Genomic DNA, 41,160 nt, shown 5'->3' with positions numbered 1-41,160 from the left:
CCCCGGGCGGGGCCGGCCCGTCAGGCGGCGCAGCCGGTCGGCGCGGCGCCGGGGCCGCCGTGCGGGCCCGGCGGGCCGGGCGCGCCCGGACGTCCCGCCTGGTCCTGCTCGGGGCGCTGGCCGCGCTGCGGCAGCGGCGGGTTCGCCGGGCCGCCCTGCGGGCCGGGCTGCGGGGCCTGCGGGTGCTGCGAGCCCGGCTGCACGGGACTCTGCACCCCTGGTGCTGGGGCCCCCGGTGCCTGCGTGCCCGGTGCTTGCGTCGCCGGGTTCTGCGCCCCCGGGTTCTGGGCGAAGCCGTTCGGTGCCGCCCCGTTCACGTTCGGCATCGGCTGGAACCGGGTCGCCTCCGCGTCCGGTGCCGCCGGCTGGAAACCGCCCTCGTCCGCGGGTTCCTGCTCGGGGGCCTGGTTGGCGGTGAACAGGAAGTGCCCGCCGGTACCGGGCGCGGGCTGGCGCTGCGCGGGTTCGGCCGGGGCACCGCGGCGCGGCAGGTCGCCGAGCGCGGAGCGCTGGTCGGCGGCGTCCGCGGACTCCCGCTCCGGCTCGGCCTGGCTGTCGGCGGCCTGCGCTTCGGCGGCGTCGGCGGCCGGGGTCCCGGCCGCCTGCGCTTCGGCGGGCTGGGCGTCGACGGACTGGGCCGCGAACGGCTGCGCCTCGGAGGACTGGGCCGCGAAGGGCTGCTGCGCCTCGAAGACCTCCGCCTCGGCCGGCCGGGCTTCCGCGGTCTCACCGAGGTCCCGGGCCGCGCGGTCACCGCGCTGCGGGAGCTCGGCGGCCTCGTCCGCCCGGTGGTCGGTGAACAGACCGGCCGCGGGGGAGTCGGGCGTGCTGCCGAACGCGGCGAACCGCTCCGAGCGACCCGGCTGCTCCACTTCGGACCCGTCCGCGGTGGCGAACCCGGCGGGTTCCGGCTCCGGCGCGGGCGCGGCGGGTTCCGCGGTGTCCGCGTCCGGACGCGGGGATTCCGGACGCGGGGATTCCGGCCGCGAGGGCTCCGAACGCAGCGGCTCCGCCGACGGGGCTTCCGCCGGCGAGCGCCGCCGCTGGTCCTCGGCGGCGGGCAGCGGCTCGGTGCTGGACAGCAGCAGGCTGCCGAGCAGGAAGGCCGCCGCCTGGTCGGCGTGCTCGAAGTGGACGTCGCCGTGCAGGTCGTCCTCGCCGGCGGTCACCACCCAGCCGGGCTCGTCGCGCAGCAGGCAGCGCGCGTCGGGGGAGTGGCTGCCGACGCGGTACTCGCCGCCGTCCACGCCCAGCTCGATGAGCCGGTCGTGCAGCCGCGCCAGCACGGCCTGCGTCTCGTCGAGGTCCTCGTCCGCGCCGCTGCCGAGGCCGTGCCGCGAACCGGACTCCTCGGCCACGTCCTCGTCCAGGCCGAGCCCGGCGGGAGCCTGGTCGACCGGCTCGTCGTCGTGGGTGATCAGCGGGAGCCCGGCGTCCGGCGCGGAGTCCTCGGCCGGCTTCTCGCGGCGCCCGAGCACCGGGGTGCCCGGTTCGAAAGCGGCCTCGGGTTCCTCGCCGTGCGTGATCAGCGGCGGTTCGGCGTCGGCCGGGGTGCGCTCGGCGGGCTTCTCGCGGCGGCCGAGCACCGCCCCGCTCGACTCGAACGCGTGCTCCTCCCGCCACGAGTCGCCGGGCCGGTCGATCTCGGTCGGCTCGGCGGGCGCGGGCAGCCGCACCGCGTAGTCCTCCTCGACGCGCGGCGTCTCGCCGGTGGCCTGCTCGTCGTACCCGTCGTGCTCGGGCTGGTCGAACAGCTCGCGCACCGCGGCGTCCCGGGTGCGGTCGTCCACCTCGCCGAGCGCGAAGCGGCGCGAGCGGATGTGCTCGACGAGCTCCGGCTGCGGCGGCACGCCGTACTGCATCAGGTAGTAGGGCACCGCGCCCGGCCACACCCACGTCCCGTCGGTGTGCCAGGTCGAGGGCACCGAAGCGGGGGCGTTCGGGTCGAGCAGGTCGTCGTCGTTGTCGCGGGACGCGAGCACGATCGGCGCGTTCTCCAGGTAGTGGCGCAGCGCGCCGATCTCGTCCTGGGGCACCGGCGCCCGGGTCGCCACCAGCGGGCGGCCCTGGTCGTCGAAGTCGTCGAACACCAGCGCCGTCCGGAATTCCGCGTCCGGGTCGTCCGCCGCAGGCGGTTCCGCGGCGAACGCGGCCGGTTCCGGCTCGTGCTGCTCGCCGCGGCGCGACTCCCGGCGCGGGAGAGCGGGGGCGGCCTCCTGCGCGGGGTGGTCCTGCCGCGGCGGTTCGGTCTGCTGCGCGGGCGCTTCCGGCTGCTGGCCGGCCTGCTCCGCGGGCGCGGTCGCGCCGTCCAGCTTCTCCCGCATCCAGTCCGGCACGTTGTCGTCGGTGCGCGGGTAGCGGCGGAGCTCGTCGACGTACGCGGCGCGCGGCAGCGGGCGCTGCCACTGCGGCTCGGCGTCGAAGTTGATGTCGATGCGGTAGCTCGACGGGCGCTCCACCACGTAGAGCGCGCTGAGCCACGTACCCACGTCGGGGCGGTACATGCCTTCCCGCAGGTGCTCGAAGATCCCCCACAGCTCTTCGGGCGGCTCCCACGGCTCGGTGCCACCGTCCTGGGCGGCGACCTCCCCGAGCAGATCCTGGTACTCGCCCGTGGCGCGGTACTCGACCGTGATCTGCTGCCAGTCCTCAGGTGCGGCCTGCAACAGCAGGACGCCGATCCTGCGGGCTATCTGTTCCTGCTCTTCCGGACTGATCGCTGTCGGACGCGACATGGGTGACATCCTCCCCCTCTCAACCGGGCCCACCGACCCCGCCCCGCGAAAACGCTACTCGAAGGGTCGTTCGTGGTGTGTCGTCCCGGGTGAGTTCGGTGCAGTGGTTCGGCGCCGTGGGTGCGGCGGTGATCGTCGGGCGGGTCGTTCCGAGCTCCAAAGCCTGCCTTGTGGACGTCCGGAGCGACATCACACCACCAGGTGTGATCCGCCGTACGAAAATCGCTGGCCGTTGCGGACGCCGACCGGCACAGTGAACCGCGTGCTGCGCCCGTACCTGTTGTTGGCCCAGGTTCCGCACGCGTTCACGCTGCTCGGCGCAGGTCTGCTGGCTCGATTGCACCAACCGGCGATCAACCTGGTGCTCACGTTCCTGATCGCGGACCGCACCGGTTCTTACACGGCCGGTGGTGTGATCGGCGGCGCGATCACCGTCGGTCAGGCCGTGGCGGGTCCGGTGCGCGGCCGGGCGGCGGACCGCGCGGGGCCGACCGGAGTGCTCCTGATCACGGGGTGCGGTTACGGGCTGGGGCTGTTCGCGATCGCGTTCCTGGCAGGTCCGGACAGCCGGCTGCCCGCGCAGTGGTGGTGGCTGCTGGTTCCCGTGGCGTTCGCCACGGGACTGTCCTTCCCGCCCGCGGGCCAGGTGGGGCGGGCCGTGTGGGTGCGGATCGCGGACGGCCCGGCCCGGCAGGCCGCGTTCGCGGTGGAGGCCACGGCGCAGGAGCTGCTGTTCGTGGTCTCCCCGATCCTCGCCGCGTTCGTCGTCGCCGTGCAGGGCGCGTTCGCCGCGACCGCGTGGTGCGGGGTGATCGGCGCGGCCGGGGCGGCCGTGTTCGCGTTCGTGCTGCGCCGGGCCGGGATCGACGCGGTGCCCGCGGCAGGAGAGCGGTCCGGGGGTGAGCCGCTGTTCGCCGCGCGCGGGTTCGCGCTGGCGCTGGGGTTCACCTGCCTGATGATCGGCGGGGTGATCTCGGTGGACCTGCTGCTGGTCGGCTGGGCGCGGGACCGCGGCACCCCGGAGCTGGCCGGCTACCTGGCCGCGGTGTGGGCGGTCGGCTCGCTGATCGGCGGGCTGCTGCTGGGCGCGTCGGCGCGGCGGCCCCGGCTGTGGCTGCGCGGTGCGCTGGTGGCGGCGGGCGTGGCGGTGTTGGTGCCGGTGCTGCCGCCGGTCGCCGACCCCGGGTCGCCGTGGCTGGTGAGCGCGGTGCTGCTGGTGGGCGGCCTGGCGATCGCGCCGACGTTCGCGGCGAACAACGCGCGGATCGGTGAACTCGCCCCGGCGGGCAGGCGGGTGGAGGCGTTCGGCTGGCTGGCGAGCGCGGGCATGGTCGGGTCCGCGATCGCGGCGCCGCTGACCGGGGCGCTGCTGGACGCGTCCGGACCGGCGGCGGCCGCGGCGGCGGGGACCGCGCTGGTGCTGGCCGCGGTGTGCCTCGCCGCACATCCGAGCGTGCGGACGCGGCCCGCGGAGGACACTCCCGTCCCGTGAGTGCTGAAGCTTCCGCCACCCGCGGCCGAGCCCTCGGCATGGCCGGTGCCGTGCTGGTCGGAGTGGTGCTGTCGGTGCAGTCGCGGCTCAACGGTGCGCTCGGCGCGCAGCTCGGGGACGGGCTCGGGGCCGCGTTGATCTCCTTCGGTTCCGGGCTGGTCGTGCTGCTGCTGGCCACCCCGTTCCTGCCCGTCGCGCGCGCGGGCCTGCGCACGGTGCGGACGGCCCTGCGCGACGGGGGCCTGCGCTGGTGGCAGTGCCTCGGCGGTGTCGCGGGCGGGTTCCTCGTGTTCGGGCAGGGCCTGTCGGCGGCGGCGCTGGGCGTCGCGCTGTTCACCGTCGCCGTCGTCGCGGGGCAGGTCGCCAGCGGGCTCGTCGTGGACCGGATCGGGCTCGGACCCGCCGGGCCGCAGCGGGGGACGGCACCGCGCGTGGTGGGCGCGGTGCTGGCGGTGCTCGCGGTGCTGGTCGCGGTGTGGGAGGAGCTGACCGGGTCCGGCGCGAGCTGGCTGATCCTGGTGCCCGCGCTCGCCGGGATCGGCGTGGCCTGGCAGCAGGCGGTGAACGGCCGGGTGAAGCAGACCGCCGGGTCGCCCGCCTCCGCCGCGGTGATCAATTTCGGGGTGGGGGCGACGGGACTGCTGCTGGCCTGGCTGGTGGAGGTCGCGGTGCGCGGCCTGCCCGGTCCGCTGCCGCCGCAGCCGTGGCTGTACCTCGGCGGAGTGCTCGGCATCTTCGTGATCGGCGGCGCCGCCGCGCTGGTGCACCGCACCGGGGTGCTGGTGCTGAGCATGGGGATGGTCGCCGGCCAGCTGTTCGGGGCGCTGCTGCTGGACCTGCTGGCACCCGCGCCCGGCACCAGCGTGCCGCTGACCACCGTCGTCGGCGTCGCCCTCACGTTCGTCGCGGTCGCCGTCGCCTCACTGCCGGACCGGTTCGCCCGAGCGTGATCCCGCCGGACCAGCCGGGCCCGCGTCTGCCACGATGAGCAACCGTGAGCGCCACGATCCTGGACGGCAAAGCCACCAAGAACGCGATCTACGAGGAGCTGCGCGGCCGCGTCGCCGCACTCGCCGCGCGCGGCGCCACCCCCGGGCTGGGCACCGTGCTCGTCGGCGACGACCCCGGGAGCCAGTCGTACGTGCGCGGCAAGCACAACGACTGCGCCAAGGTCGGCATCGCCTCGCTGCGCCGCGACCTGCCCGCAGACAGCAGCCAGGCCGACCTGGAGGCGGTGCTCGACGAGCTCAACGCCGACCCGGCCTGCACCGGCTACATCGTGCAGCTGCCGCTGCCCGCGCACCTCGACGCCGGTCCGCTGCTGGAGCGCGTCGCCCCGGACAAGGACGCCGACGGGCTGCACCCGATCAGCCTCGGCCGCCTCGTGCTCGGTGAACCCGCGCCGCTGCCGTGCACCCCGCGCGGCATCGTGGAACTGCTGCGCCGCCACGACGTGCCGCTGGACGGCGCGCACGTCGCCGTCGTCGGCCGCGGCATCACCGTCGGCCGCCCGCTGGGCCTGCTGCTGACCCGCCGCGGCGAGAACGCCACCACCACCCTCTGCCACACCGGCACCCGCGACCTGGCCGCGATCGTCCGCACCGCCGACGTCGTCGTGGCCGCCGCCGGGCGCCCGAACCTGATCACCCCGGACATGGTGAAGCCGGGAGCCGCGGTGCTCGACGTCGGCGTCACCCGCACCGAGGACGGCGTGGCCGGGGACGTGCACCCCGACGTCGCCGAGGTCGCCGGGCACCTCTCGCCGAACCCCGGCGGGGTCGGGCCGATGACCAGGGCGATGCTGCTCACCAACGTCGTGGAAGCGGCGGAGCGCCATGCCGCGTGACGGATCGGACGGTCCCCGCGGGCTCGGATCTACGATGACCCGGCAGTTCGGGCAAGCGTGGGAGGCCGGCATGAACGAACGCTTCGGCGACCGGGCGAAGTGGGCGGTGCACGTGCCGTTCGCGCTGGTGCTGCTGGTCGCGGCGATCGGATTCCTGCGGATCGCGATGCACGCGTGGCGGGAGGGCTCGATGCTGCTGAGCCTCGCGCTGCTGCTGGCGGCGGCCGCGCGGGCGTTCCTGCCCCAGGAGCAGGTGGGGCTGATCGCGGTCCGCTCCCGCACGGTCGACCTGATCCTCTACGGCGGGTTCGGGTTGGTGCTGCTAGCCGTAGCAGTGACCATCGTCGGCGGCCCACTGGATTTCTGAGCTTGGTCCCCGCTCGTCTTGGCCCGGTGGTGGGGTGGCGGAACCTCAGCGGGATTCTCGCTGCGGGATCTTTTTCCCGAGTGGCTCCGCCACGAGGGAAAAGCTGTCCTCGCGAGAATCCCGCTGAGAACCCGCGGGTGGTCCGGTTGCTCTTGTGGTCAGCTGCTCAGCGGCTTCGCCGCTGACGGGAAGAACGGCGAAGCCGGGGCGAGCTCGCTCATTCCCACCAGAAGGACCAGGTGCGGCGGGCGCGGATCTCGCGGGCGTAGGAGGCGATGCTGCCGGCGTCCTGCAGGACCCGGTCCGGGCAGAACGCCCAGTGCTCCGCGGCGACCGACGTGGCGTGCGCCGGGTCCTGCGGCGGGGCCGCGACGCTCACGTCCAGCCGGTCCGGCCCGAGCCGCAGCAGCCGCGCCCCGAACCGGTCCTCCCAGCTGCGCAGCAGCGCCGACATGCCCGCGGTGCGGGACACGTGGTTCGCCGCCCCGGACCAGCCGAGCACGGTGAGCACGTCGGACCCGCGCCGCACCGGCACCAGCCCGAGCCGCGTCTCGTCGTCGACGAACCGGGTGGCCTGCTGGTTGGCGAGGATGTCCGGGTCGGCCAGCAGGTTCCCGGCGGGCGCCAGCTCCGGGCAGTTCGCGTCGAACGGCGCCAGCGAATCCATGTCGTAGGCGGGGCCGAGGTCGTCGTCGGCCCGGCACAGCCCCTCCCAGATCCGCAGCATCACGTCCTCGGCTCGCCACAGGTCGATGTGCTCCAGCGGCTCCGGGGGCACGACGCCGACGGTGCACCGGCTGCCGTAGGTCTCGGTGTCGTCGCACAGCAGCAGCGGCCACAGCCCGGTGCGCCGGTGGTCGGCGCGCAGCGCCCCCAGCAGCCGCGGCGCCGGCCGGTCGAAGCTGATCCAGCACAGCGGCGGCTCGTCCCCGTTGGCGCGGGTGGACTGCTCGGTGAGCAGTTCGCCGTCGGGCAGCGGGACGGAGGGCGCGACGCCGGAGGCTCTGGCGAGCAGCTCCGAGAGGTCGGCAGGGGTCTCGGTGGCCTGGTCGTCGTGCAACTCGTCACCGCCTCCTCACCGGACGTCACGCCGCGCCCACCCTAATCAGGGGCGCCGGGCGGTCGGTGAACCTGCCGCCTTTTCGTGATCCGCACCGCCGCGGCGGCAGGCCCGGCCTCAGGGCAGCAGCACGATCTTCCCGGTGGACTTCCCCGATCGGTGCAGGTCGAGGGCTCGGGCGGCGTCCCGCAGCGGGAGCCGGTGCGAGATCAACGGGTGCAGTTCGCCGTCGGCGAGCATCCGGAGCAGCCCGGCGAGGTCGTCGCGGTACCGGCCGTCGGCCCGCACGTAGTACATCCGGGCGCGCCGCCCGCCGGCCCGGCCGAGCAGCCGCAGCGCCTCCCAGCGGGCGATGCGCAGGGCGACGTCCGCGTACGGCTTCCACCACGAGCCCGCGTCGTCGAGGGTGCCCGCGCTGCCGTAGCTGATCAGCCGCCCGCCGGGGGCGAGGAGTTCCCAGGAGCGGGTGAGGCTGTCCGGGCCGAGCGGGTCGAACACGGCGTCCACTCCGGACGGTGCGAGCTCCCGGACGCGGCGGCCGACGTCCTCGGTGCGGTGGTCGACGAGTTCGGCGCCGAGCCCGGCCAGCCGCTCGTGCCGGTGCCCGGAGGCGGTGCCGATGGCGCGCACGCCCGCGAGCCGGCACAGCTGCAGCAAGGTGCTGCCGACGCCGCCGCCCGCGCCGTGCACCAGCACGGTGCCGCCGCGCGGGACGCGGGCGCTGCGGTGCAGCAGCTGCCAGGCGGTGACGCCGTTGGTGACCAGCGCGACCGCTTCGTCGGCGGGTACCTGCGCGGGCAGCACCACCGCGAGTTCGGCGGCGAGCTCGACGTGCTCGGCCCAGGCGCCGGTGCGGGTCATCGCGGCGACGCGCTGCCCGGGCCGGCAGGTGGTGACGCCGGGTCCGGTGGCGACGACCTCGCCGACGAGGTCGTAGCCGGGCACGAAGGGGAACGCGGGCTGCATCGGGTAGCGGCCGCCGAGCATCTGCACTTCGGCGAAGGAGAGCCCGGCCGCTTCGACGCGGACCAGCACGCGGCCTGCGCCGGGCGCCGCGTGCTCGGTCTCCCTGCTGGTGAGCACGTCCTGCGGGGCGCCGAGCCCGGTGAGCACGAGTTCGCGGCCGGTGATCGCGGTGGTGGTCATGGTCGAACCTCCAGGGGTGAGACTACGTAACGAACGTGAGAGCTTCTAACGAAAGAGTGCCCCTGTTACCATCGCGCTGTCAACAGGGAGGTCCGCACCGCATGTCCGCACCCCAGCGCAGCCCCCGCGAGCGCTACCGCGACCAGACCCGCGCCGAGGCCAAGCAGGTGGCGCTGGAGCAGCTCGCCGAATCGGGCCCGGCGGGCATCTCGGTGAACGCCATCGCCAAGCGCATGGGCATCACCGGCCCCGCGCTCTACCGCTACTTCGAGAACCGGGACGCGCTGCTGAGCGCGCTGATCGTCGACGCCTACCGGGACGTGGCGGAGGCGGTGGAAGGGGCCGCCGAACGGCACCGCAGGAAGGCGCCGGCCCGGCGGGTGCGGGAGGTGGCGCTGGAATGGCGGCGGTGGGCGCTGGCGCAGCCGCACCGCTACCTGCTGCTCTACGGCACGCCGGTGCCGGGATACGCCGCGCCGGAGGAGACCTACGAGCTCGCCGACCGCGCCCTGCGCGCGCTGCAGGCGCTGTTCGCGGAGCTGGTACCCGCCGACCCGCCGCCGCGCACCGAGCTGGACGAGCAGCTGATCGCGCTGCGCGCGAAGCGGTCGGGGGAGGAGCTGCCGCCCGCGGCGCTGCGGCGCGGCGCGGTGGCCTGGACCCGCTTGCACGGGGTGCTGAGCCTGGAGGTGCAGGGCCAGTTCGCCGGGACCGGCATCGACCCGGAGCTGCTGTTCCGCGCGGAGCTCGACGCGCTGCTCGCCGAACCCTGGTAGGTGCCGCCCGGTGCCGGGCGGCACCCGTCCGCGGTCAGGCCTCCTGCGCGCGCCGCGGCTCGACGATGCAGTCGGGTCCCGGGTAGACGAGCCGTTCGTGCCCGTCGTCGAACCGCACGAGGTACGGCGGGGCACCCGCCGTGCCGCGCACCTCCAGGATCAGCCCGGTGCGGTCGGTCTCCTCCACCGTCCGGCTGTGCACGTGCAGTTGATCGCCGATGGCTGCTCTCATCACGCTCACCTCCGCATCCAGGCTAGGGGTGGGGAGGGGCGGTTCGCAGTCCGCTGACCTGCGCGATCAGCCGGTGACGTCGGCGCAGGTGTCGGCCACGGCGGCGGTCTTCTCCAGGTGCTGCTGCGACCAGTTGAGGCCGTTCTGCAGCGTGATCTGGCCGGTGGCGACCTGGTCCAGGGAGGCTTGGACGTCGAGCAGCCGGTCCTGCAGGGTCCGGTCGCCGACGCGCTGGGCGAGCGCGCTGATCTCGTCGGCCTTGGTGCGGGCGTCGTCCTGCGCCTGCTCCACGTCGGCGAGGTTCGGGGTGTAGCCGGCGGCTTCGAGCGCGTCCACGCAGGCGGTGGCCTTGTCCAGCCCCTGCTGGGCCTGGTCCAGGCGGTCCCGGCCTTCCTGGAGCTGCCCGCACCCGGCGAGCACCGGCAGCACCAGCGCCGCCGCGACCATGAGCTGCCGACCGGCTCGCATCGATCTCCCCCGAGGGTTCGTCGGCGCCCGCGCGCCACCTGCTCATCACCTTATCGAGCGACTCGTGCCGTGGTGGGCGTTGTGCGTCACTCCACGCGGTCGGCGCAGCGAGGCGCCCCGCCGCGCCGGAGCGGGTGATCGGCGGTCAGGGGCGCGGCGTCAGCCACCGCATGACCTCGGGCGGCAGGTCCAGCGTCGCGATCCACGGGGCGGCGCCGACGCGGTAGAGCACCACCGCGCCCAGCACCACGGCGACGATCGTCAGGGCGGGGCCGACCAGCACCATCTCCACCTTGCCGCCGGTGCGCATCCGCATCGCCTTCGGCGGCGCCACCGCGTACCAGGTCTGGCCGTCCAGCGGGATCGGCCACAGCATCGGGCAGCCCTGCTCGGTGATGGCGTCGCCGAGGAAGTGCATGACGCAGCCGAGGATCACCGCGACGCCGAGCGCCGCCGCCTCCGTGGGCTGGTCGCCGGTCCACGCCCAGCAGGCCGCGGTCAGCGCCAGCGAGGCCACCGCGATGAGCAGCGCGTCCCGCCGCGGGTTCCAGGTGTGCATGATGCCGCGCACGGCGAGCCCGGCGAAGGTGAACATGAGCACGCCGATCGCGATCGAGCTGGTGCTCTGCACGATGGCGGTGGTGACCAGCCCGGCCAGCACCGCGAACACGACGGTGTGGGTGAACCCGCGGTGCGTGCCCTCCCGGTCGCTGTCGTGCTTGGTGCGGGTGAGCCGGTACATGAACCCGCTGAACCCGCTGAACATCGCGGACACGCCCCGGGACAGCGCGCCGAAGGTGCTGGCCACGGTGGATTTGGGGTGGTCGATGTCGGGTAGTAGTGCGGCACCGGACGCGAGCGTGGCGCCGACGACCCACGTCTTCGGGGACAGCTGGCCGATGAGGTGCTGGTCGGCGAGCGCGGTCACTGCCGCCCACGCGGCCAGTCCGCTCATGGCGTGTGTGGGTCCCGTCGACAAAGCCGCCTCCCCGTGATCGTGGCCTCCGCGAGCCTAGAAGGTGATCTCGCGGCGAGTGGCCGGGTGGGCGTTTTCGTCTCAGGGCGGTGTCGCGGGAGCCGGGGCCGGGGCACAATCGATACCGATAGCAGTACGCTTGTACCGCTTGCATTCTCGCGAGAGGAGCACCCCGCCACATGAGCAAGATCAAGGTCCAGGGAACGATCGCCGAGCTCGACGGCGACGAGATGACCCGGATCATCTGGTCCTTCATCAAGGACAAGCTGATCCACCCGTATCTGGACGTGAACCTCGATTACTACGACCTGGGCATCGAGCACCGGGACGCCACCGACGACCAGGTGACGGTGGACGCCGCGAAGGCCATCGCCCAGCACGGCGTAGGCGTCAAGTGCGCCACGATCACGCCGGACGAGGCCCGAGTGGAGGAGTTCGGCCTGAAGAAGATGTGGCGGAGCCCGAACGGGACCATCCGCAACATCCTCGGTGGCGTCATCTTCCGCGAGCCCATCGTGATCTCGAACATCCCGCGCTACGTGCCCACGTGGACCAAGCCGATCATCATCGGCCGCCACGCGCACGGCGACCAGTACAAGGCCACGGACTTCAAGGTCCCCGGCCCCGGCACGGTCACCATCACCTACACGCCCGCGGACGGCTCCGAGCCGATCCAGCAGGAGGTCGCGCAGTTCCCGACCGACGGCGGCGTGGCCATGGCCATGTACAACTACAAGCGCTCCATCGAGGAGTTCGCCCGCGCGTCCTTCCGCTACGGGCTGGAGCGCGAGTACCCGGTGTACATGTCCACCAAGAACACGATCCTCAAGGCCTACGACGGCGTCTTCAAGGACGTCTTCGAAGAGGTCTTCGAGAACGAGTTCAAGGAGGCCTTCGACGCCAAGGGCCTGACCTACGAGCACCGCCTCATCGACGACATGGTCGCCACGGCCATGAAGTGGGAGGGCGGCTACGTCTGGGCGTGCAAGAACTACGACGGTGACGTGCAGTCCGACACCGTGGCGCAGGGCTTCGGCTCGCTGGGCCTGATGACCTCGGTCCTGATGACCGAGGACGGCAAGGTCGAGGCGGAGGCCGCGCACGGCACGGTCACCCGCCACTACCGCCAGCACCAGCAGGGCAAGCCGACGTCGACCAACCCGATCGCGTCGATCTTCGCCTGGACCCGCGGCCTGGAGCAGCGCGGCCGGCTGGACTCCACCCCGGAGGTCACCGGTTTCGCCCAGGCGCTGGAGCAGGTCGTCGTCGAGACCGTCGAGAGCGGCAAGATGACCAAGGACCTGGCGCTGCTCGTCGGCGGCGACCAGGGCTACCAGACCACCGAGGAGTTCCTGGCCTCGCTGGACGAGAACCTGCAGAAGAAGATGGCCGACCGCTGATCTTCGCCTGAAGGCATCCGCTGAACGCGCCACCCTCGCCCCGCTTCCCGGGGTGGGAGTGGCGTTTTCGCGTTCCGGAGCGGCCCCGTGATGAGATCACCGCAGCACCCGATGCGGAGGAGGAACGGATGCCGTACCAGTACAAGGTCGTGGAGCTCCGGGAGAAGTGGCTCGGCGGCAAGATGTCCGGCGACAAGCTCGAAGGCGTCCTCAACGAGCACGCCGCGGACGGCTGGCGGATGAAGACCATCACCGGCGCCGACGTGAAGGGGCGGCTGGGGCCCGGCGGAGTAGAAGGACTCCTGATCACCTTCGAACGCGAGGTCTGATCTTCTGGTCTTCGCCCTCGTTCTGCGAGGCTGGGTGGGTGGCGGAACCTCAGCGGTTCCCCCGCTGCGGGATCGTTTTCACCGGTGGCTCCGCCACAGGCGAAAACGCTGTCCTCGCGAGGGAACCGCTGAGAACCCGGGTGGTCCTTCTGCTCTGGTGGTCGCTGCTCAGCGGCTTCGCCGCTGACGGGACACCGACAGGACCTGCCGGGCAGGCTCGAAGACGGGTAGTGAGCACCGGCGTACCCCGGCCCGCCCGCCGGGCGCGCGGCGGGGGTCGCCGATCGGACGTGATCTCCCGTCCGCTACGCTGGCACCACAACAGCAAGCGCGTTTAGCTCAGCGGGAGAGCGCTACCTTGACACGGTAGAGGTCACTGGTTCGATCCCAGTATCGCGCACAGTATTTTCAGCAGGTCAGAGCCCCTGTCGATGGTATTCATCGGCGGGGGCTCTGCTGTGTTTGGGAGGAGATTGGGAGGTGTTGTGCGCATCCAACGACGTCAAACTTGGCCGAATCGGTCGAAGCTGCGTCGGTCCTGCTTGCTGATCTAGTGTCTATACAGGTCAAGGTGTTTTGGACAGCTACCGCATCGCGGTAGCTGTCACCGACGCTTGCCGTCTGACGTGATCGCACCATGCGTGCGGTGTGATCACCTCGGACAAGGTTCATGCGGCGTCGGTTGCCACCGCAGTCGCCTTGATGGAATGGATCACTGATACGAGGTCGTCGACCTCGGAGTCGGTGAACAGGTCTTCGGGGCCGGCGGGTGCTCGCGTGGTGAACGGGGACTCGTAGAGTGCTTCGACTTCGACGATGCCGTTGCGGCACACGTGATCGATGACGTCCTGCACGAAGTGCAGCTGGTTCGCGGTGAGCGTCTTGCCCTGTTGGAAACGGTCGAACGCCCGGATGGCGGCTTCGCGTTCCAGGCCCGTCAGTGACCGCACGAACAGACCGAGTCCACCTCCGTCATCCACGAGGTCCAGGTCCGCGGAGGTCGCTAGACCGGTTTCGATGAAGACGTTCTGCAGTTCGTTCAGGTCGGTGGTGGTGATCTGCCGGTTCCGGCGGATCTTCTGCACGACCATGTTGTCCTGGTGGGTGTTCAGGTAGATCCGGAGCTTGTGCTCGAACCGGCTGAAGTCGCGACCGAGATCGATCCCGCTCAGCGACGCATCGGTCAGCTTCCCCAGCTGGTCTTCGAAATCGGTGTAGACGGGATTTCGCTTCGTCTTCTCGATGAGCCGGACGAGGCCGCGCACCTTGCGCCGCATTTGCTCCAGCATCGGCAGCGTGGCGTCTTGCCACCACTCCTCGCCCGCGACCTCGTCCAGCAGCAGCTGTTGGGCTTTGATCGCTGGGATCGTCAGCTGGTCGAGTAGTGCTGACGCGATCTCACGCACCTGCTCTCGCAGTCGGTCGTACTCGGGATCGCCGTGCAGGCTCGCCAGTTGCAGTCGCAACGCGATCAGGTCGAAGCGCTTGGCCTCTTCTCCGTTGTCGTCGGTCTCGCGGAACCCGGTCGGCAGCCCGGCGAGGTGGTCGACGACCTTGGCGTGTGCTTCGGGGGTGAACTCCAGCCACGCGGCGAAGTCGGCGAAGATGTCGAAGTGTTCACGGTGCGGCCGAACGAGGAAGTTGTCCGGGTTCATCTGTACGACTTCGTCGTGGAGCCGCTTCGCCAGATCCCATCGGAGTCCGGCCTCGCTCGTGGCTCCGTCCGCATCCGGTTCGGTGGCCCGCTGCACAGCGTCGATTCGCCCGTCGAGTGTGCGCAACAGGTCCGCTCGCTTCTCGAACAGCCGCTGCCTCAACGACGGCAGGAGGGTGCCCTCGGCGGGCGGCATGTCCTGCCGGAAGAATTCGAGGTTCTGGCAGACGTCGAAGACGAGGAAGCTGTCTTTGCTCTTGTTCGGACCGAACAGGTCCGGTGCGAGGCGGGTGCCGCGGCCGATCATCTGCCAGAACTTCGTCTTCGACCGGACCAGCTTGAAGAAGACCAGGTTCACGACTTCGGGGATGTCGATGCCGGTGTCGAGCATGTCGACCGACACCGCGATCTGCGGTAGCTTCGCAGGGTCTGAAAAGTCGTCGATCAGGCTTTGCGCGTATTCCTTCTTATGCGTGATGACCTTCGCGAACGAGCCCTTGTAGCACGCGTAGTTCGCGTCGAACCGTTCGGCGATAAACTCGGCGTGAGGGTTGTTCGCGGCGAAGATGATGGTCTTGCCGAGAGTGTCGCCGCCGTCGACCTTGAGCCCGTAGGTCATCAGAGTCTGCAAGACCTTGTCGACGGTGTCGGCGTTGAACAGGTACTTGTTCAGCTCGCCTGCGCTCACCTCAGCCGGTGGTCCGTCGTCACCCCAGTCGAGGTCTTCCCACTCTTCCTTCTCCTCTTCGGTCAGGTCGTCGTACTTGATCCCGTCACGCTGGAACTTCAACGGCACCTCGACCGCACGCGGCGGCACGAGGTAGCCCTCCTTCACAGCCTCATCGAGGCTGTAGACGTCGGTGGGGACGCCGTTCTCGAGCTGGAACACCCGATAGGTGTTGCGGGAGATCTCGTCCTTCGGGGTCGCGGTCAGTCCGACGAGCAGCGAATCGAAGTAGTCGAAGATCGAGCTGTATTTCTGGAAGATCGACCGGTGCGCCTCATCGATGATGACCAGGTCGAAGAATCCCGGCCCGAACACACGCCGGCCTTCCTCGTCGACCTGGTCGATCAGGTTCATCATCGTCGGATATGTGGAGACGAAAACGCGCGCGTGCGGATCCTTCTCCTGCACCAGGTTCACCACCGGTGTACCGGGAAGGTGCTGTTTGAACGCGTTCGTCGCCTGCTTCACGAGCGCCTTGCGGTCGGCGAGGAACAACACCCGGCTCGCCCGCCCGGCCTTCATCATCAGCTCGGTCAACGCGACGACGGTGCGGGTCTTGCCGGTTCCGGTCGCCATCACCAGCAACGCGTGCCGCATCGCATCGCGTTCGAACGACTCGGCGATTCGCCGGATGGCGCGCGACTGGTAGTGACGGCCTGCGATCTCCTCGTTGATCGGCAGCGTCACCAGGCTGCGAGCACCTACGCGCCGCTGGATCACTTCCCGGAGCTGTTGCTTGGTGTAGAAGCCTTGGACCTGGCGTGGCGGATAATTCAGGTCATCGTGCAGATACGTCTGATAACCGTTGCTGTAGAAGATCAGCGGACGTTGCCCGTAGCGGGCTTCCAGCGCGTCCGCGTAAAGCTTGGCCTGGTGTTGGCCGATCTTCGCGTCCTTGGTGGTGCGCTTGGCCTCAACGAGCCCGAGGGGTTTGCCGTCGTCGTCCCACAGCACGTAGTCGACCTTGCCCCTACCGGAAGGCGCGGCAGCCTCCGGCAGCCCGGTCACCGAGAACTCGCGATCCTCCGGTCTGTCGAGATCCCAACCCGCTTCCTTCAGCAGCAGATCGATGATGTGCTTGCGGGTCCCGGCCTCGTTGTACTCGTGGGTGTCCGGCACAGACTCGTTGGCAGCCTTGGCCACCTTGATCTGCTTGCGCAGTTCAGCGACCTCGACACCGAGGTCCTGGTTCTTACGGCGCTCCGCCGCCAGTTCCTCGGCCTGTGCCGCGAACTTCTCGGCCTGCTCCTTGAGCTCCCGCTGCCTCTTGACGCGCACTTCGGCGGGCACCGGACGCGGGACCACGGACTCATCGAACTGGATCCCAGGGGCAGGCAGGTTCTTCGGATCGCGACTGTAGGTACGGGCCATCCAGTACAAGACGTGGAACAACTCGGCGAGACCCCGCACAGCATCCCGGTTTGAGACCGGAGCTTTCCGGTGCACGGCGTGGTTGCCCTGGATCCGGATCACGTCCATCTTCGTCCGGAGTCCCGGGCCCGCGACCTTCACCAGTGTTGGCTCCGAAATCATCGCGGACAGATCCGAGCGATACGGTCGCTTCACTGACGCGTCCGCCTCGAAGATCCACCCAACCGCGAGCTCGAGTACCCGGCGCACGTAGAACGCCGAGGCCCGAGGGTCAGCGAACGCCAGCCGCTCAGCGTGTACCGCCTCACGATGCAGCTCCAGCCACTCCGCCTGCAAAAACCCGAAATTACTCACGGTCGCGACCCCCCACTCAAGCGTGACTGTCGATCAGGCTACCGGAAGCTCTCCTTTGTCCACAGCTCTCCGCGGAACGCGCGGTGCTGGATCGAGGCGAACAAGGCGTCAAGCTCGGCGAGGTGGGTTTCCAGGCCAGTCTTAGTTCTTTTCAGTGAGCGAACCCGGTCAACGAAAGCCTGCTGCAAGCTGAGTGGAGGTAGCGTCACCGGAAGATCTTTGATGATCCCCATGTTAAGGCCGGACATGATCGCGCCCTTTGCGGTGCGATGAAGATACCGTTGAGATTCAGGATGCATTAAAAAATAGGCATGCAGGAAATCCGGAAGACACTTCTCTTGATCCAGGGTAATGCAGCACAGGTGCTTTGTGTTGATCGATATCGGGATGTCATCTGGAACGATTGCACATCGGCCGCAAGTTCCCATGATCGTAATTAACAGGTCTCCGGGGTAAACTCTATACCGTGAGAGCTTTTCGAATTTCTCTTCAGTGATGAACCGGCGCCCCTGCCATGTGAACTCGTTCCGTACGGCGTTATCGATACCGAGTACCGCGATTCCCGAATCGACAAACTCCTCATGGAGGAGTTGACTGCCGAATGGTCCAGTTCGGATCGATCCCTTGGATCTTTGGGCTAGATCCGCTACTTTTACGAGTGGCCAAGGTGAATCCGAATCGGCGAACATGTCGAGGAAGATATGCTGGACAAGTTCGTCAAGTAGGGCAATCGACTCTCGTCGCTTGGCGCGCAATGACTCCAGTCTATCCAGCGTTTTAGCGATGATCTGCTGCTTGTCCAACGGCAGGAACGGCACCTTCAGTCCCTGAATATATTCCGCCGGAACGCGCCGCTGACCGGCGCTGCCGGTCATTCTAAGTTCTCCGATTTTACGAATCATCGGCCAACGGAGAAAATGCACTAGGAATCGGCTGTCGAGTCGCCTACCGTCGGGTCGGATCACATGAAACTCGGTCGACCCGGCGCCATTTTGGCGACTCAATCGCGCTTGTGCAATCTTGCCATTCTCGAAGCAAGGGGTGATCTTGGCGACCAAAATATCGCCGTCGTCGAACTGCGTGTATCCCTTTTTGACTTCGCCATAAGGTCGGTCATCGCCAGTGCTCGTAGTGCTGGTTTCGGCGTCCAAGTCGGCCATTCCTAAGAAGGCCACGAGGTCGCTTTCGTTCAAGCGTCGAGTTAGCCTCGGGTTGACGACAGCGATCTCAGACAGATCGATTGTCGGGATAGTCATCCCAGCATCCCCTTGAGGTCGCTCATGCCCTGCTGGATCTCCGTCTCGATGCGGTCGAGCTCTTCCAAGATCTCGCCGGGTGACCGATGTTCGACCTCTGCGTGGACGATTTCTTTGTAGCGGTTGATGCTGAGGTCGTAGTCCTGCGCGACGATCTCGTTCTTCGGGACAAAGAAGCTTTGCTCGGTGCGTGCGCGCTCCTGCTCGCTACCGCTGCGGCGGTGCCATCTGGCGAGCACGTCGGGAAGGTTGTTCTTGGCGTGCTCGTCGTCGGTCAATGCGCTCTCGACGATCGGACCGAGCTTCTCATCGTCGAGCAGCGGTGTGCGCTTGTCGTCGAGGCTGAGTCCGTCGGCGGTAACGTCGTAGAACCAGACCTGATCTGTGCCACCACTGTTGGTCTTGGTGAAGAACAGGATCGCGGTCGACACCCCGGCGTAGGGTTTGAACACGCCGCTGGGCAGCTTGACCACCGCGTCGAGTTTGTGGTCGTCCACGAGCAGTTTTCGCACGGCCTTGTGCGCCTTGCTGGATCCGAACAGCACTCCGTCCGGCACGATCACCGCGGCCCGGCCGCCGTTCTTGAGCAACCGCAGGAAGAGCACGAGGAATAGCAGCTCGGTCTTCTTCGTCTTGACGACTTTCTGAAGGTCGTTCGCCGTCGCGTCGTAGTCGAGGCTGCCCGCGAACGGGGGGTTCGCGAGGATCATCGAGTACCGGGCGGCTTCGTCGGCGACGTTCTGGCCCAGCGAGTCGCGGTACCGGATGTCCGGGTTCTCGATCGAGTGCAGCAGCATGTTCATGCTGCCGATCCGCAGCATCGTGCTGTCGAAGTCGAAGCCGTGGAACATGCTTTCGTTGAAGTGCTTGCGCTGCGCTGGCGCCAACAACGCCTGGCGGTGCTTGTCTGCGACGTGTTCGGCGGCGGCGACCAGGAACCCGGCTGTGCCGCAGGCCGGGTCGCAGATCTCGTCGCCCGGCTGCGGCGCCATCATCTCGACGATCAGCCGGATGATGTGGCGAGGTGTGCGGAACTGACCGTTCTGTCCGGCGGTCGCGATCTTGCCGAGCATGTACTCGTACAGATCGCCCTTGGCGTCCGTGTCACCAGTGTCGAGATCGCTGATCATCGAAACGGCCTTCGACAGCAGGTTCGACGTCGTGATGGTGAATCGCGCGTCCTTCATGTGGTGCGCGTAGGTCGAGTCCTCGCCGCCGAGGTTCCGCAGCCACGGGAAGACACCGTCCTGTAGGAGCGTCAGCATCTCTTCCGGGGCCTTGTTCTGGAACGCCGACCAACGGAGTAGTTGAGTGTCGTCCGTGTAGATCGGGTTCTCGACCGGTTTCCCGGTGCGGTTGGCCTTGTTCTCCTTGGCCTGTTGAAGCTGGTCGAGACGCCGGATGAACATCAGGTAGGTGATCTGCTCGATCACCTCGATCGGGTTCGAGATCCCCCCAGACCAGAACGCGTCCCACAACCGGTCGATCTTGCTCTTAAGCTCACCTGTGACCACGGAGGCAGGCTAGCGGAGCGGGCCAGCGGCTCCATCGAGGCGTCCTCGGTACCAAGCGGGTGCAGTCCCCGAGAACCGTTCCACACCATGATCAGCCCGGAAGCTCCTGTCGCTAACGCTTTGTTCCGCGGGATCGACACCGCCCCGAACAGCTCTGAGGGCAACGCCCCGCCGTTCGGCAACCCTCGGTGTTCAAGGAGCTACCAGGAAACCTGGTCCCAGCCCTTGGTGCTCCCGACCGCAACTCGGACCTGCAAAGCGCCTCCAGGCAGGGTCCTCGTGGTCGGTGAAGCCCGTAAAACCACCTGCTGGGAGGCGGTGTATGGGAGGAAATTGGGAGGCGTCAAGTGCACCGGACCGCGTCGAACGGGTGTGGGTGTATCCGACCGGCACCGCCCTGACCTGCCGAAGTCGTGTCTGTGCAGGTCAGGGCGGCGCCGACCGCTACCTTGACACGGTAGAGGTCACTGGTTCGATCCCAGTATCGCGCACCAGCGTTCAAGCAGGTGACGGCCCCATCGGCGATCTTCGTCGATGGGGCCGACTGCTGTTCGGGGCAGGTCGGGAGCGGTTGATCTCGGCTCGCCCGACGCCCCGGCGGGCGATCGCCGGGGCGGCCCCGACCACGGCGACCCGATCGTCCGGCCGGTGTTCTGGCCTCGGAGTGCGGACGGTGCGCGGACCGGCCGAGCGGCGGGCCGGAGCCTCAGGCCGGGCCGTCGATGGTCAGCGCGCAGGTGACCGGCCGGCCGGGCTGCCCGGCCTCGCTCACCCGCTCCTCGCCTTCGACACGAACGGCCGACGCTGGAACCGGTGCGCGAACTGGCACCCGGGCTGGCGAAAACAGGCAAGCTCGTCTACTCGGCGCACGTCTACGGATACACCGGCCCGAATCACAGCGGTGCCACCGGAACCGGAGCACGGCCGCCGGGTGCCGGTCGTCGAACTCCTGCATCTGCGAGCGCCGGGCGGTGCGGTGATCGGGGTCGTCCGGCGTCTTCTCGCGCGGATGATGCGGGATCGGCCCGAAAACACCGGTTCCCCCGCCGAAGTCGGCGGGGGAACCAGGTGGTGGGGTCAGTCGCGGATGAGGTTGTTCGGGCCGTTCTGGTCGTCGGTCACGGGCGCGCAGAACAGCGGGCCGGGGTCGCCGTGGTCGGCGAGCTCTTGGAGTTTGTCGGAGCAGGCTTGGGCGGTGGGGAATTCGCCGACGACTTCTTCGGCGAGTGCGGTGCCTGCGCCTGCGACGGACATGCCGGCCGCGCACAGTGCCAGGGCCGTGATGGTTTTGCGGATGCTCAAGGAAGTTCCTTTCCGAGTGGGTATCCCGAAGGCGGCGGCGAATGGCCGCCTTCGAGAAAATGGATGTTCACTGCTGGTCGATCGAGGCCGAGGGCGACGCCGGCACGGTGTGCGAACCGGCCCACGAGCGGCGGGCCGGAGCCTCAGGCCGGGCCGTCGATGGTCAGCGCGCAGGTGACCGGCCGGCCGGGCTTCCCGGTCTCGGTCACCCGCTCCTCGCCTTCGACCAGCACCTTGCAGGTGAGGGCCGAATCGGGGGAGTCCGGCGTGACGACGACCTTCGCCGGACCGCCCATCGGAACCCACGTGTCCTTGTGCGGGACGCTGAACTGCACCGGAGGCTGCTCCTGCGAGTCCGAAGTGGACTTCTGGACGGTGCCGGTCGCCCCGGCGGGACCCGCGACCTCCAGCGTCACCTCGTAGGCGGTCTGCTCCGGCGGACCGCCGCACGCGGTGAGGCCGACGAGGGCGAGTGCCGGCACGGCCAACACGAGTGCACGCTTCATGGGGATTGAGCTCCTTCGCGCAACGGCGTTCGATCTTCCGAGACCGAACGCTATTGGCCACCCGCTCGGTCGCGGATCGGTCGGACGACCGGTTCGCGCGGGAATCCCTATGACTATCGGCCTACCCCTTGCGACTGCCAGACCCACGCGGCGATCTCCACCCGGTTCCGGAGGTCCAATTTGGACTGGATGCTCGACAGGTGGGTCTTGACGGTACCGAGGGACAGGAACAGCTGCTCGGAGATCTCGGCGTTGGTGGCTCCCGTGGCGACCAGCTGGGCGACCTCCCCCTCGCGCGCCGACAGCGGGTTCGGCCGGTTCGCGCGGGGTTCGGCGGGGGAGTGGTTGCGCAGCAGCTTCACCGTGATCGCGGGGCTGACCAGCGCCTCGCCCGAGGCCGCCGCGCGCACGCCTTCGAGCAGCAACGCGGAGCTGGCGGTCTTGAGCAGGAAGCCGCTGGCGCCGCCGTTGAGCGCGCGGTGCACGTACTCGTCGTCCTCGAAGGTGGTGACGACCACGACCTTCGGCGGGTCCACCGCGCCCGTGGCGTTGATCCGCTGCAAGGCGTCCAGACCGTCCAGCCGGGGCATCCGGATGTCCATCAGCACCACGTCCGGCCGGTGCAGCGCGACCATCTCCAGCGCTTCCACGCCGTCGGACGCCGTGCCGACCACCTCCATGTCGTCCTCGGCACCCAAGATCATTTCGAAGCCGGTGCGGATCATCGCCTGGTCGTCGGCGATGAGCACTCTGATGGTCACGCGGTACCTCCGTTCGACGGCAGCGGCATGCGGGCTGCGAGGACCCAGCCGCCCGTCGGGGCGGGCCCGTCCTCGAACTCGCCGCCGACTTCGGCGACGCGGTCGCGCAGGCCTCGCAGACCGAATCCGCTGCCGGAGATCTTGCCAACCTCGCCGTCGTCGCCGACGCGCACCACCAGCTCGGATTCGGCGCGTTCCACGTCGATCCGCACCGTCGTCACGTTCCGGCCGTGCTTGCGGACGTTCGTGAGCCCTTCCAGGGCGACCCGGTGCGCGGTGGTGCCGACGTCGGCGGGGATGCCGTCGGTGGAGTCGGGCAACCGGAGCCGCGCCTCCGGTCCCGGCCCGCGGTTGAACCGCTCGACCATGGTGGAGATCTCGTCGATGGTGATCGGCGGCGCGGTGGTCCCGCCGTCGTCGGCGCGCAGCAGCCCGACCATGCGGTGCAGCGATTCCATCGCCTCGGCGCCGGCCTCGGCGATGCTGTCCAGCGCGTCCAGCGCCTGCTGCGGCGACCGCTTCGCGATCGCCTGCGCGCCGCGCGCCTGCACCACCATTCCCGTCACGTGGTGGCCGACGAAGTCGTGCAGGTCGCGGGCGAAGTCGGTGCGCTGGATCAGCCGTTCGTGCTCGATCTGGCGCTGCCGCGCCCGGCGGGCCAGCCGGGCGGCCAGGCCGATCGTGCAGGACAGCGTCACGCAGCACACCAGGAGGAATCCGATCACCACCTCGGTCAACCGGCCGCGCCCGATCGCGGGCTGGGCCACGACGACCGCGGACACGACCACCCCGGTGGCGATCGCCCAGCGCTTCTCCGCCCGCCACACCACGAGCCCGAGCAGGATCAGCAGCGCCGCGGTCGGCGTGAGCAGCAGCAAGCCGAGGTCGGGGCGTTCCGGCCAGCCCCTGGCGTCGTAAGCGGGGTAGTACACGGCCGCCGAGATCACGGCGGCGCCGATGGCGGCCGCGGGCAGCGCACGAGGTCCGAGCCGCGGCGCGATCAGCAGGACCACCGCGGCCACCGACCCGCCGGTGAACATCACGGCCGGCGGCCACCGCGTGCCGTCGAAGCCCTCGAAGATCACGTACTCCAGCAGCATCGTCACGGGCGTCGTCACGAGGATGCCGAACAGCCAGAGCAACGACTGCCATGCGGGCTTGCCGGGGAACACCATGCGCCGACCCTAGACAAGCGGGGTCAGCCGCCGGGATCAGCCGAAAGGCAGAGTTCTCCGCCGGCGAACCGGTCGGCGGACGGAGGTGGACCGCACCCGCGACTCGGCAGGGTTCGAGACATGAACCAACACAGCCGACCCGCCGACGCCGCGCGTCCCGGCGCGTCCTACGCCGTCGAAGCGGTCGACCTCGTCAAGACCTACGGCACCGGCCCTGCGGAGGTCCGCGCGCTGGACGGGCTGTCCGTCCGGTTCCCCGCCAGGAGCTTCACCGCGGTGATGGGGCCGTCGGGCTCCGGGAAGTCGACGTTGCTGCAGTGCGCGGCGGGCCTGGACACCCCGACCGGCGGGAGCGCGCTGATCGGTGGCGTCGACCTGGCCACGTTGGGCGACGACGAGCTCACCCGAATCCGGCGGGAACGGATCGGGTTCGTCTTCCAGCAGTACAACCTGCTTCCCGAGCTCACCGCGGAGGAGAACATCGTGCTGCCGGTGCAGCTCGCCGGGCGCAGGCCGGAACGCGGCGCGGTCCGCGAGCTCGCCGAGCGGCTGGGGCTGTCGGGCCGGTTGGGGCACCGTCCCGCGGAGATGTCCGGCGGGCAGCAGCAACGGGTGGCGTTGGGCCGGGCGCTGCTCACCCGGCCTGAGGTGATCTTCGCCGACGAACCCACCGGGAACCTGGACACGCGGTCGAGCGGCGAGATCCTGGAACTGCTGCGGACGTCGGTGCGCGAACTCGGGCAGACCGTCGTGATGGTCACCCACGACCCGGTGGCCGCTTCGTACGCCGACGGTGTCGTGCTGGTCGCGGACGGGCGGCTCGTCGACACGCTCGCCAAGCCGGACCCCGCGCGGATCGCGGAGGCCATGCGGCTGCTGGGGGAGATCCGATGAGCGCCGTCGTCCCGCACCTGCGCACCGTCCGGCGCGCTCCCGTGCGACTGCTGCTGTGCGGCGTCACGATCGCCGTGGCCGCCTTCTTCATCACCGCCACGCTGCTCGGCCGGGACATGGCGCTGCGCACGATCACCGATGATCTGACGTCGATCCCGGAGGGGGCGTCGGCGGTCGTGCGCTCCCCGTCCGGGTTCGGGCCCGCCGAGCTGGATCGGGCGGAGGGACTGGCGGGCGTGACCGGATCGACCGGCCGGGTGAGCGGATCGGGCCTGGTCGGAGCCGTGGAGGTCGATCTCACCGCCGATCCCGGAGCGGGGCCGCTGAGCCGGGTCCAGGTGGACGAGGGCGCGTATCCGCGTTCACCGGGGGAAGTGGCTGCGTCCGCCCGCGCCGCCGAACGGCTCGACCTGCGCGTCGGCGACGAGGTCGAGTTCGCGGACCCGGACGGTGGCCCACCGCAGCCGCTCACCGTGACCGCGCTGGTGGACTCCCCGTCCGCGGACGGGCTCGCGCTCTACGCCCCGGACCGGGAAGTGCTCGCCCGCACCGGTGCGGAGCTGGCCCGCGTTGATCTCACCGGCGACCTGCCCACGATCCAGCGCAGCGCCCAGCCCACGACGTTGGCCGTGCAGTCCGCGGAGAACGCGCGACAGGCCGAGTTGAGCGAAAGCCTGGAAACGGTCGACAAGGTCTCGGCGGTGCTCGGCGCGTTCGTGCTGGTGGCGTCGCTCGCGTCGACCATGGTCGCGGTGTCCGCCTTCCGGATCGTGTTCGCGCAGCGCACCCGGCACCTCGCGATGCTGCGCGCGTTGGGCGCCACGAGAGGCGGGCTGCGCCGGGCGCTGGTCGCCGAGGGCGCGCTCACCGGCCTGCTCGCGGGAGGCGCCGGGACGCTGCTGGCCGTCGGAGCCGGGCTGCTCGTGCCGCTGGTCGCGCCGGTCTCGGCGGTGACCCCCTCGCCGCTGGTGCTGGGTTCGGTGGTGGTGGGCGTCGTGCTCGCGGTGGTGCTCGCCGTGCTGGCCCCGGCCCGGGACGCGGCACGGGCGTCCCCGCTGGAAGCGCTGCGGTCGACGACGCGGGCGAGCGAGCGCGCGGCCAGGACCGCGCTCCGGACCGCGCTCGGTGCCGCGCTGCTGGCCGCGGCGGTGCTGCTGGTGGTGCTCGCCGTGTCCAGCGGGCTGCTGTCGCGCTACCGCCCGAACGGGAGCACCGAAGATCTCATGCTGTACGGCGTGCTGGCCGTCGCCGCGTGCTTCTGCGCATACCTGGCGTTCGCGCCGGCGCTGGCCCGACCGGTGCTCGCCGGTGCGCACCGGTTGCTGCGGCGGTTCGGTCCGGTCGCGACGTTGGCGGTGCGCAGCGCGGGCGGGATGCCGCGTCGCGCGGCGTCGGTGTCCTCGGTGGTGGCGTTGGCCGCGACGCTGCTCCTCGCGGCGCTCACCGCCGGCGGCACCTTGCGCGATTACAGCGAGGCGAGCTCGGCCGCGCAGTACCCCGCCGACATCGAGGTGCGCGCACCGGAAGGGGAGGTGCTGCCCGCCGACCTGCCCGCGACGTTGGCGGCCGATCCCGCGTTGCGCTCGGTCGTCCCGTTCCGCGCTCCTCGGCTGCGGCTGGAGCTGCCGAGCGGGCCGACGAGCTTGGAGGTGTCGGACCTGCCGATCACCCGGCTGTCCGGCTCGGTCGGGAGCACCGCCGCCGACGGGTCCCTGCACGACGCGGAACCCGGCACGATCGTCGTGTCGGACGCCTTCGCGAGCAAGACCCGGCTCGCCGCGGGCGATTCCGCCCGGCTCGGCGACCGGGAGGTGCGGGTCGCGGCGGTGGTCGTCGGGTCGAGCCTCGGCGGCTCGCTGGTGCTGGCGCACCCGTCCGACCTCGACGCCCTCGGCGACGACCCGCTCGCGACCGACGTCGTGCTCGACGCCGCCCGCGGGGGCCTGGCGGCGGCGCAGTCCGCGGTCGCCGCGCACGGGAGCACCGGGCCGGAGCTGGAGGTCAGCGTGCTCGACGACTTCCGCGCGAAGGAGTCCGACCTGGTCGGGCAGCTCACCGGCAGCGCGTTGGCGCTGATCGCGCTGACCGTGTTCGTCGCCCTGGTCGGCGTCGGCACCACCGCGAGCCTGTCGGTCGTCGAGCGCGGCCGGGAGAGCGGCATGCTCCGCGCGGTGGGCCTGTCCCGCGGCGGGCTGCTGGGCGTCCGGGTCGGTGAGTCCGCGCTGTACGGGCTGCTCGGTGTCGTCTTCGGGGCGCCGCACGGGATCGCGCTGGGCACGTTGCTGATCACCGCGCTGGTTCCGGAGGCGTCGCTGGCGATACCGGTCCTGGCGCTGCTGGCGGCCTGCGCCGGACTCGTGGCGGTCGCCGGAGCGGCCGGCCTCCTGCCGTCGTGGCGTGCCAGCAGAACCCCGCCGGCCACCGCGACCCGCCAGGACTGACCTCCGGGCGGTGGTCGCCGGTCCGGCCGCGTGCGGGTGGCGGCGCGGACCGGGCGAGCTTCGGCGGAGCGGCCGTCCGATCCCGGTACCGCGCACGACGTCCTTCCCCGGTCCTCCCCGGTGATCTTCCTTCGGCGGGGACGCGTCGGGTCCGTTCCCGATCGTGCGCTCGAAAAACCTGAGCATTCCGGCGGCGTTGCAGGTCAGGCTGGGCGGGAACGCGAGTTGTGCGGCGTTCGGGATGATCTCAGGCTGGTGGCATGAACCTGCACGACTACGCCGCTTTCGTTCCCGCCGCGCACACCGCGGCGCTCGTCGAACCCGACCGCACCTGGTGGCGGTGGCGCGACACCCGCGTGCACGTGGCACGCGCCGCCCGTCCGGACTCCGCGGCCCGCGTGCTGGTGATCCACGGTGTCGGCGGGTACGGCGAGTCGCTGTGGCCCGCGCTGGCCGTCGCGGCGCAGGACGGCGTCGAGGTGCTGGCTCCGGACCTGCCGCTGTACGGGCGCACCGAGACCCCCGACCCGGCGGCCGTCCGCTACGGCGACTGGGTCGAGCTGTTGTGCGAGCTGGTGCGCGCCGAGCGCGCCGCCGACCCGCGGCCGCTGGTCCTGCTCGGGGCCAGCATGGGCGGGATGCTCGCCTACGAGGTCGCGGCCCGCACCGGCGAGGTCGCCGCGGTGCTGGCGACGTGCCTGCTCGACCCCGCCGACCCGGTGGCGCGCGCGGCCGGTGTGCGGTGGTCGTGGCTGAGCGGGCTCGCCCCGCGGCTGTTGCGCGCGGTCGACCCGGTCCTGGGCCGCGCGCGGGTGCCGATCCGCTGGGTGGCGGACCTGCCCGCCGTGAGTTCGGATCCCGCCCTGGCGCGGCTGTGCGCCGCAGATCCGCGTGGCGGCGGTGCCCGGGTGCCCCTCGGGTTCGTGTCGAGCTTCCTGGCCCACGAGCACGCCGACCCGGCTTCGTTCACCGCCGCGCCCGTCACGCTGGTGGCGCCCGGCGCCGATGGCTGGACGCCCGTCGAGGTGAGCACGTCCTTCCTGCGGCGCATCTCGGCGCCCACGAAGGTCGTCCTGCTGGAGAACTGCGGGCACCTCCCGGTCGAGGAGCCCGGCATCGGCCGGCTCCGCGCGGAAGTGCTGGCCACCGTCAGCGAGGTGGCGCCAGCGCGGTGACGAGCCCGGCCAGCCGGTCGACGCTGAACCCGCGCTCCGCCATCACCCGGTGCAGGTGCGCGTCGACCGCGGTGACGATCGTCCGGGCCGTCAGCTCGGCGTCGGCACCGCGGTCGCAGCGCTCCAGGTGGAACGCGACCTCGTCGACGACGTGCTGCTCCACCGCTCGCACCACCGCGAGGTCGCGTGCCGTGCGGGGCAGCAGCCGGTGCAGGACCGCGTGCAGCCGCTGGTGGGTCCGGTGCTCGTGGACGACGGCGTCGAGCAGCGCGCGGATGGTCTCGTCGAACGGCGGTGCCTCGGCGCGCAACCGGTCGAGCACCGCGCCCGCGTTCCGGGCGACGTCGGCGACGTGGCGTTCCGCGACCGCCGCCAGCAGCGCCTCCTTGTCGGAGAAGTACCGGTACAGCGTGCCGATCGACACCCCCGCCCGGTCGGCGATCCGGTTGGTGGTCGTGGCGGTGCCTTCGCGGGAGAACATCTGCGCGGCGGCTTCCACCAGCACGTCGACCGTGTCGCGCGACCGTGCCTGCCCGGGTTTCTTCCTGATCTCGCCGATGCCCGAGTGTATGCGGCGGTGGCACGACCGCAGTGCGGCGGCCCGCGTCCTCGCCGGGCCCGGCGGCGTCACGGGCCCGCCGTGCCGCGGGTGCCGGCCATGCGCAGGTCCTCCCCGGCTTGAGCATGCCGCCGCGGCACGGTTTCCGATGGCGGCGCCGAACCGCGGACCCGGCGCCGCACTCCGTGCTGCGAAACGAGAAGGCCTTGCCAGTGACCGAGAACTACGATCCCGAGAACCCCTTCGCGAAGATCATCCGGGGTGAGGGGCCCGCGCACGTCGTGCACGAGGACGACGACGTGCTCGCCTTCCTCGACGTGTTCCCCCAATCGCCGGGGCACGTGCTGGTCGTGCCGAAGAGCGGCGAGCCGCGGACCCTGCTCGACGTGACCCCCGAGCAGCTCACCGCGGTCGTGCACGTGGTGCAGCGCGTCGCCCGTGCCGTCACCGACGAGCTCCGTCCCGCGGGCGTGCAGATCGTCCAGTTCAACGAGGCGGCCGCGGGACAGACCGTCTTCCACCTGCACTTCCACGTGATCCCGCGGTACGGCACCGGTGAGCTGCTCCCGCACGCCGGGATCCGCGGGGACGCCGAGCGGCTCGGGGAGCTCCAGCGGCGGATCAGCAGCCGCCTGGCAGCACAGCGCCCGGCCGCCTGATCCGACTGCCGCCGCGCGCTCGGCGTCCTCCGCCGCACCGGCCGAGTCCGGCCGCGCGCCGCTCCACCGGCTCGGCCCGCGGCGGGTGGTCTGCGCCATGGGCGGGAAAATCGGGCTCGAGCGTGCCGCGTCCGTGCGGGCTCGCCTCCGCCTCCGCCTGCCAAGTGCCACTCATGATCGGGGCGACCGGCCTGACCGCGATCCAGGACCCGCGGCTGGTCGCCATCCCGGCGATCACCCTCGTCCTGGTGTGCGTCGGCACGACACCGCGGCGCTGGTCCGCGCCGTCCGCCACCGCTGAGCCGCGGGCGGGCGCACGACGAGTTCCCGCTCCGGCCCGCCGAATCCGGCCGGGCCGGCGATCGCCGCCGATCGCCGAGCGGTGGGCCGCCGTCAACGGCGGCTGCGGTAGTAGCCGCGGCCGTAGGAGTCGTAGCCGTCGTACGGGGCTTGTTCCCGGTACGGGTTCGGTTCGATGGCCGGGAGGCCGTAGGTGGAGTTGTACGGGTCCGGGGGCGGTGCCGTGGAGGTGCTCGCCCCGGAGGTGTCGTAGGTGTAGGGGTAGGAGTAGTTCTGGCTGCCGCCCCGGTCGTACGAGCTCTGGTGGGACGACGCGGGGGGATAGGTCGTCGTCGTGCTGTAGTAGTCCTGGCTCGAACTGGGCTGCGGCGGCCCGGACCAGTCCCAGCCGGGGTCGACCGCGGGGATCGGCACCTGCCGGGTGGTGCTGCCCACGTAGTCGCGGCCGTAGCCGCTGCCGACCGCGTTGTTGCCGTAGTTGTTGCCGTAGTCGTCGAGCGTGGTCCGCGTGTTGTCGGCCGGAACGTTCGCCGCCGACTCGTTCCGGTTGATGGCGCTCACCTGCTGCGGGGTGTAGATCGTGTCGGCATCCATCCGCGGTGTCGTCGAGCCGCGGTCATAGCGCAGCCAGCCGCCGTTCTCGGCGACGCCGATGTAGCCGGTCCGGGTGACCGCGACCTCGTTGTACCCGAAGTAGAGGGAGTTGTCGTAGCGCCGGCTCAGGTCGTGCCCGGCGGAATACCCCGAGCGCAGCCCGCTGACGATGCGGGTGGAGTTCCCCGCGTTCCCGGCGTCGCAGGCCGCGAACACCAGCGGTGATTTCTCGTTGCGCTCCATGATGTATTGGAATTCGGGGTTCTTGTCCAGCAGGTAGGCGACGGTCTCCTGGCTGACGCTGATCACGGTGCTGATGCCGTCGATGGGGATGGTGACGCCGTACCGGTCGTTGTTCGTGTGGATGAAGATGAAGGTGGGCGTGCGCGGGCGGCCGCGCCGGTCGGCGTCCCGCTGCCACGGTGGCCGCACCTGGGAGCCGTCCCGGTTGGCGGGGCCGGGCACGAGGGTCATCTCCCCGGGGAGCGTGCGCGTCACCCGGCCGTTGAAGTTCCGGGTGAACGATCGGAACATGTCCGCGTCGCCGCCCAGGGTGGGGAAGCAGACGCCGATCGGGCGGCCGTCCGCGTCGCCCAGGATGCGGCTTTCGACGGCGTTCGGGGTGAATTCGACGGTGACCGTGGTGCCGTCCTCGCGCCGGTGGCGCCCTTGCAGCATCACCGGTGCCGGGGCCGGTCGACGTCGAGGCATGGAGGGCTGCGGTGCGGGTTCGTCCTCGTCGTCCGGGCGCCGCGCGGGTGACTCGTCGCCTCGGTTCGGTGCGGGTGCGTCGTCGTCGCGGTTCGGCCGGGACGATCGATCGCCCCGGTCCGGTGCGGATGCGTCGTCGTCCCGGTTCGACGCGGGTGCGTCGTCGTCCCGGTTCGGCCCGGACGATCCCTCGTCCCGGTTCGGCGGCGGGGCGTCCGGCGTGCTGCCGGGTGCCGGGTCCGGGAGGTCGTTCCGGAACGTGGTGGTGGGGACGTCGTCGCCGATGGCGGCGCCCAGCAGGTCCAGGTAGCGCGGGCGCAGTCCGCCCTCGGACAGCCCTTCCGCGGTGGTGCCGCGTTCCGCGGGGGAGTAGAAGTCGCCCATCAGCGAGCCCGGGACGTCGAGCTGCACCTGCGGGCCGTGGCCGGCGTTGTGCTCGTCCGGAATGCCCAGCGCGTGCATGAGCTCGTGCGCGGCTTCCCGCGGCCTGATGTCGGAACGCCACTGCCGCGCGTTGCTCAGCCCGCGGTGGCCCTCGCCGACGACCACGGACACGTCCGCGTCCCGGCCCGGCTCCACCTGCTCCAGCCGGACGAAGAGCCGGTCCCCGACGGGGCCGGTGCGGAACTTCGCGCCCGGCCGGTTGACCACGTCGTGGATGCCGTCGACCGCCGAGGACCACGCCGCGGCGAGATCACCCGGGGTGGCATCCCGCCCGGCGGACAGCGCCACCCGCAACGTCACCTCGGCGACCTGGTCGCCGTCGTGGTTCATCCGGCGCACTTGGAACCGGGAGTCGAGCACGGGTGCGCGCGGTTCGGTCCGGCGCGCCGCCACGTCGTCGAGCGCGGAGCGCAGGTCCACGTCGGGATCGCGGAAGGCCGCCAGCTCCGCGTGGTGGATACCGGCGGTGCGTCCGCGCTCCACGCCCGGGATCGAGCTGCGGAAGTTCTCCCACTCGCGCGGATCCACCGCGAACGGGGACCGGTCGTCCCGGGAAAGCGGGCCGGTGCCGCCCGGTTCGTTCTCGGGACGGGCCGGAGCCGACGGGTACTGGCTGTAGTAGCCCTGGCTGCCGTAATAATCGGAGCTTCCCGTGTTCCGGTACGGGTTCGGCGCGATCGCCGGTTGCCCGTAGCTGGATTCGTACACGGTGTGCGAGGAACTCGGGTAGGTGGTCGGGGTCTCTTCGTAGTAGTAGTCCCGGTCTCGGTGCCGGCGGCGGTGGCGGCGGTGCGAGCTCGTGTGGACGGGTTCCTGGTAGGACGGCGTGGTGATGGGGGCCTGGCTGTAGGTGCTCGGCTGCGGTGCCGGTGCGCTGTAGTAGTCCTGCCCGACGTACCGGCCGCTGTACGCGCCGAAGCCGTAGCTGTCCCCGCTCGGCGGCGGCGCGGGAGTGCTGTAGCCATCGCCGTAACCGCTGCCGTAGCCACCGCCGTAGCCACCGCCGTAGTCGGGCGGTCCACCGTCGGGCCCGCCGCTGCCGGTGGGGCTGTTGCCGGCCGCGCCCTCCTGCCGGAGCTCCTGCGCCTCCCGGTAGCTGGACCGCACGTGACGCGCGATGTCCTCGGCGGTCCGCTGCAGCCCGTTCGGTGACTCGCGCGAGCTGCCCTGCACCCGCAGTTCCGCGACCAGCGCGGGCGGGTCGAGCAGGGGGACGCCGCCGGAGTAGTTGTGGTCCATGCCCATCGTGGTCCGGATGACCAGCGCGTCGTACTGGCTGACGCGGTGCGCCGGGCGGGACGAGAACGCCCCGTCGAGGTAGTCGCCCAGCGTCCGCCCGGACGAGCGCGCGTTCCGCACCCGCGGCGGTACCCGCTCCTGCAGCAGGGCCACGCCCGGATTCGCGTTGACCACCCCGCTGCGGAAGTTCCCCGCGAACCGGGCCGCCAGGTCGCGCGACGCGCCGTCCAGGTACCGCCGGACGTCCTGGCTCAGGGCGCGCCGGGCTTCCCAGATCTCGACCCGGGAGTTGAGGGCCGCGTAGTTCTTCCCCATGCCGGTGCCCGCGTAGTGCCGTTCGGCGATGGCCGCGAACTGCGTGTAGGTGAGGGCGAGGAACCCTTCGAGCTCCTTGCGCTCGAACCGGGAGAACCCGTTCGCCTCGGCCGCTTCGTCGCTGATCCGGCGGGCCAGGCTCATGCCGTCCCGCAGCTGCTGCCGCGCCGCGCTGTTGAACCCGCCGGTGCGCATCGAGTCGCTGATGTAGCGCATGAACCGGGGCAGGCCCGCCAGCGGCACACCCGCCGAGTAGTGCGCGTAGATCTCGTCCTGGTTGTGCTGGCTGTACTTGCGGATCGGGAACTCGCCCGCGTCCGGGTCGACGTCGAAGCGGTCGTCGTCGAAGACCCGCTCCAGCCGCGTCCGGTCCCGCGCGTTCCGCAGCCTGCGCACCGCGTCCTGGACCGCCCGGTGCACCTGCTCCGCCGATGGCCGGCCCAGGTCGCCGTCCACCACCGCGAACGGCTTGCTGACGATCTCCAGCACCGGGCCGCTGTGGCCGTCGTCCAGCACGATCGAGAACTCCGGGGCGTCCACGATCGTTTCGAAGTCGTTCGTGGTGTAGCCGCGGGGCAGCGAGATGCCGATGTTGTGCAGCTCGCCCTCCAAGCCCATCCCGCCGCCGCGCAGGCCCGGGAGCTCGCCCGAGACGGCGTAGTGGGACAGCTCGTAGGCGAGCCGGTCCGAGTTCAGCACCGGTCGTCGCAGCGGCAGCCACTCCCGGTACGCCGCCCGGACCTCCTCTTCCGAGATCGGCCGCTCGGTGAGTTCGCGCATCCTCTTGCGCACCAACGCCACCTGGAGATCGGTGAGCTCCGACGGGCGTCCGTCCCGCGGGGCGGCCGGAGCGGGGCGCTCCCCGCCGTCCGCGTCCTGGCGGGCGGTGGCGTGCCGCTCCGGAGCGGTGACCTCGTCCGGGCCGGGACGGGCCGGGGTGGTGGTGCTCTCCGTCGACGGCCGTGCCGGGCGGGCGGTGGGGCGGTCGCCGCCGCGGGCCGGGCCGTCGCTGGTGCGGGCAGGGGCGGTGCGGGCGTCCGGCTGGGGTGCCGGTTCGCCCTGCGTGCTCCGGTTTCCGGTGTTCGGCCTGCTCGATGTGGTGTCCGGACGCGCGGTGTTGTCGAGCCTGGCGGCGGTGTCGGGTCGGGCGTTCGGATCCGGACGGCCGTGGCGGCCGGGGGCGTCCGCGCGGGAGGCGGTGTCCGGCCTGGCGGTGCTGTCGGACCTGGTGGCGCTGTCGGGTCGGGTGGCGCTGTCGGGTCGGGTGGTGTCGGGGCGAGCGCCGGTGTCCGGGCGGGTCGCGTCCGGCTGGGCGGCCGGTGCGTCGGGCCTGGACGCCGCGGGCGCGGCCTGCCGTGCCGCCGGAGCTGCGGGATGGGCCACGAACGGGGAGGCCGGTGTGCTGTCGCCGTCGCGGGCCGGGCCGGAATCCGGGGCGGCGCGGTGCTCGGGCGCCTGGTTCTCGGGAGTGGCCGGGTTTTCCGGTGTGGCGCGGGTTTCCGGCGTGGCCTGGTTCTCCGGTGTGGTGCGGCTTTCCGGAGTCGCCTGGTCGTCCGGTGTGGCACGGGTTTCGGGAGTCGCGCGAGTTTCGGGGACGGCTCGGTCCTCGGGGGCCGCCCGGTTCTCCGGCGCGGCGCGGGTCTCGGACTCCGGACGGGACTGCGCTTCGGCATCGGGCCGGGAGGTCCCGCGCGATTCGAGCTCGGGGCGTGCCTGGTCCTCGGGACGGGACTGCGCCTCGGTGCGCGATTCGGGCTCGGGGCGTGCCTGCTCCTCGGGGCGCGCCGCGGATTCGGCGCGGGAATCGGACGGTCGCTGCAGGGCCGACTCCGCGCGGTTCGGCTCGGACCTGCCGTCCTGCTGCGGATCGGTGGTGCGGGATACCTGCTCGTCCGGGCGCGCCGGGAGAGCGTCCTGCGCGACGGCCTGCGCCTCCCGCGAGGTGGTGTCCGGCCGGGCCGCGGCCGGGTCGAGGTCCGCGCCGGTGCTGCGGCCGTCGTCCACGGTGTTCCGGGCGGGTTCCGCGGTCTGCGCGAAGCTCGGTGAGTTCTCGCCGCCGGAGCTCGCGGCTTGCTCGCCGCGGGCCGGGGCGTCGCCGAGCCCGGTGGATTCGGTGCGCGGCGTGCCGCCGGACGCCCGGGTGGACGACTGCTGCGCGGTGGCGGTGGGTGCACCGTCCGCTGCGCCGCGCGCCCCGCTGGTGGCGGCACCGCCGCGGGCGGCGCCGTCGGCGCGCCCGGCCCCGGAGTCGGCGCCCGTCGAGTGGCTCCCGTTGGCGGCGGGCTGGACCTGCGTGGTGGTGCCGACCGCCGGACCGCTCGCCTCGGTGGAGCGCGCCGCCCCGCCCTGCTCGGTGCCGACCGGGGCCTCGCCCGAACGAGAGCCGCCGGTGGTCGCGTCGCCGCCGAGCCCCCGGGACTCGGTCCCGAAGTCGCCGGGCTGCGCGAAGAGCGCGCCGAGCTCCGTGCCGCCGGTGCTGACGGTGCGGGACGAGCCGTCCTGGACGATCGCCGAGTCGCCGCCGGTCTCCGCGCCCGCCGCGTCCTGGTGCAGGACCGTTTCGTAGGACGGCGGCTCCGCCAGGACCGTCGCGTAGGACGGCGGGGCGACGTCCGTCGTCGCGGAGCGTTCCGCGCCGCCGATGCCCGCCGTGCCGCCCTTGCGGTCGCCGGTGGCCGTGCCCGCGTCGGAGCTCGCGTCCGAGCCGCGTCCGGAGGACCCGCCGGACACCGGGCCGCCGGACGTCGTCGTGCCGGAGTTCCCGCCGGTGCCTGCGTTCCCACCGGCACTGGAATTCCCACCGGCGCTGGAATTCGTGGTCGCACCGGAGTTCACCGCGGAGTTCGCCGCCGCGCCCGGGTTCGCACCGGCGTGCGCCGCCGCACCCGACTTCGCGCCGGAATCCGCGTCCGCACCGGTCTTCGCGCCCGTGTCGGAGCGCGCGTCCGCACCGGTCTTCGCATCCGCACCGGAGTACGGGTCCGCGCCCGTCTTGGCCCCCGCACCGGAGTCCGCGGTCGCGCCGGTCTTCTCGCCCGAGCCGGACTCGACGCCCGAGCCGGACTTCACGTCCGCACCCGACGACGGGCCGTTCGCGGCCGTCTCGACGCCGCCGGTCTTCCGGTCCCCGGTGCCCGTCCCGTCGTCGCCGGTCCGCTCCGCGCCGCCCTTGCCGTCCTGAGCGGACGGTCCGGTGTCCGCCGGACCGGGGATCTCCAGCGCCTCGGGACCGGGGATCTGCAGCGCCTCGGGACCGGGGATCTGCAGCGTGCCGGGCCCGTCGACGGTGCCTGGGGAGGTGGTGCCGCCGCCGGTGTTCTTGCCGCCGCCGAGGCCGCCGCGGGCGAACGCCCCGAACATGCCGTCGGAGGCGACACCGCCCTTGTCCCCGGTGGCCACGTAGACGAGCGGGTTGCTGCCCGCGACGGAGACGATCTGCGCCGCGCCGTCCGCGAAGCGCCCGAACGCCATCTGCCCGCGGGTGAGGGTCTTCTCGGGCAACTGGTCGCTCGGGCCGCGGAGCTTGTTGGCCTGGGCGATGTTCTTGTTCATGCCCGCGATGACGTCGTCGACGCTCTTCGCGATGCCGCGCACCGCTCCGGCGGCGGCACCGGAGGCGGCGCCGCCGATCGCGCCGCCGATCATCATGCCCTTGATGGACTCGGTGTTGATGTTGTCGCGGTAACCGGCCGCCTTCTGGATGCCCTGGATGCTCGCGTCCAGACCGCCCATCACGCCGGCGCCGATCGCGGCACCCGCCGCGGGGTATTTGCCGAGCTGCCAGGCCTGGGAGCCCGCGGCCTTCGCCCCGGCCTGCCAGCCACCGGCCTTGATGGCCTGCGGGACGCGCGCGAGCTGCTTGACGATGTTCTGCGCGATCTGCTTGATGAGTTCGCGCAGCAGCGCGGTGATGCCCACCCGCGCGGCGGCGAGCACGGCGGGCACCATGAAGGCGCCGAACAGCGAGGCGATCAGGGAGATGACGGTGGCCAGCGTCATCGCGGTCATCGCCACGAAGAGGATCTTGTTCTTCTGGATGTCGGCGGCCGCGTCCTTGGCCTTGCTCGCCAGGTCGGAGGCGACGGCGACCTGCTGCTCCAGGTATTCGGGCAGCGTGTTCCCGAGGTAGTCGACGGTGGAATCGGCGGTCTCGCCGCCCAGTGCGGCCGAGACGTCGTTGCTGGCGGAGAGGAGCCGCTGCCGGGTCAGCTCGGCCCGTTCGGCGTACTTGCTCAGCGCGTCGTGCAGTTCCTGGAGCCCGCCTTCGTTGCCTTCCGGCCACTCCATTCCCAGGGTGATCTTGAAGAACTTCTGGAGCTGGTCCGGCAGTTCCGTGGTCTCGTAACGCCCGCTCAACGCTGTTGCACCAATCATGTGGATCGAGTGATGGCGCGCTCCACTTCCGAAAGGGCGAGACGAAAGGAATCGGGCACGACGAATGGAGCCGCGCAGATGGGTCGCGGCCTCGCCGGTCAATTCCCCGGACGCTGCGATTCGATGGAGGCGGCGGCAACGCTACCTAACCGGAGGCGCATCCGATCCGGTGGTCGACCAGCGCGGAGGGGTGCGGCGGAATTGTGGCTCCGGGGCGGGAATAGCCAGTTCAGGAGGATCCTGCGCGTGCTCTCCGGGACTTGCGGAACCCAGTAGTCTCATTGTAGGTGCACGAATCGAGGGCGTTCCGGGATCGTTGCCACGGCTCGCGCATTATTCCGTTCGTACGAACGCGGGTTCGTCCGTTCTGGCGGCCGAAACCATCTTCGGTGCACTGCGAACGGTCGAACCGGTTGCGCCGTCGAGGTCGCGCCCCGCGGGTGGTGCGCGGTGTCCTGCTGTCAATTGCCGGCACCGTTCACGTGCTGTTTCCGCGAATGCCGCCGCCCCGATCGGGGTGCTCGCGGCGGCGCATCGGCGCCCGGCGGTGTGCCACTGCGCCGGCCCCGTCGCCCGGTGGAGGTGTTCGGCTGATCGGACCAGCGCCGCGGCCGTGGGTGCGCGGTTCGCTGTGATCATGGGCACATGCGTCCGAATGGCGGTATGGGATCGACTTGAGAGCGGTGGTACCCGAATGGGCTAGCCGCAGGTACCGCCGAGTTCGGCGGCGCCTGCGGCTGGCTGGGCGGTGGTCGGGTTCGTGGTTCGTCCCGCGCGGGGAGCGTGCCGATCAGGATTCCGGCAGCTCGGTCTGCTTGCGGCGGGGCATGGCCAGGCGCCCCTTGGTGACGGCCAGCATGATCAGGCACAGCAGGGTCATCGAGATCAGCGCGTCGACCTCGCCCTCCGAACCGAAGGCGGCGACCTTGAGCCCGGAGGCGGTGTTGATGCCGGCGTGGGCGATCACCACCGCGAGCAGGCTGCCTCGCGAGAAGTTCCAGACGTTGCCCATGGCGACGCAGAGGGTGACCACGAGCATCACGTAGATCGGGATGGACATGCCGGCCTGCGAGGTGCCCTGGATCTCCCACAGCGGGGCGTGCCACACGGCCCAGATGATGCCGAGCATCACGTTGGAGGCGAACGGCGACACCACGGACTGGAGCCGGGGGAGGGCGTAGCCGCGCCAGCCGAGCTCTTCGTTGCCGCCGCCGACCAGCGCGATGAACAGGAACGTGGTGGGCGCGCTGAGCAGTGCGGCCTGCAGCGCGGCGTCGTCGATCTCCCCGCCGCTCAGCAGCAGGTGGAACATCCCCGACACCATGATGAACAGGCCGGGAACCAGCGCGAGCAGGTAGGGCAGGACGCCGCCGCGCCCCCGCGGGGAGTACCGCCGGAACATCGCGCCGACGCCCGCCTTGCCCTGCGTCGCCGCGGTGACGATCACGGAGGCGGTGGCCGGGCCGAAGCTGCCCACGATCACGAAGGGCATCGGGTTCATGCCGGGGAACAGCTTGCTCGCGTACCAGATGCCCCAGGAGATGCCGAATGCGAGGAGGAAGAAGGCGGCGAGGCCGCGGGCCGGGAGGGTCCTGGTGCGGGCCAGGTCGGCGGTGTCGTCGGTGAGCTGCTGCGTGGGCGCATCGGTGATCATGTGGAGAACCCTACACTGTAGGAGTACTCTCATACAACGTATGTCTCAACTATGCTGGATCTATGTCCGACACACCCCCTGAACAGCACGTGGACAGCGTCTTCTACCGCCCGCCGCGCAAGCGCCGCACCGAATCACCGCTGAGCCGGGACCGCATCGTCATCGCGAGCGTCGCGCTGCTCGACCGGGACGGGGCGAGCGCGCTGACCATGCGCAAGGTCGCGGCGGAGCTGGACGTGCACGCGACGAGCCTCTACTGGTACGTGCAGCGCCGCGAAGACCTCATCGACCTGGCGCTGGACCACGTGCTGGCCGGGCCCGCGGGCGACCTCCCCGGCGACGACGTGCCCTGGGACGAGGTCGTGCTGCGCGTCGCGAAGCAGTACTACGACGCGTTCGCCGCGCACCCGTGGGCCGCCGGGTTCGCGGGGACGCGGCCGCTGATCGGGCCGAACGCGATGGCGCTGGCCGGGCGGATCATCGCCGCGCTCACCGAATCCGGTGGCACGGAGAAGGACCGGATGATCGCCGCCACCGCCATCTCCCAGCAGGTCCTCGGCGCGGCCACGACCGCCGTCGTCGCGCGCGGCTTGTCGAACGCCCCCGCGGAGGACTACGCCGCGGCCGTGGGCACGCCGCAGACGCTCGACATCTGGCTCCCGTCCTTCGACGACGTGCTGACCCTGCTGGTCGACGCCATCCGCACCCGCCTCAACCCCACCGGACCCACGACCTGAACAGGACCTGCTCCGACCACTCCGCACGTCGAGCGCGGGCTCGCCCCCGCACCCCGGCCCGCGTCGTCTTCCTGTCAGCGGCGAAGCCGCTGAGCCGCCGACCACCTGATCAACCGGACCACCCGCGGGTTCTCAGCGTCCTCCTCGCGAGGACAGCTTTTTCGCATGTGGCGGAGCCACCTGTGAAAAAGATCCCGCAGCGAGGAGGGCGCTGAGGTTCCGCCACCCCAGCGCTACGCAGCCGAAGCGGGCAGGCCCCGAAGACGGATCGGGGGCAGGTTCCACCAGGTCAGGCAGCGCCACGCCCACTCCAACGGCCCGTAGCGGAAGTGCGCGAGCCACAGCCTGCTCCACACCGCCTGCACCGCGATGACCGCGACGGCGAACCCGAGCATCGTCCACCAGGAGCTGGAGTCCGCCAGCCCGATCAGCCGTCCGGCGCTCACCATCAGCAGCGTCGCGCTCACGTAGTTGGTCAGCGCCATCCGCCCCAGCGGTTCCAGCGCCGCCGAGATCGGCCGCCCGGCCCGGGTCCGGAGCAGCAGGGCCAGCCCGCTGCTGTACGCGGTGGCCAGGCACAGCCCGGCGACCACGGTGGTCAGCGCGAACCCGAGGTCGCGCGGGCCGTAGAGCTGGGTGAGCAGTGCGGGCACCGACAGCCCGGCCGACACCGCGAACACCACCGCCAGCTGGTTCCGCCGCGCGTGCAGCGTCTGCGGGATCTCGTAGCGGGCGAGGGCGTAGCCGAGCACCAGCGCGCCGGGCACCGGGCTGATCGGGAGCACCAGCGCCACCAGCAGGGCTGCCCACCGCGGCGCGAAGCTCAGCGGCAGCAGCAGCGCGACCCCGAGCACGCCGTAGAACAGCAGGTACTCGCCGGGGTGCAGCAGCTGGTGCAGGCCGCCGAGCGGGAACAGCACGGCCAGCCGGCGCGCCAGCAGCAGCCGCGGCCGGGGGTGCTTGCGGGTGGCGCGCTGCAGGAAGATGCCGAAGCCGATCCCGAACAGCAGCGCGAAGATCACGTTGAACCGGTACTGCACGAACAGGTCCAGCGCGCGCCGCACCGGCGCTTCGGCGCCGCCGACCTCGCTCGGCATGCCCAGCACGTGCGGGATGTTCACCAGCAGGATGCCGAACAGCGCGAAGCCGCGGAGCGCGTCGAGCGTCGTCACCCGCTGCCCGGAGGAGCCGCCGGGCGCCCGCGCCGGGACCGCGGCGGGCACCCGGACGGCGATGGGCACCGTGTCCTGCGCGTCCGGTCGGGTGAGCCGCCGGGTGGCGGACCACGGGTCGGCGCCGGGGTGCGGGGCGCTGTCTCGCATCGGATCACTTCTTCGCGGCTCGGTTTCCAGGAACCGGGCGCGTCGTCCCGCCCGGCCCGAGCCAAGTTAGGGATCCGCGGCACCGCGGTGATCGCCTTTCGAGCCGACCCGCCTACGACTTTCGGGTATGGCCGGGGGAACGGCCCGTTCGCCCACTCCGGTCGGGCTGATGGGCCGTTCACCTCTGGTGGGGGGGGGGGGGGCCCCCCGGGGGGGGGGCCCCCCCCCGCCCCCCCCCGGGGGGGGGCGGGGGGGGGGGGGGGGGCGCGCCCCGCGGGGGGGGGGGCCCCGGCCG

30 protein-coding genes, 1 tRNA gene and 1 pseudogene are annotated in these 41,160 nt (G+C 71.2%); 14 read left to right on the top strand and 18 right to left on the bottom strand.

Annotated features, from left to right (window positions below; all coding sequences use genetic code 11):
• Nucleotides 1-20: 20 nt before the first annotated feature.
• The gene (locus LCD31_RS11705) at nucleotides 21-2,735 is read right to left on the bottom strand and encodes a hypothetical protein (RefSeq protein WP_224957937.1); all 2,715 of its coding nucleotides are present in this window, start codon (nucleotides 2,733-2,735) and stop codon (nucleotides 21-23) included.
• A 262-nt stretch (nucleotides 2,736-2,997) separates the two neighbouring features.
• On the opposite strand from LCD31_RS11705, the gene LCD31_RS11700 reads away from it, so the two are divergent.
• The 4 genes from LCD31_RS11700 to LCD31_RS11685 all read left to right on the top strand — a co-directional run bounded on the left by LCD31_RS11700 (nucleotide 2,998) and on the right by LCD31_RS11685 (nucleotide 6,440).
• A complete protein-coding gene (locus tag LCD31_RS11700; RefSeq protein ID WP_224957935.1) occupies nucleotides 2,998-4,227 on the top strand; it encodes an MFS transporter in 1,230 nt (409 codons plus the stop codon).
• Nucleotides 4,224-5,177 (top strand): DMT family transporter, encoded by a 954-nt coding sequence (locus LCD31_RS11695; RefSeq protein ID WP_224957933.1) that lies wholly within the window; start codon nucleotides 4,224-4,226, stop codon nucleotides 5,175-5,177. Before LCD31_RS11700 ends, LCD31_RS11695 begins: the two co-directional genes overlap by 4 nt.
• Nucleotides 5,178-5,221: 44 nt before the next feature.
• A complete protein-coding gene (locus LCD31_RS11690; protein ID WP_224957932.1) occupies nucleotides 5,222-6,073 on the top strand; it encodes a bifunctional methylenetetrahydrofolate dehydrogenase/methenyltetrahydrofolate cyclohydrolase in 852 nt (283 codons plus the stop codon).
• A 70-nt stretch (nucleotides 6,074-6,143) separates the two neighbouring features.
• Nucleotides 6,144-6,440, top strand: coding sequence for a DUF3017 domain-containing protein (locus tag LCD31_RS11685; protein ID WP_224957931.1), 297 nt, complete (start codon nucleotides 6,144-6,146; stop codon nucleotides 6,438-6,440).
• A 217-nt stretch (nucleotides 6,441-6,657) separates the two neighbouring features.
• Here the strand turns inward: LCD31_RS11685 and LCD31_RS11680 are convergent, their stop codons facing one another.
• Both LCD31_RS11680 and LCD31_RS29060 read right to left on the bottom strand, forming a co-directional pair.
• Nucleotides 6,658-7,500, bottom strand: a complete 843-nt coding sequence (locus LCD31_RS11680) for a DUF4253 domain-containing protein (RefSeq protein WP_224957930.1) — start codon at nucleotides 7,498-7,500, stop codon at nucleotides 6,658-6,660.
• Between the two features lie 117 nt (nucleotides 7,501-7,617).
• Nucleotides 7,618-8,304 carry a zinc-binding dehydrogenase gene (locus LCD31_RS29060; protein ID WP_374108119.1) on the bottom strand — a complete coding sequence of 229 codons (687 nt, stop codon included), beginning with the start codon at nucleotides 8,302-8,304 and terminating at the stop codon, nucleotides 7,618-7,620.
• On the opposite strand from LCD31_RS29060, the gene LCD31_RS29760 reads away from it, so the two are divergent.
• On the top strand, nucleotides 8,198-8,437 hold the full coding sequence (locus LCD31_RS29760) for a hypothetical protein (protein WP_374108118.1): 240 nt from the start codon (nucleotides 8,198-8,200) through the stop codon (nucleotides 8,435-8,437). The genes LCD31_RS29060 and LCD31_RS29760 overlap by 107 nt on opposite strands.
• Here the strand turns inward: LCD31_RS29760 and LCD31_RS29755 are convergent.
• Nucleotides 8,323-8,646 (bottom strand): annotated as a pseudogene (locus LCD31_RS29755) (alcohol dehydrogenase catalytic domain-containing protein); the annotation flags it as partial. The gene LCD31_RS29760 and the pseudogene LCD31_RS29755 overlap by 115 nt on opposite strands.
• A gap of 101 nt (nucleotides 8,647-8,747) precedes the next feature.
• Between LCD31_RS29755 and LCD31_RS11660 the strand changes: the two are divergent.
• The gene (locus LCD31_RS11660; RefSeq protein ID WP_224957929.1) at nucleotides 8,748-9,422 is read left to right on the top strand and encodes a TetR/AcrR family transcriptional regulator; all 675 of its coding nucleotides are present in this window, start codon (nucleotides 8,748-8,750) and stop codon (nucleotides 9,420-9,422) included.
• Between the two features lie 34 nt (nucleotides 9,423-9,456).
• Here LCD31_RS11660 and LCD31_RS11655 read toward each other — a convergent pair whose 3' ends face one another.
• From LCD31_RS11655 to LCD31_RS11645, 3 genes are all read right to left on the bottom strand, one after another.
• A complete protein-coding gene (locus tag LCD31_RS11655; RefSeq protein WP_184482931.1) occupies nucleotides 9,457-9,654 on the bottom strand; it encodes a DUF1918 domain-containing protein in 198 nt (65 codons plus the stop codon).
• A gap of 66 nt (nucleotides 9,655-9,720) precedes the next feature.
• Complete coding sequence (locus tag LCD31_RS11650) at nucleotides 9,721-10,122, bottom strand: hypothetical protein (protein ID WP_224957928.1); 402 nt, start codon at nucleotides 10,120-10,122, stop codon at nucleotides 9,721-9,723.
• Nucleotides 10,123-10,267: 145 nt separating this feature from the next.
• Nucleotides 10,268-11,101, bottom strand: coding sequence for a metal-dependent hydrolase (locus LCD31_RS11645; RefSeq protein WP_224957927.1), 834 nt, complete (start codon nucleotides 11,099-11,101; stop codon nucleotides 10,268-10,270).
• 176 nt (nucleotides 11,102-11,277) lie between these two features.
• Here LCD31_RS11645 and LCD31_RS11640 point away from each other — a divergent pair, with 176 nt between their 5' ends.
• From LCD31_RS11640 to LCD31_RS11630, 3 genes are all read left to right on the top strand, one after another.
• Nucleotides 11,278-12,498 (top strand): NADP-dependent isocitrate dehydrogenase, encoded by a 1,221-nt coding sequence (locus LCD31_RS11640; protein WP_224957925.1) that lies wholly within the window; start codon nucleotides 11,278-11,280, stop codon nucleotides 12,496-12,498.
• Nucleotides 12,499-12,626: 128 nt separating this feature from the next.
• A complete protein-coding gene (locus LCD31_RS11635; protein WP_224957924.1) occupies nucleotides 12,627-12,827 on the top strand; it encodes a DUF4177 domain-containing protein in 201 nt (66 codons plus the stop codon).
• Nucleotides 12,828-13,155: 328 nt separating this feature from the next.
• Nucleotides 13,156-13,227 (top strand) — tRNA-Val (locus LCD31_RS11630).
• 268 nt (nucleotides 13,228-13,495) lie between these two features.
• On the opposite strand, the gene LCD31_RS11625 is transcribed toward LCD31_RS11630, so the two are convergent.
• The 7 genes from LCD31_RS11625 to LCD31_RS11595 all read right to left on the bottom strand — a co-directional run bounded on the left by LCD31_RS11625 (nucleotide 13,496) and on the right by LCD31_RS11595 (nucleotide 23,447).
• Nucleotides 13,496-16,933, bottom strand: coding sequence for a DEAD/DEAH box helicase family protein (locus LCD31_RS11625; protein WP_224957922.1), 3,438 nt, complete (start codon nucleotides 16,931-16,933; stop codon nucleotides 13,496-13,498).
• Nucleotides 16,934-16,971: 38 nt separating this feature from the next.
• Nucleotides 16,972-18,189 carry a restriction endonuclease subunit S gene (locus LCD31_RS11620; protein WP_224957920.1) on the bottom strand — a complete coding sequence of 406 codons (1,218 nt, stop codon included), beginning with the start codon at nucleotides 18,187-18,189 and terminating at the stop codon, nucleotides 16,972-16,974.
• Nucleotides 18,186-19,703 (bottom strand): class I SAM-dependent DNA methyltransferase, encoded by a 1,518-nt coding sequence (locus LCD31_RS11615; protein WP_224957919.1) that lies wholly within the window; start codon nucleotides 19,701-19,703, stop codon nucleotides 18,186-18,188. The genes LCD31_RS11620 and LCD31_RS11615 overlap by 4 nt, the downstream gene beginning before the upstream one ends.
• A 1,077-nt stretch (nucleotides 19,704-20,780) precedes the next feature.
• A complete protein-coding gene (locus LCD31_RS11610; RefSeq protein ID WP_224957918.1) occupies nucleotides 20,781-21,005 on the bottom strand; it encodes a hypothetical protein in 225 nt (74 codons plus the stop codon).
• Between the two features lie 143 nt (nucleotides 21,006-21,148).
• Nucleotides 21,149-21,511 carry a hypothetical protein gene (locus tag LCD31_RS11605; RefSeq protein WP_224957917.1) on the bottom strand — a complete coding sequence of 121 codons (363 nt, stop codon included), beginning with the start codon at nucleotides 21,509-21,511 and terminating at the stop codon, nucleotides 21,149-21,151.
• Between the two features lie 113 nt (nucleotides 21,512-21,624).
• Nucleotides 21,625-22,272, bottom strand: a complete 648-nt coding sequence (locus LCD31_RS11600) for a response regulator transcription factor (RefSeq protein WP_224957916.1) — start codon at nucleotides 22,270-22,272, stop codon at nucleotides 21,625-21,627.
• Nucleotides 22,269-23,447: a sensor histidine kinase gene (locus LCD31_RS11595; protein WP_224957915.1), complete on the bottom strand. Its 1,179-nt coding sequence runs from the start codon at nucleotides 23,445-23,447 to the stop codon at nucleotides 22,269-22,271. Before LCD31_RS11595 ends, LCD31_RS11600 begins: the two co-directional genes overlap by 4 nt.
• Before the next feature lie 120 nt (nucleotides 23,448-23,567).
• On the opposite strand from LCD31_RS11595, the gene LCD31_RS11590 reads away from it, so the two are divergent.
• The 3 genes from LCD31_RS11590 to LCD31_RS11580 all read left to right on the top strand — a co-directional run bounded on the left by LCD31_RS11590 (nucleotide 23,568) and on the right by LCD31_RS11580 (nucleotide 27,957).
• Entirely contained in the window at nucleotides 23,568-24,341 is a 774-nt protein-coding gene (locus LCD31_RS11590; protein ID WP_224957914.1) for an ABC transporter ATP-binding protein, read from the top strand.
• Nucleotides 24,338-26,782, top strand: a complete 2,445-nt coding sequence (locus LCD31_RS11585; RefSeq protein ID WP_224957913.1) for an FtsX-like permease family protein — start codon at nucleotides 24,338-24,340, stop codon at nucleotides 26,780-26,782. The genes LCD31_RS11590 and LCD31_RS11585 overlap by 4 nt, the downstream gene beginning before the upstream one ends.
• Nucleotides 26,783-27,042: 260 nt before the next feature.
• Nucleotides 27,043-27,957, top strand: coding sequence for an alpha/beta hydrolase (locus tag LCD31_RS11580; protein ID WP_224957912.1), 915 nt, complete (start codon nucleotides 27,043-27,045; stop codon nucleotides 27,955-27,957).
• Here the strand turns inward: LCD31_RS11580 and LCD31_RS11575 are convergent.
• Nucleotides 27,932-28,462 carry a TetR/AcrR family transcriptional regulator gene (locus tag LCD31_RS11575; protein ID WP_224957911.1) on the bottom strand — a complete coding sequence of 177 codons (531 nt, stop codon included), beginning with the start codon at nucleotides 28,460-28,462 and terminating at the stop codon, nucleotides 27,932-27,934. The genes LCD31_RS11580 and LCD31_RS11575 overlap by 26 nt on opposite strands.
• Before the next feature lie 266 nt (nucleotides 28,463-28,728).
• Between LCD31_RS11575 and LCD31_RS11570 the strand changes: the two genes are divergently transcribed.
• Nucleotides 28,729-29,175 carry an HIT family protein gene (locus tag LCD31_RS11570; protein ID WP_224957910.1) on the top strand — a complete coding sequence of 149 codons (447 nt, stop codon included), beginning with the start codon at nucleotides 28,729-28,731 and terminating at the stop codon, nucleotides 29,173-29,175.
• Between the two features lie 393 nt (nucleotides 29,176-29,568).
• Here LCD31_RS11570 and LCD31_RS11565 read toward each other — a convergent pair whose 3' ends face one another.
• Nucleotides 29,569-37,152: a hypothetical protein gene (locus LCD31_RS11565; RefSeq protein WP_224957909.1), complete on the bottom strand. Its 7,584-nt coding sequence runs from the start codon at nucleotides 37,150-37,152 to the stop codon at nucleotides 29,569-29,571.
• A 790-nt stretch (nucleotides 37,153-37,942) separates the two neighbouring features.
• Nucleotides 37,943-38,806 carry a CPBP family intramembrane glutamic endopeptidase gene (locus LCD31_RS11560; RefSeq protein ID WP_224957908.1) on the bottom strand — a complete coding sequence of 288 codons (864 nt, stop codon included), beginning with the start codon at nucleotides 38,804-38,806 and terminating at the stop codon, nucleotides 37,943-37,945.
• A gap of 62 nt (nucleotides 38,807-38,868) precedes the next feature.
• Between LCD31_RS11560 and LCD31_RS11555 the strand changes: the two genes are divergently transcribed.
• The gene (locus LCD31_RS11555) at nucleotides 38,869-39,543 is read left to right on the top strand and encodes a TetR/AcrR family transcriptional regulator (protein ID WP_224957906.1); all 675 of its coding nucleotides are present in this window, start codon (nucleotides 38,869-38,871) and stop codon (nucleotides 39,541-39,543) included.
• Nucleotides 39,544-39,776: 233 nt separating this feature from the next.
• Here the strand turns inward: LCD31_RS11555 and LCD31_RS11550 are convergent, their stop codons facing one another.
• Nucleotides 39,777-40,865, bottom strand: a complete 1,089-nt coding sequence (locus LCD31_RS11550) for a DUF418 domain-containing protein (RefSeq protein ID WP_224957905.1) — start codon at nucleotides 40,863-40,865, stop codon at nucleotides 39,777-39,779.
• Nucleotides 40,866-41,160 lie beyond the last annotated feature (295 nt).

It is taken from the genome of Saccharopolyspora sp. 6M (genome assembly GCF_020176775.1).
GTDB lineage: Bacteria > Actinomycetota > Actinomycetes > Mycobacteriales > Pseudonocardiaceae > Saccharopolyspora_C > Saccharopolyspora_C gregorii.
Note: the sequence above shows the minus strand (reverse complement) of the source record. Positions and strands in the feature narration are given on the sequence as shown.

Coding starts and splice junctions, on each gene's coding strand:
- LCD31_RS11550 (WP_224957905.1), bottom strand. CDS start 40,865: ATGCGAGACAGCGCCCCGCACCCCGGCGCCGACCCGTGGTCCGCCACC.
- LCD31_RS11585 (WP_224957913.1), top strand. CDS start 24,338: ATGAGCGCCGTCGTCCCGCACCTGCGCACCGTCCGGCGCGCTCCCGTG.
- LCD31_RS11705 (WP_224957937.1), bottom strand. CDS start 2,735: ATGTCGCGTCCGACAGCGATCAGTCCGGAAGAGCAGGAACAGATAGCC.
- LCD31_RS11565 (WP_224957909.1), bottom strand. CDS start 37,152: ATGATTGGTGCAACAGCGTTGAGCGGGCGTTACGAGACCACGGAACTG.
- LCD31_RS11595 (WP_224957915.1), bottom strand. CDS start 23,447: ATGGTGTTCCCCGGCAAGCCCGCATGGCAGTCGTTGCTCTGGCTGTTC.
- LCD31_RS11590 (WP_224957914.1), top strand. CDS start 23,568: ATGAACCAACACAGCCGACCCGCCGACGCCGCGCGTCCCGGCGCGTCC.
- LCD31_RS11605 (WP_224957917.1), bottom strand. CDS start 21,511: ATGAAGCGTGCACTCGTGTTGGCCGTGCCGGCACTCGCCCTCGTCGGC.
- LCD31_RS11685 (WP_224957931.1), top strand. CDS start 6,144: ATGAACGAACGCTTCGGCGACCGGGCGAAGTGGGCGGTGCACGTGCCG.
- LCD31_RS11640 (WP_224957925.1), top strand. CDS start 11,278: ATGAGCAAGATCAAGGTCCAGGGAACGATCGCCGAGCTCGACGGCGAC.
- LCD31_RS11580 (WP_224957912.1), top strand. CDS start 27,043: ATGAACCTGCACGACTACGCCGCTTTCGTTCCCGCCGCGCACACCGCG.
- LCD31_RS11560 (WP_224957908.1), bottom strand. CDS start 38,806: ATGATCACCGATGCGCCCACGCAGCAGCTCACCGACGACACCGCCGAC.
- LCD31_RS11555 (WP_224957906.1), top strand. CDS start 38,869: ATGTCCGACACACCCCCTGAACAGCACGTGGACAGCGTCTTCTACCGC.
- LCD31_RS11650 (WP_224957928.1), bottom strand. CDS start 10,122: ATGCGAGCCGGTCGGCAGCTCATGGTCGCGGCGGCGCTGGTGCTGCCG.
- LCD31_RS11655 (WP_184482931.1), bottom strand. CDS start 9,654: ATGAGAGCAGCCATCGGCGATCAACTGCACGTGCACAGCCGGACGGTG.
- LCD31_RS11660 (WP_224957929.1), top strand. CDS start 8,748: ATGTCCGCACCCCAGCGCAGCCCCCGCGAGCGCTACCGCGACCAGACC.
- LCD31_RS11635 (WP_224957924.1), top strand. CDS start 12,627: ATGCCGTACCAGTACAAGGTCGTGGAGCTCCGGGAGAAGTGGCTCGGC.
- LCD31_RS11620 (WP_224957920.1), bottom strand. CDS start 18,189: ATGACTATCCCGACAATCGATCTGTCTGAGATCGCTGTCGTCAACCCG.